The organism is Methylicorpusculum oleiharenae, from assembly GCF_009828925.2.
Taxonomy (GTDB): Bacteria; Pseudomonadota; Gammaproteobacteria; order Methylococcales; family Methylomonadaceae; genus Methylicorpusculum; species Methylicorpusculum oleiharenae.
This window is the reverse complement of record NZ_WUTY02000001.1, coordinates 4,842,920-4,900,590: the sequence shown is the minus strand read 5'-3', so window position 1 is coordinate 4,900,590 and position 57,671 is coordinate 4,842,920. Positions and strand designations below refer to the sequence as shown.

The following is a 57,671-nucleotide window of genomic DNA, read 5'->3' as shown; positions in this document are numbered from 1 at the left end:
AGGCGAAAGCGCGAGCGGCCGGAGAAGATATTATCGATTTCGGCATGGGTAACCCGGATCAACCCACGCCGGATCATATCGTCAACAAAATGGTGGAAGCGACGAAACGACCCGATACCCACCGCTATTCGGTTTCTAAAGGCATACCTCGCTTACGCAAAGCGATATGTCATTGGTATAAAACCCGGTTCGACGTTGATTTGGATCCCGATACCGAAGCAATTGTGACCATAGGTTCCAAAGAAGGTCTGGCGCATTTAGCTTTGGCCACGCTGGGCCCTGGCGATGTGGTTCTGGTGCCCAATCCGGCTTATCCGATACATCCTTATGGCGTTGTCATTGCCGGTGCCGATGTGCGCCATGTGCCTCTGGTGCCGGGGGTTGATTTTTTCGACGAGCTGCATAAAGCCATTATTGATTCGTGGCCCAAGCCTAAAATGTTAATCCTTAATTTTCCGGGCAACCCAACCACGCAATGTGTGGAACTGGATTTCTTTGAAAAAATTATTGCCGTTGCCAGAGAGCACAAGATCTGGGTGGTTCAGGATATTGCTTATGCCGATATCGTGTTTGATGGTTATAAAGCGCCTTCAATTCTTCAGGTGAAAGGCGCGACCGATGTGGCCGTAGAGTTTTTCTCATTATCGAAAAGTTATAATATGCCCGGCTGGCGTGTCGGTTTTATGTGCGGCAACAAGGAACTGGTCGGCGCATTGGCCAGGATCAAATCGTATCTGGATTACGGTACCTTCACGCCGATTCAGATTGCTGCGATCACCGCGTTGGAAGGCCCACAGGATTGCCTGGTTGAAATTGCCGAGATGTACAGAAAACGCCGTGATGTCCTGTGTGAAGGTTTGACATCGGCAGGATGGCCGGTTCCGAAACCGAAAGCCACCATGTTTGTCTGGGCGCCCATTCCTGAACCTTATAAGGCAATGGGATCGTTGGAATTTTCAAAAAAATTACTGGTGGATGCCAAAGTGGCCGTCTCACCGGGTATCGGATTTGGTCAATACGGTGACGACCATGTCCGTTTTGGTTTGATTGAAAATGAGCACAGAACGCGCCAAGCCATTCGAGGGATCAGAAATATGTTCAAAAAGGACAACCTCATCTAATTTCATAATTAGTGAGCGTAGGTTGCGGTTGGCGATAGCCAACCCAACCTACGCGGTTCAGCACCTTAGTTTTGTTTCTCCGCTGAACAGTTACATCATTTTTTCGTTTAACAGGAACGGCTCTCATCATTCAGGAGTACACATTGAAACCGGTTAAAGTAGGTGTTTTGGGATTGGGTACCGTCGGCGGCGGCACGGTCAATGTATTGAAACGAAACGCAGCGGAGATTGCCCGCAGAGCAGGGCGTGAGATTATCATCACCCGGGCATCTGCGCGTGATCTGAACCGGGATCGCATCTGCGATACGCAAGGCATTAGCCTGACGACAGATCCATTTGAAATCATCAATGACCCTGAGATTGATATTGTCCTGGAATTGATCGGCGGCACTACCTTAGCCAAAACGCTGGTTTTAAAAGCCATAGCGCAGGGCAAGCATGTCGTTACGGCCAATAAAGCCCTGATTGCGTTGCACGGTAATGAAGTTTTTGCTCAGGCCAGTGCCAAAGGTGTAATGATTGCGTTTGAAGCGGCGGTAGCGGGCGGTATTCCGATAATAAAAGCGATTCGAGAGGGTTTGAGCGGTAACCAAATTCAATGGCTGGCCGGTATTATCAACGGCACCGGCAATTTTATTCTGACCGAGATGCGGGATAAAGGCCGTGATTTTGCCGATGTGCTGGCTGAAGCGCAGGCGTTGGGTTATGCCGAAGCAGATCCCACTTTTGATGTGGAAGGCATAGACGCGGGGCATAAGCTGACCATTCTGGCTTCCATTGCTTTCGGTATTCCCTTGCAATTTGACAAAGTCTATACCGAAGGTATTACCCAAATTACCCGCGCCGATGTCGAATACGCCGAAGCATTAGGTTATCGCATCAAGCATTTAGGCATTGCCAGAAAAACAGCCGAAGGTATCGAATTGCGCGTACACCCTACGCTGATTCCGCATCGCAGGCTTATCGCCAATGTGGATGGTGTCATGAACGCCGTTTTAGTCAAAGGCGATGCGGTAGGACCTACGCTTTATTATGGCGCCGGAGCCGGGGCTGAACCGACGGCTTCTTCGGTTGTGGCCGATGTGATCGATGTGGTCAGAGCGATGACCGGCGATCCTGAAAACCGTGTGCCGCATTTGGCCTTTCAGGCTGATTCTCTGGCCGATATCCCCATTCTTGCGCCTGAGCAGTTCCGTACGGCTTATTATTTACGTCTGCATGCGGAAGACAAGCCCGGTGTATTGGCCGATGTCACGCGGATTCTGGCTTCGCATCAAATCAGCATTGAAGCGATTATTCAAAAAGAGCCGCCTGCCGGGAAAAGTTCCGTGCCGATTATCATGCTGACTCAAAACACGCTAGAGCATGAGCTGAATGCGGCTATCACTGAAATCGAAAAATTAGTCACGGTAACCGGAAAAGTCAACCGCATCCGTTTAGAAACTTTGGGATAACAAAACAATGTCACAACATAAACGCTATACCGGTTTAATTGAACATTACAGAGAAAGGTTGCCCGTCGCCCGGGATACGCGCGTGATCAGTTTGTGCGAAGGCCGGACGCCATTGATTCGCCTGGAAAATATTCCCCGATTGATCGGGAAAGACGTCACGATTTATGTCAAGTTTGAAGGGCTTAATCCTACCGGTTCTTTTAAAGACCGCGGTATGACAATGGCGGTTACCAAGGCGGTAGATCAGGGCAGTCAGGCTATCATTTGCGCTTCTACCGGAAATACCTCCGCTTCCGCTGCCGCTTATGCGGTGCGTGCCGGAATCAAAGCCTTCGTATTGATTCCCGATGGCAAGATTGCGTTGGGCAAACTGGCTCAAACTTTGATGTATGGCGCCCAGATTATTCAAATCAACGGTAATTTTGACAAAGGCATGCAACTGGTCAAAGATGTGGCGGAGCATGCGCCTGTGGCCATTGTGAATTCGATCAATCCTTTCAGAATCGAAGGACAAAAAACTGCGGCTTTCGAGATTATTGATGAGTTGGGCGATGCCCCGGATTATCACTGTTTGCCGGTGGGTAATGCCGGAAATATCACGGCGTATTGGAAAGGTTATAAGGAATATTCATCCGATATCGGCGGGCTGAAAGCAGTCACTAAAAAAAGACCGGTGATGTGCGGCTATCAGGCGGCCGGTGCTGCGCCTTTTGTGGCGCGTGAAATGGTCGACAATCCCGAAACAATTGCTACGGCTATCCGCATTGGGCGCCCGCAATCCTGGGATATGGCCTGGGCGGCGCAAAGAGAATCCGAAGGCTGGTTTGAGTCTTTTACCGACGAACAGATTCTGGTTGCTCAAAAACTGCTCAGTCAGAATGAAGGTATATTTTGTGAACCGGCTTCTGCTGCTTCAATCGCGGGGGCTTTGCACGATATCAGTACCGGTGCAATTCCGGAAGGCAGTACGATTGTCTGTACCTTGACGGGTAACGGCATCAAGGATCCGGATGTGGCTATCAATCAATGTAAGGATGCCCATCCGGTCACGATAGACGCTGATTTGTATTCCGTTAAAAAAGCCATTCTGGATAATCTTTGAGTCGCTTTCAACCTATGATAAAAGCCGGCTTTTGCCGGCTTTTTTATTGAGCAGCATGTATTATCAAGGCGTAAAAAAGAACATATTACCCAGGCCTATCCTCAACAAACGCCTCCAATTGGACGATTTGCATCCTGTATTGCAGCGCATTTTCAAAAGTCGCGGTGTTAAATCGGTTGAAGAACTGGAGCGCACTTTAGCGCATCTGCCTTCCCCCTCAGCATTAAGCGGCATGACCCAAATGGTTGATCATTTGGTGATGGCTCTGACACAGCAGCAAAAAATAACGATAGTAGGTGATTTTGACGCCGACGGCGCCACCAGTTGCGCGGTTGCAATCAAAGGTCTTCACTTGCTGGGTGCCGGTTCTGTGTCTTTCGTTGTTCCCAACCGATTTGAATACGGCTACGGCTTAACCCCTGAAATCGTCGCATTGGTTAATCAGCAATCACCGGATGTGATCATCACCGTTGATAACGGCATATCCAGTATTGACGGGGTTGAGGCCGCTAAAGCGCTGGGTATAAAAGTGTTGGTCACGGATCATCATTTACCCGGCGATCAGTTGCCCGCAGCCGATGCGATAGTCAATCCCAATTTACCCGGCCAGCTTTTTCCAAGCAAGGCGCTGGCGGGTGTCGGGGTCATGTTTTATGTGTTAATGGCACTAAGGAGCCGTCTGCGCACGCTTAACTGGTTTGAAAAGAAAAGCATCAAAGAGCCTAATCTGGCGCAGTTACTGGATTATGTCGCTTTAGGAACCATTGCTGATGTGGTGCCGCTGGATCAGGTCAATCGTATTCTGGTGCATCAGGGCTTGCTGAGAATTCGCTCCGGCCAATGCAGCCCGGGAATTAAAGCGTTAATTGAAGTATCCGGACGTAATTTAGGCACACTGTCTGCGTCGGATTTGGGCTTTGCATTGGGTCCCCGGCTTAACGCGGCAGGCCGTATGGACGATATGTCGCTGGGCATTCAATGCTTGCTGACTGACGATGAAGCGCTGGCTAAAGATATTGCGCTGCAGCTCGATGATCTGAACAGCGACAGACGCGAAATTGAAGGCCAGATGAAAGTTGAGGCGATGGCACTGTTAAGCGAGATGAAAGCGCTGGACGAGCGGCATCTGCCTTCCGGGGTTTGTTTATACGATGGCAACTGGCATCAGGGCGTTATAGGAATTTTAGCGTCCAGGATTAAGGACAAGCTGCACCGGCCTGTGGTTGCTTTTGCGCCATCAGGGCAGGGTGAAATCAAAGGTTCGGCGCGTTCGATCCCCGGCGTGCATATTCGGGATGTGTTGAGTGATGTTGCGGCCGCTCATCCAAACTTGCTGAGCAAATTTGGCGGGCATGCCATGGCGGCAGGATTGACGCTTAAAATGCATGATTTTCCTCCGTTTTCACTGGCCTTTGACGAAATGGTGGCCAGGCGTTTATCGTCCATGGATCTCGAGCAAAAAATCTACTCGGATGGAGAGCTGACCGATACCGAGTTGACACTTGAATTCGCTGAGCTGCTGCTGAATGCGTCAACCTGGGGACAGGAGTTTCCCGAGCCGGTTTTTCATGGTTTATTTGATGTGATTCAAGCCCGTATTGTCGGTCAGCATCACTTGAAACTCGTTCTGCGGCAAAATGCAGGTCAACAGTTGATTGATGCGATTGTCTTTTTTATAGAGCAGCCTGAACAGTGGCTGGGTGTAAGGAAAATCAATGCCGCTTACCGGCTTGATATCAATGAATACCGGGGTAACCGGACGGTGCAGATGATCATTCAATATGTGGAAAAAATGCTTTGAGGCTGTCCCCTCAAAAGCGCACCTGATTACCAAGCTATTTCAGCTAAATCAATAAGCGACCGTCATGCCCGTCGGGAAACGGGCATCCAGTGCCATGGATGGTAAGCTTCGAGCTATCCATGTGACCTGGATTCGCTAACGCGGTCTGACGGCTCCGGCAATCCCTGCCGGAATGACTCGCTCGAATACAGATAAAGAGTTAGAGCTGGATCATCTTTATAATCAGGTCTTCCCTTGAGATATATTTAAAGCAAGGAGCGCAGATGATTCTGCGCCCCTTTAAGAAATTCAGCTGAATTTCTTTTCCGCTTTGGATCTTGAACCTATTACTGTTTTGCTTCGCCAGCATCAGCAGGTTGGGGTGCTGCAGTAGCATCCGGTTCGGCTGGTTTTGGGGCCTCTGTTTCAGCCGGTTTTGCAGCATCGGCAGGGGCCGGTTCTGCGGGTTTTGCTGCTTCAGGAGCGGTTGTATCGACTGGAGGCGCGGCTTGTTCAGGGCTCGCACTCTCTGCAGGTGGCGCTAATGAAGGAGCAGGTTCAGCTTTTGGCGCTTCTTTTGGAAGTAAAATTTCCACTTTGGCTTGGCTGCGCAATGTTTCCAGCATGGTTTGAATGCGTTGACGTTGTAAGAACGGTACCAATTGTTCTTTGACGGCTTCTAAAGGTGGAACAGCTTGAGCACGCGAGTCTTCACGCAAAATCACATGCCAGCCAAACTGTGTTTCTATAGGTGTTTTGGTATATTTTCCATTTTCCAATGCAACTACGGCCTCAGAAAAAGGTGGAACCATTTGTGTTGGTACGAACCAGCCTAGATCTCCGCCTTCGGCGCCAGCCGGGTCAGTGGAGTTCTTTTTAGCCAATTCTTTAAAATTGGCGCCTTTATCCAACTGTTGAATCAGTTTTTCAGCTTCATCTTTGGTTTTAACCAGAATATGGCTGGCTTTATATTCCATACTGTTGGCACCGCCGACATTCTTGTCGTATTCGGCCTTCATTTCTTCGTCAGTAATAGGCTTGGTTTTTAAGTAGTCTTGCAATGCCGCTTGAGCCAGTAACGATCTTTTAGCCTGTTCCAGTTTTTCGACTATTTCAGGGGATTTATCCAATTGTTTTTTCAGGGCTTCCTGCACCAATAATTCGCGCTGTACAAGTTCCTCTACTAGTTTGTCCTTAGGGAAAGTTTGCCCCTGGCTTCGTTCCGCAATTTCACTTTCCAGATTTGCCAGTGCTGATTTGCTGATGTATTGACCGTTAACTTCAGCGACAGCATCAGCCTTGTTGACTGCAGGAACAGATGCTTTTTGCTGAGCATCACATGCAGCTAACAGGCCTGAACCAGCGAGCAGTAATGGAATGATTTTTTTATTCATTTATAGCTTCCTTTGTATATTCAGTTGGGGAAATTGCGTTAATACCCAAGGCATGAATCTGTTGTTTCATCATGTCGCCCAGGGCCTTATAAATCAATTGATGGCGTTGAACCATCGATTTGCCTTCAAAAGCTTCCGCAACAATAGTGACATGATAATGTCCGCCACCGGATGCCGCACCGGCATGGCCGGCGTGGGCAGCGCTGTTATCGATAATCTCTAATTGCTGGGGTTGGAGTTCGGCCGTTAATGCTTTTTTAATCAGCTCGGTGATCATTGGGGAAATACCTTTTTAAATGGTTTGATTGAAACGGTGGCATAGACGCCGGCATAAACATAGGGGTCTTCAGCAGCCCAGTCTTCGGCTTCGGATTGGCTGTCGAATTCGGCGACAATCAGGCTTCCTGTAAATCCTGCTTCTCCGGGATTTTCAGCATCAATGGCAGGGTGCGGGCCGGCCAGGATGAGTCTGCCTTCATTTTGTAGCGCTTCCAGTCGTTGTAAATGATGGGGTCTCACACTTAATCGTTTGTCCAGACTGTTTTGGACATCGACGCAGATAATGCTATATAACACAAATTACTCCTTGTTATCAGGGACATAGCGGTAAAGATAAATCATTTGCAGGCCTATAAATAAAACCATCAGAGCAGGAACACCGAAAGTTTTGAAATTAACCCAGTCATCCGTATTAAATCGGAACATGACATAGAGATTGATAAAACCCACGCTGATAAAAAACAGCGCCCACATCAGGTTCAGCCGTTTCCAGATAACTTTGGGCAAGTCAAGGTTGGCTGACATAATGCGTTCTATAAAAGTTTTTTCACCGAAGAATTGACTGCCTAAAAAGGCCAGGCCAAATAACCATTCAATGATGGATAATTTCCATTTGATAAACTGTTCATTCTGCAAGTAGATGGTTGCTCCGCCCATGACCACGAGCAGGATTAATGTAATCCACTGCATTTTTTCAACTTTACGGTATTTGAGCCAGGTAATGACAACCTGAATGATTGTGGCGACGATGACCGTTGCCGTCGCGACATAAATGTCATAAAGCTTGTAAGCAATAAAAAACAGGATGATGGGGAAAAATTCTAAAAGCTGTTTCATGCAGTCAATGATTCGAGGTTAGGCATAAAGATCAATACCTGACACTAACTTGGCTCTTTGCTCTATTAACGGCGCAGTCGCTTGTTGGTGGTAGGCTTTGATGGCGTTCAACGTTCTGTTATGTGTCGGTGTATTGAATAAGTCGGGATTCGGATTGGCTAACGAGCTAAGTCCGGAATTTTCCAGTAATGTTTCAACTTGTTCCGGTGTTTGAGATTGGTCGGGCGCCAAATTCTCTCGCGCAGCCGTATGTGTCTGTTTTTCTTTTTTGGGTTGATTTTGAACGGCATCAGTCTGCTTGACAGTCCGGTCAGATGACCGAATTGCAGCATAATTGACGGATGAGCCGTGTATTTCCATTTTGGATGACGTTTTACCAGAAAATCAAGGCACATTGTAAAATCTTTAAGGCATATTGTACATGTCTGAAAAGGTGTTCTGATAGAATCATCATTTTTTGGAGTCAACCGTGGACAAACAGATAGAAACCGAGTTGGAAGCCGCTGCTTTTAGGGGCTTGCTGACCCATCTTCAGAATCATCCTGAAGTTCAGAATATCGAATTGATGATTCTTGCCGATTTTTGCCGTAACTGTCTTGCCAAATGGTATGCTGAAGCCGCCAAGGAAAGGGGTATAGACATTGATTACGAGCAAGCCAGAGACAAGGTTTACGGCATGCCTTATGCCGAATGGAAAGACAAGTATCAGCTGACAGCGACTCCGGAGCAGATGGCCGCCTATGAAAAAAGACAAAAGGAAAAACAGTGATGAACGAGAAACTGCCTTATGATGCCCTGTTTTCCGGTGCCATCGGCAAAGACTATGAAACATTAAAACTTATTTGTCCGTTAGCGACTGAAATGAGTCGATGGGTGGGTCACTATGTGGGTCAGTATGCTTCGGCAATGAAAGGTGAAAAGCTCAAAGTTGTCGAATTGGGCGGTGGCACAGGTATCACCACATTGTCAATTCTGACATCCAGAGAGGATTTGGAAATCATCAGTGTTGATAACGAACCCATCATGCAAAATCAAGCCAAAGAAAACTTGAAAGAATGGGTGGCTGCCCGGAAACTTGACTTTTGCGGAAATGATGCGTTGTCGGCACTGCGCGGTATCGAGGAAAACAGTATTGATATTGTCGCCTCGGTTTATACGATTCATAATTTTGATCAAGCTTACAGGAATGCGGTGATCAAGGAAATTTACCGCGTTTTGAAGCCTGCCGGCCAGTTTATCAATGGCGACAGATACGCTCTGGATGACATCAAAGCGCATACGCGCACGGTTCAGGAAGAAATCGGCGGTTATTTTAAAGTTTTAATTGGCGAGAACAAATTGGATGTGCTGGAGCAATGGATAGTCCATCTGTTTAATGATGAATCACAAAACCATGTCATGCGCGAAACGGAGGCTTTGGAGCAATTAGCCGTAGCCGGTTTTATCTCGATTGAGCTTAAGCATCGTATGGCGGTCAACGCTGTGGTAACGGCTTGTAAGCCAGACTAAATTCAAAAATCAAATCTGATTAGCAAGATGTTTCAGCTAAAATCCATAAGTTCGTCATGCCCGTCCGGAAACGGACATCCACTGCCATGGAGGGTAAGCTTCGAGATGAAACACCTTTGTAATCAATAAATCAAAAGGCCGGATGCCGAATTATTAGAAAAATCCGGCCTGTCTTTACGTTTTTGCAATAAGGATTAATTTGAAGGTTTGACTAGAACCGTGTCTATCGCTTCTAAATCGGCTTGTGTCAGATTGCTTGAAGCACTCTTCAACTTGATTGAGTTTATAAAATAATCATATCGGCTTCGGGCATAATCGCGTTTGGCTCTGTAAAGTGATCTTTGTTCAGCAAGTACATCGACCATGGTCCGGGTGCCAACTTCGAATCCGGCCTCGGTCGCTTCCAGAGCACTTTCTGCTGATATGACCGACGCTTTCAGGGCGGCAACTCTGCTGATGTTGCTAACCACGCCCCGGTAGGCATCTTTTACCTCACGTGTCACAGCGCGCTGAGCTTCAATCAGTTTCTCTTTGGCTTCTTCATATTCTTGTCTGGCTTGTCGCGCACGAGACATCACCATACCGCCTTCAAACAATGGAACATTAATCTGCAGTCCAATACTTTGAGTATCACCGCGCAAGCCGAAGGTTGCGGTATTATCTGAAACACCATACGAGCCGATAATATCGACTTGTGGCATATGACCACTGTTTTGGACGTCAATGGTTTTTCTGGCATATTCCGCTTGATTGAGCGCTGCAATGATTCGCAGATTATTTTCTCTGGCAGTCTCGTTCCAGGTCCCGATATCTTTGGGTTCCGGACTGGTTAAATTCAGTTCTTCGCGCAGGCGGTCAAGTTGAGGCTCGTACTCACCGATGATTTCTTTTAAGGCCTCTTTTTTATTGTCCAGATTGTTTTCTGCTTCAATTTCGTTAGCGAGAGCCAGATCATGAGCTGCTTGTGCCTCATGCACGTCTGTGATGGCAATGATGCCTACTTCAAAACGTTGATTGGCCTGATCAAGCTGCCGGGCAATTGCATTTTTTTCGGAGGTGGTAAATTCAAGATTATCCTGGGCACCCAGAACATTAAAATAAGCCTCGCTGATTTTAACAATCAGGTTCTGTTCTTCAGCCTTGAAATTAGCTTCCGCCTGAGCGATTTGATTATCCGATTGGCTGAGTTGAATCCAGTGTTCCCAATGAAAAACCGGTTGCTTTAAATTGGCGCTAACGGTGTTATTCCAATAGTTTTGTACTCCGGCGCCCTGAAATGTGTTTTTTTTACTGTTTAACCTGTCCCTGCTGCTGCTGCCTGTTACTGAAATCGTTGGGAAAAACCGGGCAAAACCTTGTGAGCGCGATTCCAAACTGGCGGCTTGCTGAGCTGCGCTTTGTTTTAGAACAGGGTCGTGTTCAAGGGCTAATGCGTATATGTCGGATAAGTTTTCTGCAAAAGCAGTCTGAGTCGTTATGAGCAGCATGAGAACTGCACATAATTTATTAAAATTGGCGTGTTTTGTCATAAACCTTAGGCTGGATGAAATAACATTCAAGATAATAACCTTTTTACAAAGCTGTATGGATCTTTTTAGAAGATTTTAGCGCTTTTTGTTAAATTGTCAGTCCGGTCGTCCAGTATGACCTGAACATTTACTTGGCCTGTGTTAAGCCTATTTTCAACATTGTAGATCGAGTACATTTTGAGTATTCTAACTCACGTAAGTGCAACCCCTTATAGCAATTTATGCTATTTTAGTCGCTTGGAATTAGGTAGGGTAAAATACAAATGCATAAAAAAGAGTACAGTTTAAATCCTGGAAACCCCTATCCACTAGGAGCCAAGCCGAACAGCGGTGGTGTGAACTTCTCAATATTCAGCCGGTATGCCACGTCAATAGAATTGTTATTGTTCGAAAGCTCTGAAAGTGAGTACCCATATCAAGTTATTACCTTGAAACAAGAAAACCGGACATTTTTTTCCTGGCATGTCTTTGTCAAGGAATTGCCCGTAGGCACTTGGTATACCTGGCGAATTGATGGTCCTCATGATCCTGTCGGGCGTGGACTTCGTTTTGATAAGCAAAAGCAGATTCTGGATCCGTGGGCGAGAGCGATCAGTCAAAAAAATTGGGACCGGGGTGCTGCGTGTCAACCGGGTGACAACCTAAACAGATCAATGCGCTGTGTCGTCGTTGATGACGAATACGACTGGGAAGGTGACAAGCCCTATAACATCAGAAGCCAGAAAGCGATCGTATATGAACTGCATGTCGGCGGATTTACCCGTCATCCTTCGGCCCAGGTTGATAAACCGGGCACATTTGCCGGATTGATAGAAAAGATACCTTATCTTAAAGAACTCGGCATTACTCACGTAGAGTTGTTGCCGGTGATGGCTTTCGATGAGCAAGATGTCCCTCCCGGTACTGCGGCATTGGGTCTGAGAAATTATTGGGGCTACAGTACGCACAGTTTTTTCAGTCCGCATCCGGGCTTTTGTGTGACGCCGGAGCAGGGTACTCATTTGGTTGAGTTTAAAGATCTGGTTAAGGCCCTGCATGAAGCCGGTATCGGAATTATTCTGGATGTGGTGTTTAACCATACATCCGAGGCCGGAACTAACGGGCCAGTGATTAACTTCAAAGGCATAGCCGGTGATGTTTACTATCACTTGGATTCTTATGACAAAAGCATCTTTCTTGACTATACCGGTTGCGGCAACACGCTTAATGCAAACCATCCCTTTGTTTCCCGGTTCATTATCAGTTGTCTTGAATACTGGGTGAGAGAAATGCATGTCGACGGATTTCGTTTCGATTTGGCCAGTGCACTGGCGCGAGGTGAGTCCGGAGCTGTTTTGCATGATCCGCCGGTACTCTGGGGTATTGAGCTTTCTGAACAGCTTGCCAGAACCAAACTTATCGCAGAAGCATGGGATGCAGCCGGGCTTTATCAGGTTGGCAGTTTTCCGGGTTATCGATGGGCTGAATGGAACGGTCGTTACCGCGATGTCGTGCGTCGTTTTATCCGCGGTGATTTAGGTCAGATAAAGGAATTGGCCACACGTATCTGCGGCAGCGGAGATCTGTATGAGTCTCAGGGCCGATTACCCATCAGCGGTATTAATTTTGTCACCTGTCATGATGGCTTTACGTTAAACGATCTGGTCAGTTATAACGAAAAACACAATGAAGCCAACGGTGAAAGCAACCGTGACGGTTGTAACAACAGTTTGAGTTATAACTACGGGTGTGAGGGTGGAACCGGTGATCCTGCCATAGTGGCAATAAGAAGGCGGCAGGTTAAAAACGTTTTTACCATCTTGTTATTAAGTCAGGGTGTTCCGATGTTATTGGCCGGGGATGAGTTTTTAAATTCCCAGCGCGGCAACAACAACGGCTATTGTCAAGATAATGCAATAACCTGGCTGGATTGGACAATGGCGGAAGAAAATGCCGATATTTTACGTTTTGTCAAAATGATGATTGCATTACGCAAAAGACATTCATCGTTGATGCGCCGGAACTTTTTGACAGGCCATGTCTTGCCGACACGGAATATACCGGATATTGCATGGCACGGGGATTCACTTTGGACGGCACCTGAATGGGAAAACCAAGAGGCCAGACACCTGATTTTTACTTTGGCGGGGATGGAAGCAGATGAAACTGATCTTCATGTCGCGTTTAATATGGCCGATACCGATCTGAGAATCGAATTGCCGGTTATTGAAGCTAGAGGCTGGTGTTTGTCTGTTGATACGTCATTAGCTTCCCCTGAAGACATTGTTGCATCGGATCAGCAGCACGTTTTGCCGGGCTCTCATTATGTGGTTTCACCGAAAACAGTGGTAGTTTTCGAGAATAAGTTACTTTGATGCAGCTACAGCGATGGTTTTACTTGTTCTTAGAAAATCAATCGCTTGCACTATCAATTCAAAGCGGGGGAGTAGTGACGATGCAGGGCAAGATCGCCTGAATCTTGATGGATATTAAACGGCTGAATAAATATTGGGTGATAATTGTCAGTTTGAACTTTTAATGTGGGCTTTGATGTTTGGCGTAAGCCTTGCGAGGAACGCCGTAGACCCATCCCATCCACGGGGCTTGCCGGCAGCATCCCTGCTGCCTCCCCGCTAAGCTTACGCCTCTCCCGCTTAATCTTCAAAGTGGGAATAGCTGGATTTATTCAGCTCGCTTTACCTAGGCATCAGGCTCGATCTTTTTGGCAATTACTTGTTGGCTCTATGATCGATGATCTCGTCCACGACAGACGGGTCGGCCAATGTTGACGTGTCGCCCAGGCTGTCCAGTTCGTTGGATGCGACTTTTCTCAGGATTCTGCGCATGATTTTGCCTGAACGAGTTTTTGGCAAGCCCGGTGCCCATTGAATAATATCGGGATGAGCGATAGGGCCGATTTCCTTCCTGACCAGTTGAATCAATTCCTGTCTTAATTCCTCGCTAGGCTCAATACCCACATTTAGGGTCACGTAAGCATAAATGCCTTGTCCTTTGATGGGGTGCGGATAGCCGACAACGGCTGCTTCCGCAACATCTTCATGCAATACCAAAGCGCTCTCTACCTCTGCAGTACCCATGCGATGCCCGGAAACATTAATCACATCATCGACCCGGCCAGTGATCCAGTAATAGCCGTCTTTGTCACGCTTGGCGCCATCGCCAGTGAAATAATAGCCGGGAAAGTTTTTGAAATAAGTGTCAATAAAACGCGCGTGATCGCCGTATACGGTTCTGGCTTGGCCTGGCCAGGGTTTGGTGATGACTAAAATGCCCTCGGCTTCCCCTTCAAGTATATTGCCCGCATTGTCGACTATTGCCGGTATCACGCCAAAAAATGGCAATGTGGCTGAGCCGGGTTTCAGTGCTATAGCGCCGGGCAGGGGGGTTATCAGAATGCCGCCGGTTTCGGTTTGCCACCAGGTGTCGACAATAGGGCAACGGTTGTTGCCCACTACATGGTAGTACCATTCCCAGGCTTCCGGATTAATCGGTTCGCCAACCGTGCCGAGAATACGCAGGCTGGAGCGTTGAGTCCGGGTGACAAATTCGTCCCCCTGAGCCATAAGAGCCCGTATCGCAGTGGGTGCGGTATAAAAAATGTTAACCTGATGTTTGTCAACGACCTGCCAGAACCGGTCTGCTTCAGGGTAAGTCGGCACGCCTTCAAACATCAGTGTTGTGGCGCCGTTGCACAAGGGGCCGTAGATCACATAGGAGTGACCTGTCACCCAGCCTATGTCGGCGGTACACCAGTAGATGTCGCCATCATGGTAATCAAACACATATTTATGCGTCATGGCCGCATAAAGCAGATAGCCGCCGGTGGTGTGCAGCAAGCCCTTTGGTTTGCCGGTCGAGCCGGACGTGTAGAGGATGAATAACGGATCTTCCGCATCCATAGGTTCTGCCGGACAGTCTGTTGACGCGTCCGCCATGGCTTCGTGGTACCAGATGTCCCGTTCGGCGTGCCATGTCACCGGGTTGCCTGAGTTTTTGATGACGATCACTTGTTTGACGCAAGGGCAATGGTCAACTGCCTGGTCAACACCTGCTTTAAGAGGCATGGATTTGCCGCCGCGAATACTCTCGTCCGCACAAATGACATAACCGCAATCAGCATCGAGGATGCGTTCTCTCAGAGATTCCGATGAAAATCCGCCAAATACGATTGAATGGACGGCGCCAATGCGCGTGCAGGCCAAAATTGCCACGGCTGATTCCAGAATCATCGGCAGATAAATACAAATGCGGTCGCCTTTTTTGACGCCTTGAGCTTTTAACACATTGGCGAATTTACAAACCTGCTCATGAAGCTGACGATAAGTCAGAGTTTTATGATTGGCCGGATTGTCACTTTCCCAAATAATGGCGACCTGATCGGCGCGCGTTTCAAGATGACGGTCCAGGCAATTGAAACTGACGTTGAGATGGCCTCCTTCAAACCAGTGTGTGTAGCCTTTTGTGTAGTCATAATCCAGCACCTTTTCAAAAGGCTTGTCCCAGGTTAGAAATTGCTGCGCCTGTTCGGCCCAGAATGCCTCGGTGTCATTGATGGACTGTTGGTGATAGGTCTCCTCTGTGATATGCGCATGAGCGGCTATTTCAGGACGAATTGGATAGGTTTTAGCATCGGACATGAGTGATCCTTGATTCGACAATTAGTTGAGCCCGGCAAAACCATTGGATGGGCATAGTTGAGTCCATGATTGTAATGGAGCAGGATGCCAATGAGAAATACCCCATTGCAGAATTTCCTGAGGCAATGAATTGATAAGCTCTTCGGGTGGCGCTTGTTTTAACAATTGGAGCAAATGAAATAATACGGCGCTTGGGTTGCGTTGATCAACTGCTTGAGCATAGGTTTGTTTGCTCAGTTTTTGACCCTTTTCATCAACTAATATGGGTAGATGCATATAAGATGGGGGCCTATAGCCCAGAAGCGTCTGCAAAAAAATCTGTTTGCTGGTGGAGTCCAGTAAATCAATACCTCTTACGACATGCGTAACGCCTTGAGCCTGATCATCGACGACAACGGCTAGCTGGTAAGCAAACAACTGGTCTTTCCTTTTAATGATAAAGTCCCCGTGCACTGCATTCAAATGCTCGGAGAACTCCCCTTGTAATCTGTCAAAGAATTCAATAACCCCGTTATCGGTTTTAATGCGAACGGCATAATCGTTTTGTTCATGGAAGTTTTTATCTCGGCAAATTCCCGGATACCGGTCTCCACCGCCATGATGGTGGGCATAGTCTGTCAGATGCTTCCTGCTGCAGGTGCACGGGTACAGCAGATTCAAAGCCTTGAGTCGTGCGAGTGCTGATTCATAGCGGTTGATATGCTGACTTTCGTAATAAATGGTTTCGTCCCAGTGTAATCCGAATGCTTCCAGAGTTTTTAGAATAAGGCTGGCAGCGCCGGGGGTGTTTCTGGGGGTATCGACGTCATCGATTCTGACTAACCATTTACCCTGATGATGACGCGCATCAAGGAAACTGGCCAAAGCGGTATAAAGGGAACCTAAGTGGAGAGGGCCGGTAGGCGATGGCGCGAACCGGCCAATATAAACGGGAGTTGTCTTACTTGAGGGATTTATCCCATTTGTTTCTCTCGAATTTCATCCAGGGTTTTACAGTCGATACATAGCGTGGCTGTAGGTCTTGCCTCCAGGCGGCGAATGCCGATTTCAATGCCGCAGGATTCGCAGTATCCGTAGTCGCCTCTTTCGATATCTTTTAATGCCTGTTCGATTTTTCTAATGAGTTTACGTTCGCGGTCACGCGTTCTAAGTTCTAAACTGAATTCAGATTCCTGAGTCGCTCTGTCATTGGGGTCGGGGAAGTTTGCAGCATCATCCTGCATATGATGAACAGTTCGATCAACCTCCTTCATCAGATCTGATTTCCAGTTCTTCAGTATGGTTTCGAAATGACGAGCCTGTGCTTCGCACATGTATTCTTCGCCTTCAACCTCTTCATACGGTTTAAAACTGAACGGTGATGTATCAGTTTTATTGCTATCGCTCATCCATTGACTCCTAAAAGCATGAAATAAAAAACTGCGCATTTTTATCAGAATAGCGGGCGCTTAGCAAGGATTATTGCTATTATTTCCGCCCGGTGAATAATAGATACAAAACAATGATAAATCAATGCGCTAAAAGAATGGATGATATTTCGCCTTTTTACGTAATGGCGATTCTTGAGCGGGCTAAACAACTAGAAGAGTTAGGGCGCGATGTCATTCATATGGAGATTGGCGAACCTGACTTTCCAACACCGGGCACTGTCTCAAATTCCATTTTGGCAATTATTGCCTCAGGACAGATAAAATATACACCGGCCGCAGGACTGACCGAATTAAGAAAAAAAATTGCCGGTTTCTATAGCCAACATTACGGTGTCACGGTAAAAAAGGAACAGTTATTTGTCACGCCGGGTGCCTCGGGTGCTTTTTTGCTGGCTTTAGGCTCCAGCTTGAATCCGGATCAAAAAATTCTGATGGCCGATCCTTGTTACCCTTGTAACAGTAATTTTGTAAAGCTTTTTGGCGGTCAGGCTTTAACTATTCCGGTTGATGCGGCAACCGGCTTTCAGTTAAGTGCAGAGCTGGTTAAAAAAAACTGGACTTCGACCTGTGCCGGTGTTTTGGTTGCATCGCCATCCAATCCAACCGGAACGCTGATCCCGGAAGACGAGCTGGCAAAAATGATTCTGGCTGTCGGGCAGTTAAAGGGGACTTTTTTCTCTGATGAAATTTATCACGGTCTCGTGTACGGAAAGAATGCGAATACAGCGCTGCAATTTAGCCAAGATGTGTTTGTAATCAACAGTTTTTCCAAGTATTTTGGTATGACCGGTTGGCGAATAGGCTGGCTGGTTGTTCCTGAAGCCTATATAGAAGCTACTGAGCGTTTGGCGCAAAATATTTTTATTGCCACCGGAACGCTGTCTCAGATAGCCGCCCTGGCGGCTTTTGATCCGTCTACGTTGGATGAGCTGGAGTCAAGACGCAGGGAGTTTGAACGGAGGCGTGACTTTTTGTATGAGAATTTACTGCGGCTGGGCTTTATCATTACAGCAAAGCCTGAAGGCGCGTTTTATATTTATGCCGACTGTTCACGATTTACCCGGGACAGTTATCAGTTTGCGCAGGATTTATTGGAAGAAGAATACGTGGCTGTTACGCCTGGCAAGGATTTTGGCAAGCATAATGCGCACAAATACATACGTCTGGCTTATACGACATCAATTGAAAGAATGGCTGAGGCCATTGCCCGAATTGAACGATTTATTAACAGGTATCCCTCATGGCAGTCATACAAATAGAAGCGACCGATTTACTGGTTCGTTTAAGCGAAAAAGACTCACCTATTTTACTGGATGTGAGAGAGCCGCATGAATTTGAGTATGCCCGGATTGAGGGCAGTGAGCTTATTCCTCTGAATCAAATTCCATTACGTTTTAATGAATTGGATCCTCTGAAAGAAGTGGTCGTCATTTGTCATCACGGCATTCGAAGTCAGCAGGCGGCCTTTTTTCTTGATCATCAGGGGTTTAAGCATGTGTTGAATCTTGCGGGTGGCATTGATGCCTGGTCAAGAGAATGTGATCCGAATATCAAGCGATATTGATACCTGGGCTTAGCGTTCAATTTGGGTGGAAAACGGCTCAACCCACACCGTTTCTCCGGCCGTAACACCCCGGTTTGTTGCCGGTAAGTCTATATAACAGTTGGCCCGACTCAAAACGCTGAGTATATGAGAGCCTTGGTTGCCTGCCGATTTAACTTCATAGCCATTATCTTCGCTTAATGACAAAATGCCGCGCATGAACTCCTGCCTCCCTGGTGCTTTTTTGATGTTTTCTGTGCTTACAGCCTGAATTCTGAGTGCTCTGGCCGGCTGGGCTCCAGTCATCTGCCGTAAAGCGGGCATGACAATTTTATCGAACGCGACCATGACGGAAACGGGATTTCCAGGAAGTCCAAAAAAGACACAATCTTCAAGCCAGCCAAAGGCAAAGGGTTTTCCCGGTTTTACTGCAATTTTCCAGAACCCGACGCGGCCGCATTCATCCAGTATTTCTTTTATAAAGTCGGCATCGCCCACCGAAGCGCCACCGGTGGTGACTATCACATCATGATTGTTTGCAGCATTGAGTAGTATCTCTTTCAGTTCGGTTTTGTCATCTTTGATTATGCCCAGATCAGTTATTGTAAAAGCGGTGTCGTTTAGCAGCGAACGCAAAAGGCTGCGATTGCTTTCAAAGATTTTTCCTGAAGAAAGTGGCCGGCCTGGAGAGATCAGCTCATCACCTGTCGCAAGATAAGCGATTCTGAGCGGACGAAATACTTCAAGGTGATGAATGCCGGCGGCTGCCAAATAACCGATATCAGCCGCGCATAATCGTTTGGAGGCTTTTATCAGTGGTTCACCCGCTTCGACATCTTCTCCTGCCGGGCGGATAAATTGACCAGTCTTGATTGAGGAGGGAAATTGCACCCTATTATCGATAACCTTGACTTGTTCCTGCATAACAACAGTGTCCAGTTCTCCGTTTACCACGGCTCCGGTAAAAACCCGTAAGCATTCTCCTCTGTTGATCGCGCCGTCGAATGGTTTTCCTGCCCAGGAAGTACCGGCAAGTTGGAGTTCAAATGTGGATTCAAGATTGACTTCAGTGCTGTTAAAAGCATAACCGTCCATGGCCGAATTTCGTTCGTAAGGAAGATCGATTGGCGACTTAACCGTTCGGGCAAGTATTCTTCCTAAGGCATGAGCCAATGGAATAATCTCTGTGCCGGAAACGGCTGTTACGCTTGTGATGATGCTCTCTAGCGCATTGTCAAGACTCAAAAGCTTTGCAGAATCGAGGCTACATAAGTCAATCATGTGATGTCTCCTTGTGCCAGTTCAAGATGAAATCAGCAATTTCAGCCGGTTGATTGAGATCAAGTCCGGTCATGTGGTCAGGCAATGTCAAAGGGGCGTCCGATGCGACAGCGATAACGTTGGGATCGTTAGGGTAAAGCAGAGGTTTATTGAGTGCGGGTCTGTGCAGCTCTATTTTTGGAAAGTGCTCTGCTTTGAAGCCTTCCACCAAAATCAAATCAAGGTTAGATTGATCGAGAACTTTTAATTGATCGTCCAGTCGGGGTTCAAGTTCGGAATCGATTTCAGTAATGATTGCACGCCTGTTGCGAGACGCAAGGAGAACTGAAACAGCACCTGCTTGTCTTAATCGAAAGCTGTCTTTTCCGGGTTGATCGATTTCGAAACTATGATGACTGTGTTTTATCAAACCGATTTTTAAACCTTCTTGGCTTAATAGTGGTATCAGTTGGGTAAGGAGCGTGGTTTTTCCGGTTCCGCTGAAAGCGGCGAATCCGATTATAGGTATGGCTGCATGCTGCATGTTGAGTAAATGGATTAAGAGTCGAAAAAAAGATCGGGCTAAGATAGTATTAATATAATGCTTAAACACTATCAGGCATACACTTGATATGGTGTAACTATTCAGTATTTTTTTGTCTCTGTTCACCCCTCCCATGTTATTGGGTGTAGGTGCTTAATTTCAAAGGACGCATGAATACATCCCTGTTGCAGATAGCCCGATAAAACAATTGCCTGCGCTGTTTAAGAGACTCGCGAAATAGTTACAAAATCATTTAGATTGTTGGAGAATTTTTTGATTCGGTTGTACTTGGTTCTGGTTCTGGTGTTGATGGTATTTTTTGGCCTGCGTTCAGTGTTCAAGATGCCAAAAGAGACGCTCAATAAACATATCAAAACCGGAGGTCTTGGTTTAATTGTAGTTATTATGCTTTATTTGGCGGTCACAGGGCGGCTTAGTTGGTTGTTGGCGGCATTGGGTGTTCTTGTTTCAGGTTTAATGCGGGCCGCACCCTTGCTTGCCAGATATGCGCCGGTCATTCAGCGGTTATGGTTTCAATATCGCGGCGGCAAGCAAGAGCATTACCAGAAACACAAAACCTATTCCCATTTTAAAGGCGCAGTGACTAAAGAAGAAGCTTACCAAATCTTGGGCTTGCAGGTTGGAGCTTCCAGAGAGGACATCATCAGTGCTCATAAAAAACTCATGCAAAAGTTACACCCCGATCGTGGCGGCAGCGATTATTTGGCTGCAAAAATAAATCAGGCAAAAGAAGTATTGTTGAAATCATGATCAGTCATTTTCTCTCAATTAAAGCTCGGCCTTCTGTTAACGGGTAACAACGAGATTTTGTGGAGTCGCTACTTTTTAGCAGATTAAAGCAGCTCTTCAGTAGAAGCTTCATACTGTTGATTGTTTTTTGCAGCGCTTGCGCAAAAAATATTTTTTATGAGGACACAATCAGTGTGACGCCTCAAGAGCCATCAGAAACTAAAGAACAATCCGGAACGGATGTCGACGAGGAAGGCCCTACCGAAACAGGCACTTTTTATACGGTCCGGTCCGGCGATAATCTTTATCGGATAGGTCTTCGTTTTGGTGTCAGTTATTTCCAGCTTGCCGAATGGAATCAGATTCAGCCGCCTTATCTTTTGCACGAGGGACAACGATTAAAAGTCTTTGAGGTTCAAAGGGATCCATTCGAAAATCCTGATGAGGAGAAGCAGAGTTTTGAAAACAAAAGGAGAAATGCGTCACAAAAAAAGCCTACATTTTCAACAGATAACAAAAAACTGTTAAAGTTGCACTGGCACTGGCCGATTACCGGAATGGTTGTAAAAGATTTTCAACAGTCCAATAAAAAAGGGATTGATATTAGCGGTTATATCGATCAACCCGTCCAAGCGGCAGAGAGCGGTAAAGTCGTTTACAGCGGTAAAGGTCCTAAAGGAGTAGGAAATTTATTGATCATAAGACACGATGAAATCTATATGAGTGCTTATGCAAACAACAAGGAATTACTGGTTAGAGAAGGCCAGGAAGTTGAGAAAGCTCAGTTTATTGCAAAAGTTGGTATGTCCAGGTCTGGCAAGCCATCGCTTCATTTTGAAATTAGACAATACGGAAATCCGGTCGATCCGCTTTATTATCTACCGGTAAATTGAAAGATTCTATACGGCAAGAACCGATAACCTGGAGGTTAAAAATGAAAGAAGAACTAATTGAAATCATTCCTCTTAATGCTCAAGCTTCAATAGGCGACATTCTGCCCTACGACGAAGACAGCGAAGAGGAACTGGATTTACTGGAGGAGCCCGTTATTGATGAGGTTTTGAGTGATGAATCCCAAAATGATCAAAATTTCGATGCTACCCGGTTTTATCTGAATGAGTTAGGGCGATCTCAACTGCTTACTGCTGATCAAGAAAAGATGTACGGCAGAAGAGTTTTAAGAGGTGATGAAAATGCCCGAAGGATAATGATAGAAAGCAACTTAAGACTGGTTGTCAAAATATCGCGCCGTTATTTGAACAGGGGTTTACCTCTGCTCGATTTGATAGAAGAAGGTAATCTTGGCTTGATTAGAGCCGTCGAAAAATTCGATCCCGATCGTGGCTTCAGGTTTTCCACTTACGCGACCTGGTGGATCAGACAAACAATTGAACGCGCTATTATGAATCAGACTCGCACGATTCGATTACCGATTCATATCGTTAAAGAAATGAATACCTATCTCAAAGCGCAAAGACAACTCGCGCAAACGCTCGATCACGAACCTAAAGCCGAAGATATTGCCGAACATCTCAACAAACCGGTTAAAACGGTTGAAAAAATGTTGAAACTTAATGAGCGAGTCAGTTCTGTTGATGTGCCGGCCGGTAAAGATTTCGATAAACCTTTGTTGGATTCGCTGACTGATGAGTGGAGCATGTCTCCTTCTGATACACTCCAGGAAGAAGGCATTAAAGATAATGTGACAAGCTGGGTTTATCAGCTTTCAGAAAAGCAGCGTGAAGTGATTTGCCGTCGTTACGGACTTTGCGGTTACGAATATGCCACACTTGAGCAAGTAGCTCAGGAAATGGGTGTAACCCGCGAAAGAGTAAGACAAATTCAAATGGATGCACTAAAAAGACTCAAAGAAATATTAGAGTTTGGCGGTTATTCCTTTGAGTCTATTTTTCATTAATTGAGAGGATTTACAGCGGATTACATAAACCGGGACTGTAAAGGCCAATCTCTGTAGTTAAAGACTTGGCCCTCCTCTCTTACCTTAGCGATGTTTTCCAGATATAAATCAGCAAAAACCCACTGGGTTTTATTCAACTCGCCCATGGCAGCAATCCCATTATCCGGGAATCCTCTGTCGACAGGGGTGTAAACAGCAGCAGCACCGATATTGATGTCTACAGCTTCAGACCAGGCAGCGGATCCGACTGTTGGAGATTGCACAACATAACACTGATTTTCCAGGGCCCTGGCCTGACAGCCAATTTTTACCCGATGGTAACCTGCCAGAGTATCAGTGCAGCTGGGCACAAGTATCAGATTGGCTCCTGCTTCAACCTGTTTTCTGGCAAGCAAAGGAAACTCGCTGTCATAGCAGACATTTATTGCTATTTTTCCGAAGTCGGTATCAAAGCATTTCAATTCCGTCCCGCTTTTAATCAGCCATTGTTCATTCTCAAAACGGGTCATCTGTAGCTTGTCCTGATAATCACAGGTTCCATTCGGCATGAACAAATAAGCGCGATTACGGTATTCCCCGGACTCAAGTTTGACCGGAAATGTCCCTGCTTGAATATAACAGTTATGCTGTTTAGCCAGCAGTTGGTAGAAATTGACGAATCTTTCATGCAGCGTTTGTAATTCAGACAGCTGTTTTTCTAGCGAGCTGTATATTTCTTTCGGAAACAGCGAGGCTAATTCCAGGCTCCCATATTCCGGAAATAAAAGGATACGCGCATTTTCTTCTACTGCCTGCTGCACCCACTGGTTGATTTTTTGTTCATAATCGGACCAGCTTTCTAAAAAACTGATGTCATATTGAGCGGTTGCAATTTTAACGGTCATGTTTTAACCAGAATGTCATAAGTTTGGGGGTTTCGGCTTCATCATCCAGATCCTTCCAGGAATAGGTTGTCTGTAATTCAGGATGCTTGACATAGCCGCGTTTATTCCAGAACTTATCCAGCGGCACATAGTCGGTCGGTCGCCTGGGGTGTTCAGCGGATCTTTCTACACAGCAGAAACAAACATGTTTAAAGCCACCCAGATCAGCTGCGTGAGCTTCCCGTTGCTCAAAAAACTTTACGCCTATCCCTAAGCCGCGATAATTTTTGTTCAATACCGATTCGCCACAATAAAAGACTTCATCGACGTTATAGCCTTTTTCAACAAAAGGCTTTTTGACTTCATCGGTTTCATACTTTAAAGGGATGGCTGTGGAAGCGCCGATGATTTTATCGCCATCAAAAGCCAGAACAATAACGCTGTCCGGGCAATTAATATAAGTTTGAAGATATCGTTTCTCATATTCGAAATCACCGTCATACAAATAGGGGAAGTCATGAAAGACTTCAATTCTTAGACGTGCGAGATCCGGGATGTATTTTTCCAGAGCTTTCCCGCTCCAGCGTTCGATGCTTATATTTTGTGACATAGAATGTAAGATATTAAATGGCTATAACGACTCAGGCTTTAAAACTTTTGATAACCAACAGGGTGTTTCTCTGCAAATAGGCTATTTTAGCGGATTCAGGCGCGGGATGTTAATCGATAGATGACCAATATTCCTATCATTGCACCCACACTGTCAGCCAGCCAGTCTGCAAAATCAGCATATCGGCCGGCAACAAACGATTGATGCCATTCATCGGATAAGCCAAAAAGGGAGCAAAAAATAAAGGCTAAAACGCCAATAAGCCAGGGCTTTGCGGTAAAGTGCCTAAATAATCGCCATGTGAGTATAGCCATTATAAAATAAGCGCCACCGTGATACAGCTTGTCCTGGTGGTCAAACCACATGGGCACAGGCACTGATGGCTGATCTGAAAGCCAGTATATGAAAGAACAGTAAATAATCAGTGCGAAGGTATCCAGTAATTGTGTCATTTTTAATCGGTTTAAAATGAAAAATATATTTGATTTAGCCAGGCTGTGCTTGAGTGATGACTCCATTGAGGGCAAGTTAAAGTGGACGCATTTGGCCTGGCAGCAATTTGAAAGCGGGGAATTATGCTTAAAATCTTCTGATTCGCCAATGGCTATCGATAAGATTCGATTTCCGCAACGGCCCATATTAATGTCTCCGCGGCATATGCCCAAGCGATCGTTTAATACTTCAGAAGGCAAAACGGCCTTTTTTCATGCTATCGCACATATCGAATTTATCGCGATATCATTGGCTTGGGACATGCTATACCGGTTTCGCGATATGCCCGAATCTTTTTATAAAGACTGGCTGATGGTTGCCGAAGAAGAGGCTCAGCATTTTTCCATGATTCGTGAGCATCTTATCAGCAGGGGAATTGATTACGGTGATCTGCCTGCGCACGGCGGCTTATGGGAGCATGCCCAGCAAACTGCGGATGATCTTTTGGCTAGATTGGCAGTTGTGCCGCGTTGTATGGAGGCGAGAGGGCTTGATGCGACACCGGTTATGATCAACAAATTTAAAGGCATCGGCGATACAAAGAGTGCTGCTATTCTTGAAAAAATTTTAAACGATGAAATCGGTCATGTTGAGCTGGGTTCAAAATGGTTTAGGTTTGAATGCGAACGGCAAACGCTGGTACCCGATAAAAAATATATTGATCTGATTAAACATTACGACATGGGGAAACCCAAAGGTCCATTTAATAGAGAAATGCGTATAATGGCAGGCTTCTCAGAGGCGGAACTTGACTGGCTGGAAAAATGAATAACACCAATGAAAAAATATTTGACTATCCACTGTTTAGTCTTGGGTTCAGAGCTTTTTTCGCTTTAGCTGTTTTATCGGCTTTAGTTTTAATCACGTTATGGAACGGCATATTCAAGGGAGAGATAGAACTCAAGAATTATTTTCAATTAACCGGTTGGCATGCTCACGAGATGTTGATGGGTTACACATCGGCTGTAATCGCCGGTTTTTTATTGACTGCGATAAGAAACTGGACAAGTCAGGCCACTTTAAGCGGCGATCAATTGGCAGGGTTATGTTTGCTATGGCTGTACGGGCGAATTGTGCCTTTTTATTCTGGATTACTGCCGGACTTGATGATCGCGATAATCGATTGGGCCTTTTTGCCGGTGTTGATAGTATCTCTGGTTAAGCCTGTTTTAGCGGCGCGAGACAGGCGAAGTACCCTGTTTTTGGGTTTGCTGCTGGTAATGGCAATAGCCAATACCTTAATTCATGTTGAACAATTGGGTCTGGCAGACAACGTCGGTCATTTGGGTATACAGCTTCTGGTTTATACCATTATTACGATGATTCTTGTCATCGCAGGCATTGTATTTCCTTTTTTTACAGAGAAAGGATTGTCGGGCACCATGGCCATTAGAAGTCCCGTGCTGGATGTGTTGTCTGTAGTCAGCGGTGTAAGCATTTTTGTTCTGCAAATGCTTGATATTGGTGGTGCGGTTTTAATCATCGCCGTCGTTGCCGCGGTTATAGCTAACATGTTGAGAATTGCCGGCTGGTACATCCATCGTATCTGGTATGTTCCACTGTTGTGGATTTTATATATAGGCTACGGATGGATTATTTTGGGCTTTGTGATGGTGGGTCTTTCCGCCTATGGTTTGATACCGGCTTATTTATCGATGCATGCATTTGCGGTCGGTGGAATAGGGGTGTTGACAATGGGGATGATGGCCAGGGTTGCCCTGGGTCATACCGGCAGAATACTTAAAACTTCCAATGTCATTGCCCTCGCTTTTGTATTGATCAATCTGTCAGCTTTTGCCCGAGTAATCATGCCCGCTATGCTGCCTGATTGGTATGGGCAGATGCTTTATCTGTCAACCTTATGCTGGCTGGCAGCCTTTTCTCTGTTTTTGTATTACTACGGCCCCATTCTCGCTGCACCCAGAGAAGACGGAAAACCCGGTTAGGTTTAGGCGGAATATCTTTCGGTTTTAACTTTTTCATACAAAAAAATCGTTCGACTTGGTTATCGGTGAGGGATATGCCGCGGGATCATTCCGGTTGCTTCAAAGGTGTAACGAAATCCGGTTTTCCCTGAAGATAAGACTTTTGCGGATCAACTACATAGTGACCCCGCATTGCGGTTCGTCCCAATAACATTCTGAATTTCATGGTGTCCCGATTGGTTAAAGTCAGTTCGGCCACCATAATTTTTTGACCGACAACCAGCTGGGTCTTTATGACATAGCGGCGGTTACGATGACCTCCCGAGTCCGATACAACCCGCCTGTCATGGACTGGAGAGTGACATTCCACAATGATATCGGTTCTGTTTTGATACGGATGGATGGCGAACATAATCCAGTGACTCCCTCCGCGTTTATAGGGATCAACCATAAAAGCATGAAGTGCTGAAGAACGAGCACCGGTATCTATTTTGGCTTTGATCAGGGGGATATTCAGGTCGGGCAGGGCGATCCATTCTCGCCAGCCCAGTCGTGACAGTTCTGTTTCCGGTGAGCTCATCGTATTAAGCGGTATATCCTTTGGTCTAAGAGACCAAAGGATAAGAGGTTGATTTTAGTTGGAAGTGCCGTAGTGGCTTTCTATATAACGTTCAACGATTGCCTGGAATTCCTCGGCTATGTGATCACCTTTTAGAGTGACCGTTTTTTCTCCGTCCTCGTAGACCGGGGCAACCGGCGTTTCACCGGTACCGGGTAAACTGATGCCAATATTGGCGCTTTTACTTTCGCCCGGGCCGTTAACTACACAACCCATTACGGCGACTTCCATTTCTTCTACGCCGGGATATTTCTTCTTCCATGTCGGCATACTGATGCGTAAGTAAGATTGGATGTCCATTGCTAATCTTTGGAAATAATCGCTGGTAGTCCGTCCGCATCCCGGGCAGGAAATGACCATGGGGGTAAACGATCTGAATCCCATGGTTTGGAGAATCTCTTGAGCGACGACGACTTCTTGAGTTCTTGCTGTGCCGGGTTCAGGTGTCAGGGATATTCGAATGGTATCGCCTATCCCTTGTTGCATCAGCACAGACAAGGCTGCTGCTGAAGAAACTATGCCTTTTGAGCCCATGCCGGCTTCGGTCAGGCCAAGGTGCAGCGAATAATCGCAACGGTCTGACAAATCCTGATAGATGTTGATCAGTTCCTGGACGTTGCTGATTTTGCAAGACAGTATGATTTTATCTCTACCCAAGCCAATTTCCTCAGCTTTTGCTGCGCTTTCCAGGGCAGAGAGGATAATCGCTTCCCGTGTGATGGCTGACAAAGGTAACGGTTCCGGCTTTTCCCGGTTTTCATCCAGCAAGCGGGTAAGAACGGCTTGATCCAGACTGCCGCCATTGACGCCAATGCGCACCGGTTTGTTATATTGACACGCAAATTCAATCATTTGCTGAAACTGTGGATCCCGGCTTTTACCGCGCCCGACGTTTCCGGGATTTATACGGTATTTATCCAGTGCCTGAGCGCAATCGGGATATTTTTCCAGCAGCTTGTGGCCATTGAAATGGAAGTCTCCGACCAGCGGCACAGTAAAACCTTTTTGATCCAGCTGATTGCGAATCTCGGCAACTGCTTTTGCCGCTTCTTCAGTATTGACAGTAATCCGGACAATCTCGGAGCCGGCTCTTGACAACTCCATTACCTGATTGACCGTTGAACTGACATCCGCTGTGTCGGTGTTAGTCATAGATTGAACAACAATCGGAGCACCGCCTCCGACTTTAATATCACCGATGAGAACTTGTTGTGTGATTTTTCTGGGTCTGCTTGACATAGCCAAATATCTTTATGGAAAAGGTTGTTGTTATCTGAAAAAATAAGCCCCAGTATACCTTATACCCGGCTTTCAACAGAGTAAATTAGTGAAAATCAACTATTTTTCAGACCTTCATCTTGAATTCGGCCCACTGGATCTACCGGGTAATGATGCCGATGTCATTATAGCGGCGGGCGATATCGGGATCTATAAACAAGGTGTTGAATGGCTCAAAACAATAAACAAACCGGTTATCTATGTTGCCGGAAATCATGAATTTTATACCCAGGAGTACCATGACACACTAAAAACCCTCAGAGAGCAGTGCGCAGGCAGCCGGGTTCATTTTTTGGAAAATAATCAGTTTGTTTTTCAGGATGTCAGATTTCTAGGCTGTACCTTGTGGACTGATTTGTTTCAGGAAGGTGAGGAAAAAGTGGTTGTTCTGAGCAATTCGCTCAATGATTTTAGAAAAATAAAATATTCTGAAAAAGCGTTTGATCCGCTTGCTTTTTTCAAGTTACATGAACGATCAAAAAAATGGTTAATAGCCGAACTGGAACGTCCTTTTTCAGGAAAAACAATCATTGTTACCCACCATGCCCCTTCCGAATGGAGCTGGAATGGATCGCCTCATACCCTGAAAAAATTAGCCTATTGCAATGATTTAAAGTGGTTGTTACATGAGTACGAGATTGCTGCATGGTTTCATGGACATATTCACAGTCCGGGCGATTACCGAATTGCCGGAGCCAGGGTGTTATGCAATCCAAGGGGTTATGTGGGGAGAAAGATGGTGGAAGGTTTTGATGTCAATCGGGTCGTCGATATCTAGATTTTAACGGGCCGCTCAGGCCGACAGGTCAATCTTCAGGCTTGGTTTTTCTTCAGATACGCTCTCTGATTGAGTTTCCTGTTGCAGTTTTATCATATCCATTTGCGCTTTCGTTGCCATCTGGGCGGCTTTTGATGCAACTTTGTAATCCTGTCCGGATGGATTTGCCGGCGCAAGTGCCGCTCGTCTTATCGTTTCTGCTTTTCTTAATGTTGCGCTGGGGTCGCCGGGTACTGAAGAAGTGTCAATGTTAACTTCTCCTCCGATAGCATAGCGCTTGCCGTCCGGGCCTTGCTGATAAGTGAAGCTGGCTCCGCCGGTTGCCAATCCTGCTGATGCCGAAATATGCGCTTGTTCGTGAGCTCTGACTTCGAGGTCTCTGGCTTTAAGTGATTCTATTACTTTAATTTTTTCGAGATCTTGCGCTTCAGGTGAGGGTGAAGTGCCGGTTTGCGGCAGTTTTTCTTGCGTTGTTGCTGTTGAGGAGTCGGTATTTTTTTCATGCGTATGTGCCTTTTCAGAACTTACAACCGGCCAATTCGTGATTTGATGCATTGATACGGACGTAATCACAACGACACCTATGAATTTAATCGTGCGGAATCTTATTAAATCAGGTCGGCTTAACTTGACCCTGCGTCAAGTGTAGTCGGCACAGGAATAGTTGTCCATACTGACAAAAAAGGTGTGCGTAACCGCTATAATACCCGCCAATTGTCATTGGAAAAGAAAAAATGTCTTCGCACGAACTTATCAAGCAATTGAGTAAAAAGCTGTCCGACTGTCTCAATCAAGACCGACACAGCTTAAAGCGCGAGTTGGATCGGCTGCGTAGCGATTATCAGAAAGGTAAAGCTCAAGAGTCAAAGCTGGCCGTTTTGGCAGGACGCATTGAGCAGTCAGTTGGTAAAAAGCTAAAAAGACAGGCCGGCATTCCGGCGATTAACTTTCCCGATTTACCGGTCAGCGGCAAAAAAGATGAAATTGCCCAGCTGATTCAGCAGCACCAGGTCGTTATCGTTTGCGGCGAGACCGGTTCAGGTAAGACAACTCAGCTACCGAAAATTTGTTTAGCACTCGGCCGGGGCGTTTCGGGTTTCATTGGGCATACCCAGCCGCGCCGGATTGCTGCTCGTACCGTGGCAGACAGAATTGCCGAAGAACTGGGCGAGCCTCTTGGTAAATCGGTCGGTTATAAAGTCCGCTTTTACGACAAAACGCATTCCGAATCATTGGTGAAATTGATGACCGACGGCATTTTGCTGGCCGAGACTCAAAATGATCCTTACCTCAATCAATATGACACGATCATCATTGACGAGGCTCACGAGCGCAGTTTGAATATCGATTTTTTGCTGGGTTATATGCGCTGGCTCTTGCCCAAGAGGCCGGATCTGAAGCTGATCATAACTTCTGCCACGATTGATCCGGAGCGCTTTGCCAAACATTACAGCGGTGCGCCGATTGTTGAAGTTTCCGGTCGGACCTATCCTGTCGACATTCGCTACCGGCCCATAGAGCAAAGTGAAGAAAACGATGAAACCACGGCCGACTTGCAGCAGGCGATTCTGGATGCGGTTGACGAATTAGCAAGGGACATGCGCGGCGATATTCTGATTTTTTTAAGCGGCGAGCGGGAAATCAGGGAAACGACCGAATCGTTAAGAAAACACCATCCTACCGGTTACGAAATTCTGCCGTTATATTCAAAACTCAGTGTCAGTGAGCAGGAACAGGTGTTCAAGCCCAAAGGCGGACTAAGGATCGTATTAGCGACCAATGTCGCTGAGACATCGTTGACCGTACCCGGCATTCGCTGCGTGATTGATACCGGTCATGCCCGCATCAGCCGATACAGTCATCGCAGTAAAATTCAGCGCTTACCCATAGAAAAAATTTCCCAGGCCAGTGCCAATCAGCGAGCCGGGCGATGTGGGCGGGTTGCCGAGGGTATTTGCATTCGTTTGTATTCTAAGGATGATTTTAGTGCCCGTCCGGAATTTACGGAACCGGAAATTCTGAGGACCAATCTATCTTCGGTCATTTTGCAAATGATTTCGTTGAATCTGGGCGATATCGAAGACTTTCCGTTTGTCGAGCCGCCTGAAGACAAGATGATTCGCGACGGCAAAACCATGCTGCATGAGGTCAACGCCCTGGATAAGCAAGGCCGGTTGACCGAGATGGGCAAACAGATCGCCAAACTGCCCACTGATCCCAAGCTTGCCCGGATGTTGCTGGCTGCCGCTGAACTGAATTGTTTAACCGAAGTGTCAATCATCGTTTCAGCGCTCAGTGTTCAGGATCCAAGGGATAAACCCGCCGACAAACTTCCGCAAGCCGAAGCCAAGCATGCGATTTACAAGCACCCGGAATCGGATTTTCTGACGTTGCTCAACCTTTGGAATGCGTTCGAAGAACAGAAAAAACACCTGTCGAACAACAAGCTGCGTAAGTACTGCAAGGATCAGTTTTTGTCATATATCCGCATGAAGGAGTGGTTTGATATTCATGCCCAAATCATGCAGGTCATTAAAGGTGAGCTTAAACTCAAGCCCAATATGCTGGAAGCGGGATATTCCGAAATTCATCGCGCACTATTGCCAGGATTGTTATCCAACATAGGTTTTAAGCATGAGCAATACGAATACCTGGGCGCGCGTGGACTGAAATTCTTTATTTTTCCGGGATCCGGCTTACATAAGCTGAGGCCAAAATGGATTATGGCGGCCGAACATGTAGAAACCAGTAAAGTGTATGCTCGCACAGTTGCCCAAATTGAACCGGAATGGATAGAGGCGTGTTCAGGTCATCTGATCAAGCGCAACTACTACGATCCGCACTGGGAGAAAAAAGCCGGACGCAGCGGCATATACGAGCGCACCTTGCTGTATGGACTGACACTTCAGGCCAAGCGCAAGATTCCTTACGAACATGTTGATCCAAAAGCGGCGCGCGATTTCTTCATACGTTTCGGTCTGGTCAATCATGAATATCAAACCAATGCGCCCTTTTTTAAGGCCAACCAGCAATTGCTGGAAGAAGTCGGCTATATCCAGCATAAAGGACGCCGGGTTGACTTGATTGAAGATGAAGAATGGCTGTTTCAGTTTTATGACAAAAAAATTCCCGAATCGGTAGTCAACGGCGTTACCTTTGAGCAATGGCGCAAAACGGTTGAACGTGAGAATTCCAGGTTCCTGTTTTTAACCAAAGTGGATCTTACGCGCGAACAAGACCATTTGGTCAATGAATGGGATTTTCCTGACAGCAAATCGGTAGGGCGCTTGACGTTTAATTTGCAATATCGCTTCGAACCCGGCCATGACGAGGACGGCGTAACAGCGATCATCCCGGTACATCAGCTCAATCAGGTCAGCGAACAGCCTTTCGAATGGCTGGTGCCCGGAATGCTCGAGGAAAAAGTGATTGGCTTGATCAAATCGCTGCCCAAACAGCTGCGAAAACATTTTGTCCCGGTACCGCAAACGGCAAAGCAGTGTCTTGAAATCGAACCGGATTTTAAAGGCTCTTTGTATGAATGGTTGGGGACACGCTTGAGAAAACTGACCGGCGAGGCGATACCATTAAATGAATGGCATCCCGACGTGCTCAGCGATCATTTAAAAATGAACTATCGCATCGTCGATGAGCAAGGCACGTTACTTGATTACGGTCGCGATCTTAAAAAATTACAGAGCCGCTTTAGCCAAAAAGCAGGACAAACTTTTGACCAAATTGCGGCCGATGAGCTCAATTACACCGGTTGTGTGCAATGGGCTTTCGATGATTTACCGGAAACCTACCAATTTATTCAGCAAGGCCAGGCGTTTATAGGTTATCCGGCTATTGTTGATGAAGGTGACTCGGTGGGCGTCAAGATTTTTGATACCCGACAAAAAGCCGATGACACGCATCACGACGGATTGGTCAAACTATTTCAGTTGTATTTAGCCAAAGAGTGTAAATATTTACTCAAAAATATGCCGCATTCACCGGCTTTGGAGTTGATTTATCAAAAACTTTCGCCACATCCGCTGCTAAACAATTATGCTGGGCGATCATTTAAAGAGGATATTTTATATTGCGTATTCTCATCGGTATTCCTGGATGAGGGCTTGATAAGAAGCCAGCCGATTTTCGAGCAGCGTCTTGACGCGCATAAATCAAAATTGATCCAGGTGACAAATGAGGCAAGCCTTCTAGCGAAGGAAGTCATGGAGCGCGTCGGGGCAATCAACAGGCAATTGCAGCGGCTGAACGCTTCTGATCCGCTGGGTAAGGATATTAACGAGCAACTCAGTTTACTGGTCTATGCGGGTTTTATCAGAAGAACGCCATACCAGCAGCTAAAGCAGTTTCCCCGCTACTTGAAGGCGGTTGAATACCGTCTGGAAAAAATGAATAACGACGTGCAGAAGCAGCAGGAAATCAACCGCTTTTGTCAGCGTTTTTGGAAGGAAGTGGCCGAACGAGCCAAGAAAAAAAGCGTAATTCCCGAATCCGATCCGTTTCGCTGGTTACTGGAAGAGTTCAGAGTCTCTTTGTATGCCCAGCAGTTAAAAACGCCTTTTCCTGTCTCAGCCAAGCGTCTTGAAAAAGTATGGGATGAACGGTTTTAGCGGTAAATTGGTTTAGACTCGATACGAGTTATGCACAGTTGATCTCGACGGGTTTTATTGGCTGGAATATGGGATAAACGATCCGGTGATATTATCTATCTTTCTGAAATAATTGATATTTAAATTTTTTCTAGGAGCGTACAGTTTGCCGCAGAGGCTGACTATGCACTTCGAAAAAACAAGCTGCGCACAGACTTATCCACAGGGTGTACATTATTTGGATGGCTCTGAAAATAGATTGGCGTAGGGGGCGCCGGATTATTTGAAAGTACGGTATTGGCGCTATAAGCGCATGACAGGGGTGATGAATTACCGGATAATGATTAGCCAAATTAAACTACGGATTGGGTGTAGTCAGTGCTTCACCTGATTAGTCAAATCATTCAGCCAATCCATAGAGCACCTTTGAAATGGCTATGTTCGCGTTACCGTGAAAGTCAGGGTGGCAGATGGGTAGGGTGGATAAGCGACAGCGCATCCACCTTTAAAAGCTTGGCGGATGCGGCTGTCGCCTTATCCATCCTACATCGCTCTTTCTTTTGCTGCGGGCGACATCCACTATTAACACGAACATAGTCTATGAAATGGTCGTATAACGTTTAAAATGTCTGGGTACTTGTAAATTGCCCGCCTGGTAAAGCTTGATTGGTTAAGTATAGGAATTTCATGAATAAAATTAAGTGCGCAGTAGTCGGAACAGGTTATCTGGGTAAATTTCATGCTGAGAAATACGCTTCATTGCCCGATTGTGAATTGGTTGCCGTTGTCGATATCAATGAGGCGGCAGCAACAGCCGTTGCCGAAAAACACGGTGCTCAGGCATTGACCGATTACCAGTCATTATTGGGCCAGGTGGATGCCGTCAGTATCGTGGTGCCCACGACTTTACATCATGCCGTCAGCAAGGATTTTCTCATACACGGCGCCCATGTTCTGGTTGAAAAGCCGATTACGGTTACCGTTGAAGAAGCGGACGAGTTGATTGCTCTTGCCAAACAAAATAACAAGATTCTTCAAATCGGGCATTTAGAACGTTTTAACCCGGCCGTATTGGGGCTGGATAAAGATGAAAAGCCGCTGTTTATAGAATCGCACCGGCTTTCGCCTTTCAATCCCAGAGCCAATGATGTCAGCGTGGTGTTGGATCTGATGATCCACGATATCGATATTATTCTGGCCCTGGTTGACTCGGATCTGGAACGCATTGATGCCAGCGGAACGGCTGTTTTAACCAAAGATATCGATATTGCTAATGCGCGGCTGGTGTTTAAAAGCGGCTGCGTTGCGAACGTCACCGCCAGCCGCATCAGCATGAAAATGGAGCGCAAAATGCGCTTGTTCCGGCCCAGTTCTTATATTTCAGTTGATTTTCAAAACCGGGTATTGACCAAATACAAAACCGGCGACAAAGAAATGTTTCCCGGCATACCGGAAATCGTCAACGAGGAGTCGGTGTTTGAAAATGGCGATGCGTTGATGGAAGAGATCAAACATTTTGTTCATTGTATTCAAACCGGTGACAATCCGATTGTATCGGGAGAAGCCGGCAGACGGGCGCTTGCCACTGCACTGGAAATTTCCAAATTGCTGACCCAGGCAGGCACCGATCGCCGCCTGTAATTGGCGATCTCGATCGTTAAGATCACTCAATCAATCCAGCGTTTCCATAAAAACGAAAATAGAGGCATGAGATAACTATGATACCGATGGTCAACCTAAAAGCTCAATACGAAGAAATCCGGGATGAGATTGAGCAAGGCATTGCCGAGACAATTGCCAATTGCTCATTTATTTTAGGTCCCAATGTTCAGAATTTTGAAAAAGAAGCGGCTGAATATTTGGGTGTCAAACATGCTGTAGGTGTCGCTTCCGGAACGGACGCTCTGCATCTGGCTTTATTGGCGGAAGGCATTGGCGTCGGTGATGAAGTTATTACCACCCCCTTCACGTTTATCGCGACAGCCGAAGCCATTTGTTATGTGGGCGCTACACCGGTTTTTATTGATATTGATCCTAAAACATTCAATATCGACCCGGATGCAATCGAGCAGGCTATTACCCCAAAAACCAAGGCGATCATGCCGGTGCATTTGTTCGGACAGCCTGCTGATTTGACACGTATCCAGCAACTTTGCGAAAAACACGGATTGAAACTGATTGAGGATTGTGCCCAATCTTTCGGTGCCAGAGTGAATGGCCGTCAGACCGGCAGTTTTGGTTCTTCAGCCGGCTTCAGTTTTTTTCCCAGCAAAAATTTAGGCGCATTCGGCGATGGCGGACTTGTGGTCACGCAATCCGACGAGATAGCCGAAAAACTCAAGATGTACCACAATCACGGCTCTAAAGTCCGTTACTATCACGATGTCATTGGATACAACAGCCGGCTGGATGATATGCAGGCAGTGATCCTGCGGGTTAAATTAAAACGTATCGAACAATACAATGCCGGAAGACGCCGGGCGGCGCATCTGTATTCTAAGCTGATGGCTGATTTGCCTTTGACTACGCCATTTGAAGATGGCCTGGGTGAGCATGTTTATCATCAATATACCTTGTTATGCGATAGACGCGATGACGTGCTGAAGGCCCTGCAAGACCAGCAAATTGGGTGTGCCGTTTATTATCCGGTTCCCTTGCATAAGCAAAATGTTTTTAAAGACGCTTATGCCCATGTAAAACTGCCGGTAACAGAGCAGGTGGCGGCAACCTGTCTGTCTTTACCCATTTGTCCCTCATTGGAAGATAAAACGATTGAGCAAATCGTGGGTGTGATCAGGAGGACTCTGGTTGGCTAACAGGTATTTGAACTATACCCATCGTAGATCGAAATTCGGCACCGGGGTGCCCGTCAAAGAACGCCGTATATACATCCATGTAGGCAAAGCCTTTGGCGAACAACCCGTTGCCTCCTTAGGCACTGCCGAAATTTGAAGTGCGAAAGGTATAACATGACATCATTGACTCAAGGCGATGCGGCAGAATCAGACAGACCGCTAACTCTGCTGTTCAGTGCCGGAGAAACCTCGGGTGAACAGCATGCCGCTCATATGTTTCTGGAATTGAAAAAACAACTGCCTAACCTAAAAGGGCTAGGCATGGGCGGCAGTCAGATGCAAAAAGCCGGTATTGATGTCCGTTTTGATTCAACCGGCATTGCCGTGATCGGTTTATTTGAGGTGATCAAACACTATTCGGAAATCAACAGAGCGCTGACCTGCATGAAGCAATTGCTGGTTAGCGAAAAGCCCGATTTGCTGGTTTGTGTAGACTACAAAGAATTTAATTTTAAATTGGCCAAATTTGCCAAGCAATTAGGCATCAAAGTTTTGTTTTATGTCAGTCCCCAGGTTTGGGCCTGGCGGCCCGGACGCGTCAAAAAATATGGCCGAGTAATCGATATGATGGCAGTCATTTTTCCTTTTGAAACCGCTTATTACGAGGCAGAGCATGTTCCGGTCCGCTACGTGGGTCATCCTTCTGTGGATAAAGTTCATCCGCAATGGTCTCGCGAAGAATCGCTGACACGGTTTGAATTGAACCCTGAACACCCCATAATCGGTTTATTGCCAGGCAGTCGTGCACATGAGATAGAGCGGATGTTGCCGGTTATGCTGGCCGCTGCTGAAATCATTCGTTCCCGCTTACCAACTGTACAATTTGTCTTGCCGCAAGCGGTCGGCATCAGTGATGATTTGTTACAGCGTTTTCTGAGTCAAAGTGATTCAAAGATCCAGGTTGTCAAGCAGCAAACCTATGAATTAATTCAATGCTGCGATACCGTGATGACCACATCGGGTACCGCCACGCTGGAGGTTGCGTTGCTGCAAATTCCGATGGTGATTGTTTACAAGTTGTTTTGGATGACATTCTGGCTGGCTAAATACCTGGTAAAAACGCCTTTTATCGGCTTGCCCAATATCGTTGCCGGAAAAGGTATTGTTAAAGAATTGATACAACAGGATGCAACAGCGGAAAATATTGCCGGCGAGGTGTTGGCTATCGTCCAGAACAGCCAGTATTCAGAAGCGATAAAAGCGGATTTGCAGCGAGTGAAAACAATCTTGGGCAAAGGCGGGGGCTCAAAAAACATGGCCGATTTAGCGCTGGAAATGCTGAAAAATCCTGACACGCGCTCGCGATAATTAGTCGGTATTAATAAATCATTAAGCACACAATGCTTAACTCTCAATAAGCCCTTAAGGGTAACTACTCGCACGCTTTGAATTGAGGGTGTAGGTGCTTGATTCAAAGGACGCGTGAAAACGCCCCTGTTGAAGATGCCTTTTCAATCAAGCACCTACACCCAATAAAATTGGAAGATGGAGAAGATCCCTTCATGGCATATTTCTATAAAGTGGATAGCATGAAATTAATTAATTTATTGATCATCGTCAGTTTTGTTCTGACTGGTTGGGGCTGTGCCCAAGTTGAGACCCGAGATCCAGTGGTCACTTCACCTAAAACCTATCCGAAACCGCCTCCACCCGTTACCGTAAAACCGCCCGTCAAGCCGGTTCTGCCAAAAGTTCCGGGTGGCGCAGATAATGCCCCGCCTCCGTCATGGGCTACCAGTTCGGCCCGCGCTGCGCCGGCACCCTTGAGCCCGGTAGTTGTGGCGTTAATGTCTGACGCCGAGCGCAGTTCAGGCTCAGGCAATCTGGATGCCGCTGTTGCAACCCTGGAAAGAGGCTTGAGAATAGAGCCACGCAATCCGTCCCTGATCTATAAACTTGCCGAAGTAAGACTAAAACAGTCGCAGCCAAAATTGGCAGAGGAATTAGCCAGAAAAGCCGATTTATTGGCGGGTTCTGATCGGGCGTTAAAACGAAAATGCTGGTTGTTAATTGCCGAAGCACGGAATGCCCAAGGCAATGTTGCAGGGGCGAAAGACGCCATGCTGAAAGCCAATAGTCTTTAAATAAGCACTGTTCGCTTTATGAGTTGAAAGGACATCAACTATTAATGCAAACACAGCGGCCTAACAAGCCCGGACATCCCCATAAAAGCTGGGAAACTTCAGCTTGAAATAACTTCCCTCAGTCAAAACAAAGACGCCTGTATTTTGCTAATATTGCTTTAAGGTTTTTCTGTATCTGAAGCCATAAGCGGGTGACGATAGCGTCCTGTCAATCTGCCCGCATAGCCGTTTTAAAAGGAATGCTCATGTTTCATCTGGTTTATGTCAGTTCTGCTATCAAACCCTTTAGCAAAAGCGACTTGTTGGCGCTATTGGTTAAGTCCCGTGAAAATAATGCCAAGCAGGGTATTTCAGGCATGCTGTTGTATAAAGACGGTAATTTTATGCAAGTTCTTGAGGGTGAAGAAACGGTTGTCCGGAATTTATTTGAAGTGATCACCCAAGACTCCTGTCATCGGGGTGTGATTGTCCTTCTTGAGGAACAGATTAGTGTGCCTGTATTTAGAGACTGGTCCATGGGCTTTCGCGACCTTGCCGACGAAAATTTAAACGCTGTAGCGGGCTATACCCGGTTCATGAATTCCCCACTGGATGTCAGTAATTTCAAGAGTAACCCGCACGCCTGCCTGGATTTGCTCTATTTTTTCAGCAAGAGCCGTTGAATCTCGTTGCAGATGAAGATTAATTCCAAACATCTCCCGGAATAGGCTTTGTCAATGAAGGTTCGATACTGAATGTGCGTTTTGAAACACGTAATCTTCATCATCGGCACTGTTCATTTCAAATCACCCAATGTCTTCAGTATGCATCAGACAAATGATTTTCAGTAAATCCTCTTCAAGAGTTTCCCAACAAGTTGCTCTGGCCGTTGGTATTTTCTTTGTGCTTGCTACTGTATTTGTTGTTTATGTTTATGCGGAAAAAAGGCTGGATCGGGCGAATGAATTACGGCAAATCTCTTACGACCTCGCTCAACAGTTGCATCAAAGCTCTGATGACCTGACCCGGATGGTGAGAGCCTACACTGTCTCTGGGGACATCCGATACAAGCAATACTTTCAAAACATACTGGATATTCGTAACGGCAAGATTCCCCGGCCTGAAAACTATCAAAATTTTTATTGGGATATGGTCCTGGGAAACCTATCGCCTCCGCCTGTTGAAAGCGGGACGGGTGTTGCTTTACTGGACCTGATGCGGCAGGCAGGATTTACGCAAGAGGAATTTGCCAAACTGGATCTAGCCAAAAAGAATTCTGACGATTTGACTGCCCTGGAATACAGGGCCATGCAACTGGTAGAGGTCGTTGGTCCGGAGGCCGAGGTCAGTCGTGAACAGGCAAGGCAGCTGATCAATGATGAAAATTATTATCAGGCCAAGTTGAAAATCATCCAGCCTATTAACGAATTTTTTCAAATGATGGACCAGCGCACACTCGCGGCAATCAAATCAGCTTGGCGAAATGCCTTACTATTTCGCCTGATCTTCATATATTTCTCAATAGCGGCAATTTTTATGCTTTTTCGGGCCTATGGGGCTTTGCGAAAAGCGCTGGGAAGTTCTCTTGAGGACGTTCAGGTCAATTTACTCAGAATCGGTCAAGGTGATTTATCCGCACTGATCACAATTAAACCCGGAAATGAGCATAGTGTGCTCGGTTGCGTATCCGACATGCAGAAAAAACTGCAGGCCTATGAACTCGCTCGCACACAAGCCGAACAATCGTTAAAAAAGAGTGAGCGACTTCTGCGTGAATCGCAAAAGGCGGCCAATATCGGTTGCTACATTACGAGTCTTAAAACAGGCGCGTGGGAATGCACCTCTGTTATGAACCATATTTTCGGCATTACCGAGGACTATCCTCACACGATTGAAGGCTGGGTTGACTTGATGCACCCGGATTTCAATAAGCCTATGAACGACTATCTTCGGGAAGTCATCAGAGAACGCAAGCCATTTGATGCAGAATACAAGATAATTCGGCCCTGCGACGGTGTCGAGCGCTGGATGCATGGCTTGGGGCAAATTGTCTATGACGACAATGGACAGGCTGAGAATTTACTCGGCACTGTTCAGGATATTACCACGCGCAAAACTGTGGAGCAGGCAATTTCTCGTGATCGCCAGCGTCTTGATGCCATTTTGAGAATGGCCAGTGACGGCATCCATATATTGGACAGTCAAGGGACATTGATTGACGCCAACGATGTTTTCCTTCAAATGCTGGGTTATGACAGGACCTTGATTGGCCTGCTTCATGTGAGCGACTGGGAAGTCCAGTTTGACAGAGAGACACTAAAGGCGCGTATCGATAAACTCCTGACAAAGAGTGAGGCTCTCATATTTGAAACTGTGTATAGAAAACGTGACGGCAGTCTGCTGGAAGTGGAGATCAGTGCCTGCAACATCGACAATGACGGCGTCCATTATGTTTATGCTGCCTCGCGAGATATTACCGAGCGCAATCAGCAAAGACGGCAGCTTCAAGCCTTGAATCAGAATCTGGAACAACGCGTTGCAGTACGTACCCGGGAACTCGGGCAGGCGATGGAGCAGATCAGGATCAACGAAGAGCGCTTTAACTATGCGCTGGAAGCCACAAATGATGGAGTCTGGGATTGGGATTTTAAAACCGGTCAGGTTTATATCAATGCGGCCTACAGCAAGATGTTGGGCTACGCACCCGATGAACTGGCGCATTATCAAGACAGTGACTGGGTGAAACTTCTGCATCCGGATGAGAGAGATAGCGTTGTCGCTCAGGCACATCAAAGGCTTAAAGATTACGGTCATTATGAGATTGAATTTCGCATGCGCTGCAAAGACGGTGATTATAAGTGGATACTCAGTCGCGGCAAGTCAGTCGAGAATGATAGCGATGGTCATCCGTTGCGGGCGGTCGGTACACACATTGATCTAACCAATCGTAAACAGATAGAAACTCAGCTGCGTGAAGCCAAGTTGCAGGCCGATGATGCTAATTTGGCTAAAAGTAACTTTCTTGCCAATATGTCGCATGAAATAAGAACCCCGATGAACGCTATTATCGGAATGACCTATCTGCTGTTACGGAAAGGCGGTTTGAGCGCAGAACATCTGGACAAGTTGAGCAAAATATCGTCTTCGGCCGATCATTTGCTTGCGATCATCAACGATATTCTCGACATTTCCAAGATCGAGGCCGGAAAGTTTACTTTATCGCAAGCCGAATTCACCCTCTCTGAGCTGATCGAAAAAGTGAACGGACTGATGGAACAGCGGATATCTGATAAAGGGTTGCTTTTCAAAGTCGAAACCGGGCAATTGCCTTTCGTCCTCAAAGGCGATGAAACTCGGCTTGTCCAGATGCTGATCCATCATCAGCTACTCGATACGGGGCTAATTCTGGAGTTTGCCGAGAATGGAAAGGTCGCGGTTGAGAAGGCCCGTTCGAGCTGTTACCTACTGATACTGATGGATATGCAGATGCCGGAAGTGGATGGTATTGAAGCGGCTAAAGCGATCAGGTTATTGCCGGGCTATGCTGAAACACCCATCATCGCGATGACGGCAAATGTATTCAGTGAAGACCGGGACGTTTGTCTTAATGCCGGTATAAACGACCATTTACCGAAGCCGGTTAACACCGAATTTTTATACGAAACCTTGCTGAAGTGGCTGGAAAAATAAGGTTCCCGGGTGTATTTCAGGAACCTTAGTTAGCCGACTATGAAACAAGCTGCTAAATCAGCTTTTGACTTTACCAATCGCCTGTCCCAGCTTTACTGTCTGACCGGACCTTAAATCCTCGTTCCAGGTCATTTGGTTTTCGCCGAATAGCACAATAATTGTTGAACCCATATTGAATCGTCCCATTTCCTCGCCTTTAGCCAATTGGGGCGGATCATCCCGGTATTGCCAGGCGCGAACTGACTCAACGGTGGGCGGTGAAACGACGCCGTGCCAGACAGTTTCTATGCTGGATACAAAAATAGCACCGACCAGGACCAGTGCCATTGGACCGACTTCGGTGTCAAAAATTGCGGCAACGCGTTCATTTCTGGCGAACAAGCCAGGCACGCTGTTGGTGGTCGCGGTATTTACACTAAAAAGACGGCCCGGGATATGCACCATTTCACGCAGAGTCCCGGCCAACGGCATATGCAGGCGGTGATAATCTTTTGGCGACAGATAGATCGTTGTAAAGTGGCCGTTATTAAACGGCTCAGCGCGCGCGTTGTCTCCGCCCAGTAATTCCGTGGCAGTAAACTCTTTGCCTTTGGCTTGAAAAATCCGGCCTGCCGTAATAGTGCCTGCTTGACTGACCTGACCATCGGCAGGACAGGCAATGGCCCCGTTTTCCCAAGTCTGCTGACGGACACCCGGTTTCAGTTCGCGGGTAAAAAAGTGGTTAAAGCTTTTAAAGGCCTCGATATCCTGTATCAATGCTTCATCCATATTGACGCCGTAGTGTTTGATAATCTGCCTGATCATCAGGTTTTTCCAGGCCTTGTTTTCGCAATGAGTCAGGCGGCTCATCATGTGCGACAGGGCGTGATGCGGCAGGATATATTGGGGGAGCGTGGTCAGGGTTTCTTTAATCGTCATCGGTTTTATTGGTAGTGGGGACTTTGCCGCTGAGAAAATAAGCAAACGCAATCACCTCGGCAACCGCCAGATAAAGTTCGTTCGGTATTTCTTCACCTAACGGGATCTGGGCCAGAATGCGTGTCAGTTCCGGTTCGGTTTGCAGGGGAATGCCGTGTTGCTCAGCGATTTGAATGATTTGTTCGGCGGTAAGACCTTCACCTTTGGCCGTCACCTTGGGGGCATTCTTGCCGTCGTATTTTAATGCGACAGCCAAATCGGCGGTGTAATAGGTCTTGGCCATCGTTGTTTAAGGCAGTTGGACCAAGGCAGGCGCTTGCCAGTTGCTGTTTTTATGTTCGGCGATTACTGTTGTATAAATACCGCCGCGCACGTTGAAGTTGGCTTTAAGACGCATGAAGTTGGGCGATATGGAGGCAACAATATGGTCGAGAATTTCGTTGGTGACAGCCTCATGAAAAGCGCCTCGATCACGAAACATCCACATGTACAGTTTCAGCGATTTTAATTCGACACACAGTTGATCGGGTACATATTCCAGCGTCAATGTGGCAAAGTCGGGCTGACCTGTTTTGGGGCATAAACAGGTAAATTCGGGGATGTCGATCCGGATTGTAAAATCACGGCCAGGGCGTGGGTTAGGAAATGTTTCCAATACATCAGTGGGCTGTGTTGTCATGATTCGTTGAAAAAGTTAAATAAAAAGTCGAAGTCCGCGCTGATATCGTGAATAATACGCGGTCTTTCACAATCAGCTAAAGGGCTATTCTACCAGTAATGAAGCTGGAAAAAATCAAACTTTCAGGGTTTAAGTCTTTTGTCGATTCAACCGTGATCCCCATCAGCGGTAACTTGACCGCTATTGTGGGGCCTAACGGTTGCGGAAAATCCAATATCATCGATGCTGTCCGTTGGGTGATGGGTGAGAGTTCGGCCAAACATTTACGCGGCGGCAGTATGGCTGATGTAATTTTTAATGGTTCTGCATCGCGTAAACCGGTCGGAACGGCTTCGGTCGAGTTGATTTTTGATAACGGCGAAGGCAAGGCCGGCGGAGAATATGCTCAATATAACTCGATTTCGATAAAACGCCAGGTCAGCCGTGATGGTCAGTCGGCTTTTTTACTCAATAATGTACGCTGCCGGCGTAAGGACATTACCGATCTGTTTTTAGGCACCGGTTTGGGGTCCCGCAGTTACGCCATTATTGAACAAGGCACGATTTCCAGAATGGTGGAAGCCAAGCCCGAAGATTTGCGGGTTCATATAGAAGAAGCGGCCGGCATTTCCAAATATAAGGAACGCCGTCAGGAAACTGAAACCCGGATGCGGCACACGCATGAAAACCTGGAACGTTTGAATGATGTGCGCGATGAAGTTGAAAAGCAGTTAAAACACCTGCAAAAACAAGCTGAAAAAGCTAAAAAATACACTGAACTGAAACAGCAGGAGCGTCAGTTCAAACTGGAATTACTGGCGATGCGCTGGCAGACGCACCACCGGGCTTTTGAACAACTGGATAGCCAGATGCAGGCGGTAGCTAATGAGCACAACCGTCTGTTTGTCGCTTCACGCGAACTCGATGCCGAAATCGAATCAAAGCGGTCAGAGCACAAACAAAAACAGGCGGCATTGAACTCGACACAAGGTGATTTCTACCATGTGGTTTCTGAAGTCGGTCGTCTTGAGCAAACCATTAAACTGAATCAAAAAAGTCATGAAGAGACGGTGGTTGAAATTGACCGTTTAAAACAGCAGATCGATCATGCCAAAACGGAGCTGGATAACGATCAAATGCAGTTGGAAGATATCACTTCTGATTTGATGCAGGCCGAAGAAACTCTGGAAGTCATGCAAGCCCGAGTCAATGAGGCGGTCAGTGTTCAACAGGATGGCCTTCAGGAACGCGCCGATTGGCAACGGCAATGGGAAGCCTATTTAAAAGAGAGCGCGTCCGCCAAGGAAAACATCGAAATCCAGCGCATCAAAATCAGTCAGGCAGAAAACCAGAACCGGCAGCTGCAAATCAGGCTGGATAAATTAAACGGTGAGCGCGACGATTTAAAAGCCAATCCATTCGACGGTAAAATTGACGAATTAAACGATTTGATAATGGAGCTGGAAGAGGAACGCAGCGAGGTTCATGATCATCTGGATAAAATCATGGCGGTCATTACCGAACACCGGCTCTTATTAAAGGAAATTAACCAGCAAGTCCATGCTCATCGCTCAGAGATGCACAGTGTCAAAGGCAAGATTACTTCCCTGGAAATGCTGCAGCAACACGCCATGGGTAAAGACAACAAGCATCTGAACAGCTGGCTTGAACAGATGGATTTGGCCAAACAAACCCGGCTTGCCGAAATGCTGGAGGTAGAGGCCGGTTGGGAAACAGCGGCTGAAACCGTTTTGGGGCATTATCTCGAAGCCATTTGTATAGAGAATGCCGATAGCCTTATTCCGGCGCTAGAGCATTTAACCAATGAATCGTTGGCGTTGTTTGAAAACCGGCAGTTTGATTCGATCGAACAGACGAACGCAGGGGTGCCCTTACTGGATAAAGTGAAAGCCTCCTGGAACTTGTCCGGCTTATTGACCGGGATTTATTGTGCCGAATCATTGGTTTCGGCCAAAGCGCAAACGGATCAGCTCAAACCTTACGAATCGCTGATTTTACCTGACGGCACCTGGCTTGGGCCGGGTTGGCTGCGCTTGATAAGAGTCAAAGATAACAAGTACGGTGTTTTGCAACGTGAAAAGGAATTAAGACTTTTAAAGCAGCGCCAGGACAGTTTGTCTACCGATATTGCTGAACTCGAAGCGCGTTTGGAGACGTCTGAGCAGGTGTTGAAAGAGGCCGAGGCCAATCGGGAAATTCTGCAACAGAATGACAAAACCTTGAGCAATGACCTGTCAAAGAAAAACGCCGAGCTGAGCGCTTTTGCTGCAAGGCATGAACAGCAACAGCAGCGGTTGAGACAGATTGATGGAGATTTGACGGATATTCAGTCAGAATCGGAAGAAAATGCCGAGCTGATTGCCGAAGCCAAATTCAAGCTGCAAGAAGCTGAACAGCGGATGTCCGGTCTGGATGAAAGCAAACAGCATCTTGAGAAAATCAATCAGCAGCTGATGGCGCAGCAGCACAGTCGGGAGTTATCTGTATCGGAGGCGAAGCAGCAGGTATTTACTTATCAGGCGCAAATTGAATCGTTGCGTTCTTCAAAGATTCATATCACCCGGCAGGTCGAACGTTTACAGGTTCAGATGCAAACGTCATCTGAGCGAATGGCCGAACTGGAACACAAGCTTGAAGCGACTTTGACGCCGCTGGATGATGAAAAGCTGACACTTGAACAGCTGTATTTAGAAAAAGAAGAATTAGAGCTCGCATTAAAGCAGGCCAGAAAACACGTTGAAGAGACGGAGCAGATCATCAATCGCCTGTCCCAAGAGCATATTCAGCATCAGCGCGGCCTGGAGAAACAAAAAGAGCAGTTGGACAAACTGCGCTACGAACAGCAGGAAAGTAGAGTTCGCCAGCAAACCGTTACGGAGCAATTGGATGAGCTGGCTATGGCGCCGGAAGTGGTGTTGCAGCAAATGCCTCCAGATGCTGACGAGACGGTATGGAAGAATAAAGTGGATGATTTGGCCGGTCAGATAGAGCGACTGGGGACGATCAATCTGAGCGCCATTGAAGAATTTCAGCTGCAATCTGAGCGTATGAAATTTTTAAATGATCAGCATGCGGATTTATCGGAAGCATTGGATACTTTGACGCAAGCCATCAATAAAATTGATAAAGAAAGCCGGCAGCGTTTTAAAGAAACATTCGATAAAATAAATACCGGATTACAACAGAAATTTCCCAAATTGTTTGGGGGCGGTCAGGCCTATCTGGAGCTGACTGAGCAGGATGTATTGGATGCCGGTGTCAATATCATCGCCAGACCCCCCGGTAAACGTAACAGTTCCATTCATTTGTTGTCGGGTGGCGAGAAGGCATTAACAGCGGTTGCTCTGGTGTTTTCGATTTTTGAATTGAATCCGGCGCCTTTTTGTCTGCTGGATGAAGTCGATGCGCCGCTTGACGATGCAAACGTGGGGCGTTTTTCGAAAATGGTTGAGGAAATGTCCGAAACGGTGCAGTTTCTATTTATATCGCATAACAAAGCGACGATGGAAATTGCCAAACAGCTGGCAGGTGTTACCATGCGCGAACCCGGTGTATCGCGGATGGTGGCGGTTGATATTGAAGAGGCAGTGAGTCTGGCGGAAAGCTGATGGATAAAGAAATTTTAAGAATAGTTATTATTGCAGCAGGCCTGGGTGTGATGTTGTGCCTGGTTTTGTGGTCTTACTGGAAAAAAGGTTCGCTTCCCGGCCGATCAAGCCTGTCCGGGCGATTTAAAAATCCGATTGGAAGAATTGACGAATCTTTAGTGCTGCATCCGGAAAATGATGAGTTCGATGTGGTTCCTTTAGGCGGCGCATTGGATGAGGATAATGATTACGAATATGCTCAATCGTTGTACGGTCAGGAAGAGCATGAGGCTTTCGGCAGTTCGACACAGCAGCGTCATCACGACGAGCGGCCATCCAGCCATGATGAGCAGTCCCGGGAGTTACCCAAACTGATTCAATACAGTCTGGTGGCTGTCGCCGACGAAGGTTTTAACGGCGAGGACATAGACCGCGCTTTTAACATCGCCGGATTGAAATACGGCAGTTTAAAAATATACGAGCGTATCGACGGTAATGGCCTGGTCGATTTTGGCGTTGCCAGTATGGTTGAGCCCGGCACATTCCCTGACAAAAACATAAGAGAGTTTAATTGTCCCGGTCTGGTATTTTTTATGCAGCCTCGCGAAGTAGATGACCCTGTCTCGGTCTATGATGACTTTGTAGAAACAATCGATATTCTGGCGGCGGAACTGGACGGTGTTAAGTGGGATAACCAGAGACAACCGTTAACCGGTAGTGCCATACACGAAATGCGTAATCGGCTGGCGAGCGGTTATCAATAATTTTTTTATGCCTAACCGTTCATGAAAGTCCTGCATTCGCCCCGTCAAATTAAAGTACTAGGTGTTAAGGAGAGAGCGGTCACTCGCCCGACAGGACGCCGTGAATACGTCCATGTAGGCTTGACGTCGGGACACCTGTCGATCGAGCAACCGCCCCCTCTTCGGTTCTGTACTTTCACGGTAACGAATCGGCCAATCCTTCAACCTTTTCCTGATGTTGAATAACGAACAACGAGATCTTATCAACCAGCACTGTCAACTCGTTGAAGGATTGACCCTGGCGCAGATTGAACAAATAGCCGAAAGCCGCTCGGCCGACTCACTCAGCGACGAGGTGCTGGTCCACTTTCTGGAAACCGCTAATCTGCTTTACAGAAGCGGTTGTCCGTTCATTTCCGATGCTGATTACGATGCCGTCTTTTTGGCTGAACTGGCACGCAGGCATCCTGATCATCCATATCTTCTTGCGGTTGAACCGGAACCGGCATTTGCAGAAAAAACCATAGACCTGCCGGTAAGAATGTTGTCTACCGAAAAAGCCTATAGTCAGGATGCTATTGAAAAATGGCTGCTTCGTATTGAAAAATCAGCACAAGAACTTGATATCGATAGCGATAGATTGTTGTTTCGGGCGACGCCCAAACTGGATGGCTATGCCGCATACGATGACGGACAAACGTTATATACGCGCGGCGATGGCCGAAAAGGCACCGATATTACCCGGGTTTTTGATCGCGGTTTGATGGTGGCCGGAAATGGTCAGCGAGGTCAGGGAGCCGGAGAAATCGTGGTCAGCCGCCAATATTTTCAGAATTATCTGGCGGAACAATTTGAAAATGCCCGAAATTTTCAAGCGAGCATCATCAAGGAAAAAGATCTGGAAGTGCCTGCTTTGGAAGCGATAGAACGAAAAGCCGCGATGTTCTTTCCGTTTGCCCAGTTACCCGATTGGCAAGGTTCGGCCAATGACATCCGCCTCCACTTTGCCGATATTGTCAGGCAGATTCCCGAAAAGGTGGATTTTGATGTCGATGGGGTGGTTTTTGAAGTCACCGATGAATCGGTCAAGCAGCGCATGGGTTCAACCCGGCATCACCATCGATGGCAGATCGCTTACAAGCATAATGTTGAATCGGCGTTGGTCAACGTGCTGAGTGTAACGCCGCAAACCTCTCGTTCCGGACGCGTCAACCCGGTTGCCGAACTGGAGCCGACCAAACTGAGCGGTGCGGTCATTTCACGCGCAACAGCCCATCATTACGGTATGGTCAAGTCGCTGGGAATAGGGCCGGGTACGCTCATTGAATTGACCCGCTCGGGCTTGGTGATTCCCAAAATCGAGCGTGTCGTCACGCCAATGCCGCCGCAAATTCCGGATAACTGCCCCAGTTGTGGCAGTCATCTGGTGTGGGACAGTGACTATTTATATTGCCTTAATAAAACCCATTGCCCGGCACAAATCGAAAACACCCTCGAGCATTTTTTTAGAACTTTGGGCAATGTCGATGGCTTTGGCGCCAAGACTATAGAAAAACTGCATGCGCACGGCGTCAACTCGATTTACCGTATCTATCAATTAGCGTTGAACGAGCTGATGGAGATGGGTTTTGGCGAAAAAACCTCACAGAATCTTCTGGATCAATTACAGCGCAGCCGCCTGCAAAGTATTGAAGATTGGCGGTTTCTGGGTGCATTCGGTATTTACAGAATGGGACTGGGTAACTGTGAACGGTTATTGCAGCATTATCCGTTGAACCGGCTCTTTGATCTCAGCATTGAAGATATCGTCACAATAGAAGGATTTGCAGAGAAAACTGCCGAGGCGGTGGTCGAGTCATTAAAATTGATCAAACAGGATTTTGAGCAAATATTGAGTTTGGGTTTTAATCTGATTGAAACAGCAGCCAGCCAGGCACAGGCTCAAATAGAAAGCCCCGTGTCAGGAAAACTGATCGTGTTCACAGGAACTATGGTGCAGGGTTCACGCGAAGACATGCAGAAAGAAGCCAAACGTTTGGGTGCAAAAGTCGCCAATTCCGTCACCGGCAAGACCGATATTCTGGTGGCCGGGGAAAAAGTGGGTGCCACCAAACTGAGCGCAGCCCAGGAAAAAGGCGTGCAAATCCTCAGCGAGCAGGAATACCTCACACTTATAAACGGATAAATTCACTGAAGCCGCCGAAGCTTGTTTTGCATCAACGCGATAAGGTGCGCCAGATAGGATGTGCCGACGATAGGAGGCGCATCGTTCGTATTTCAAACAAACCATGACCGAATACCGACGATTTTACCTACCGAATGCCCTATGGTTTTTCACCGTCAATCTTGCCGACCGGAAAAACAATCATTTGTTGATCGACAAGATTGATGTATTGCGTGAGGCCTTTCTATATGTAAAACAACGAAAACCTTTTCATATTGATGCCATCGTCATCATGCCGGATCATTTGCATGCTATTTGGACATTACCGCCCGACGACGGTAATTATTCTGTTCGCTGGAATATGTTGAAAGGAAGATTTTCCAGGGCAATCAACCCGGGTGAAAGAATTTCAAAAAGTCGTCAGAAACGCCGCGAAAGAGGAATCTGGCAACGTCGATTATGGGCGCATTTAATCGAAAACCAAGACGATTACAACCGTCATGTTGATTATATTCATTGGAACCCGGTAAAACACGGCCATGTTAAAAACGTAATCGATTGGCCGTATTCAAGCTTTCATCGATATGTGAGGCAGGGTATTTATGAAAAGAACTGGGGAAATAATGAAAGGCCAGAGATTAAAATCAGTGAGTAACTCGACAGCCAAATAGGATGCGCCTCCTTGCGTCGGCACATCCTATTAGGTGTGCCTTATCGAGTTGAGATTGAAAAAAGTATAAGATAACCAAAAATAGATAATAACTTGATGGCTCCGATTCGCCGAGACATCTGGCCGCGTAAAAAAGATATGAAGAATCCGTACGAAGAAATCATACAGAAGGAAATTGATGGTTGTAGACTCTTGGCTCAAGGGCAGACCCGTGAAGATTGCTGCCGAGAGAGGGGAGTGAAGCACTGCGCAGAAAATGACTTTAGTTCGACAATAAGCAGTGACACATACTCGTCTTATTTTGTGGCAATTGTTTTGATTATTCTTCTCTTGTTTACCAGTATTCTCGCCTGGAAAAAAAGACTAAAGATAAAGGACTTCTATTTCTCTATTTCAGAATTTAAGAATGCTGTGGCTTCAGCATGGTTAATATGGATATTTACCTTTATCTCAGTAATTCTTTTGTTTGAGCCATACGGAAGCTCTGTTCAAGAAGATGAAATTTTAAATGCTTTTATGTGGTTTGTTTTACCTCCAATAGCAGTAATTGCAGTATTTCTATGGTATAGAAGGTTTATTCAATGAAAGAGGTGAGATCCGTAGTGTGGTGCGAGGTAACGAACCCCAATATTTCTCGAGTTAACTATTATTAACGCGATATGGCACACAATTTAGGATGTGCCGACGATAGGAGGCGCATCGTTCGCGATTCAAATAAACCCTAACCGAATACCGACGCTTTTACCTACCGAAAGCCATGCGGTTTTTCACCGTCAATCTTGCCGATCGGAAATACAAGCATTGGTTGATCAACAAGATTGAGGTGTTGCGTGATGCCTTTTGATAGGTAAAACAACGAAAACCTTTATGTGAAGCAAGGCTTTTATGAAAAAAATTGGGAAAATGAAATGCCTGAGTTTAAAAGTATTGGGTAACCCGACAGATGCGCCTCCTGGCGTCGGCACATCCTATTTGGCGTATCTGACGAGTTTTCGCTCCACAATAGTGCAATACCTCTTCTTTCTCCCCGAATCAGTGCGCTCCTGACGGGTTGCTGTGCGTTGCCGACGCTGTGTTGTTGGGCTCAGGGCCGGATGGTTCGCTTTTGATTCTTTACCAAACAAGCACTTACACTTCTTTGTCGGCCTTACCGGTCTTTCTGGCATTACCTTTGCTTTAGTTGAGACAAAGCTCCTCGTCGGAGCGGTTATGATTTTGGGGCAATGGCGTCCGGGTTCAGTGATTTTTTCACGTGGGCCGGACGCCTTTTTTTTTGCCCGAAATTTAGGTTTTTACGTTTTCTTTGCAGCAGATCCGGGGTTACCGATGAGTCACACACAGACACTGGTCGTTATTGGCAATGGCATGGTCGGTCAACATTTTTTGGCCGCTCTGGTCAACAGCGCCGCGAAGGCGCGCTATCACCTTGTGGTGTTTTGCGAAGAGCCCCGGCCGGCCTATGACCGGGTGCATTTATCGGAGTATTTTGCCGGTAAAACGGCGCAGGATCTGTCGCTGGTACCGGACGGCTTTTTTGCCGAACACGGCATCACCGTGCATGTGGGGGATAAGGCTAAAACCATTGACCGCGCCGCCAAGACGGTGATTTCCGAACGCGGCGTGGTGATCGCGTATGACACCCTCGTTCTGGCTACCGGTTCTTACCCCTTTGTCCCTCCGGTGCCCGGTCATGACCGTCCGCACTGTCTGGTGTACCGCACCATCGAAGATCTGGAGGCGATGAAAAGCGCCGCGGCCTGCTCAAAAGTCGGCGTGGTGGTCGGCGGCGGCTTGCTCGGGCTGGAAGCGGCCAAAGCCTTGACCGATCTGGGACTGATTACCCATGTCGTGGAATTTGCCCCGCGCCTGATGGCGGTGCAATTGGACGAAGGCGGCGGCGCCTTGTTGAAACGCAAAATTGAAGCGCTGGGCGTCAGCGTCCATCTCAATAAAAACACCACCTTGATCGACGACGGCAGCACCTGTTTGCATAAAATGAATTTTGCCGGGGGCGATGTGCTGGAAACCGATTTGATTCTGTTTTCCGCCGGCATCCGCCCGCGCGACGACCTGGCCGCCGCCTGCGGTCTGGACATCGGTCCGCGCGGCGGCATCGTCATCGACAACCAGTGCCGCACCTCCGATCCGGCCATTTTTGCCATCGGTGAATGCGCGCTGTGGAATAACCGGATTTTCGGTCTGGTGGCACCGGGTTATGCGATGGCCCGTGCCGTCGTCTCGGTACTGGAAGGCGCCGGCAGCGCCTTTACCGGTGCCGACATGAGCACCAAACTGAAACTGATGGGTGTCGATGTCGCCAGCATCGGCGATGCCCATGCGGCCACCCCGGGCGCCCTGGTGTACACCTATCAAGACGGCGACAGCGACATCTACAAACGCCTGGTGGTCAGTGCCGATAAAAAGACCCTGCTGGGTGCGGTGCTGGTCGGCGAAGCCGCCGATTACGGCACCTTGCTGCAATACTGCCTGAACGGCATCGCCCTGCCGGAACACCCTGAAGCCTTGATCCTGCCGCGGCTGTCCGGCGAGCCGGTCGGCTTGGGCGCCGATGCGCTACCGGCCTCGGCCCAGATTTGCTCCTGCCACAACGTCAGCAAAGGCGACATCTGTGCGGCCATCGACACCGGCTGCACCTCGCTGGGCGCGCTCAAACAAGCCACCCAAGCGGCGACCGGCTGCGGCGGCTGCAGCGCCTTACTCAAATCGGTGTTGGATGCCGAATTGAAAAAACAGGGCGTGGCCGTCAATACCGACCTCTGTGAGCATTTTCCGCACACCCGGCAAGGCCTGTACCATTTGGTTATGGTCGGCGAGATCAAGACTTTCGCTGAATTGCTGGACAAGCACGGCCGCGGGCGCGGCTGTGAAATTTGCAAACAGGCGGTCGGCTCGATCCTGGCGTCTTACTGGAATGACTACATCCTGAAAAACGAGCACCTGGGCTTACAAGACACCAATGACAATTATCTGGCCAATATTCAAAAAGACGGCACCTATTCGGTGGTACCGCGCGTCGCCGGAGGTGAAATCGAACCGGAGAAATTGATCGTCCTGGGCCAGGTTGCCAAAAAATACGGACTGTATACCAAAATCACCGGCGCTCAACGGGTCGATTTGTTCGGCGCCCGCGTCGACCAGCTGCCGCTGATCTGGCGGGAGCTGGTCGATGCCGGTTTTGAAAGCGGCCATGCCTACGGCAAATCGCTGCGCACCGTCAAATCCTGTGTCGGCAGCACCTGGTGCCGGTACGGCGTCGATGACAGCGTCAGTCTGGCACTGACCCTGGAAAACCGCTACAAGGGCCTGCGCTCGCCGCACAAGCTCAAATTCGCCGTGTCCGGCTGCACCCGCGAATGCGCCGAAGCGCAAAGCAAGGATATCGGCGTGATTGCCACCGAACACGGCTGGAATCTCTATGTCTGCGGCAACGGTGGCATGAAGCCGCGCCATGCCGACCTGTTCGCCACCCAGCTGGATCAAGCCACGCTGATCAAGTACATCGACCGCCTCCTGATCTTTTACGTGCGCACCGCCGACCGCCTGCAACGCACCTCGGTGTGGATGAACAACCTGGAAGGCGGCCTGGCGTATTTGCAGTCCGTGGTCATTGACGACAGCCTGGGCTTGGGCGATGAACTCGAAGCGCAGATGCAGCGCGTCATCGACACCTATCAATGCGAATGGAAAACCACGCTCGCCGATCCCGGCAAACTGAAACGGTTCCGGCATTTCGTCAACAGCGACCAACCCGATGAGCGCATCCTGTTCGTTCAGGAACGCGGCCAGATCCGCCCGGCCAAAGACGAGGAACGCGCCGCCTTGACCCCGCACAAGCACTTCACCCTGTTAGAGGAAGCCTGACCATGAGCGAATGGCAAGATGTCTGCAGTGTCGATGATCTGCAACCGGATTCCGGCATCTGCGTAAAAGTCAACGCGCATCAGATTGCCTTGTTCTATATGCCCAAAGAACAGGCCCTGTACGCGCTCGATAATTTCGACCCCTTTGGCCAGGCCAATGTCTTGTCCCGCGGCATGATCGGCGATATCGGCGGCCAGCCGATGGTCGCCTCGCCGCTGTACAAGCAGCATTTCAATTTGGTCACCGGGGTGTGCTTTGAAGATGAGACCGTCAAAGTCGCCACCTACCCCATCCGGATCGTCAACCACCGGGTCGCAGTCTGCGTTCAGGAGGCGCGATGAAATACCATTACTACATTGCCGACGTGTTTACCCGGCGCCTGTTCAATGGCGCACAGATCGCCGTGTTTCCCAATGCGGACGGCCTGAATGCCGACACCATGGCCCTGATTGCCAAAGAACTGAACCTGTCCGAAACCGTCTTCATTTTTCATCAACTGAAGTCTGCCCAGACCCGGCGCATGCGGATTTTTTCCCCGTTAGCCGAAGTCAATTTCGGCGGCCATCCGATCATAGCCGCCGCCTATGTGCTGGCCTGCTGCGGCGACATTGACGTCTCGGCCCCGGTCACCTCGCTGAGCTTCGAACAAAATGCCGGCAACGTGGAAGCCAACATCTCCAGCCGGGACGGCATCCCCTATTTTGTGCAATTTACCCGCAAAGTCAGCGCGATCGTCGACCGCTTTGCGCCCAGCGACGAAGAACTGGCCGGCTTTTTAGGCCTGGACCAAGCCGAACTTGACCACAAGAAATATTCGCCCCGGCTGGTCTCCTGCGGCTATCCCTACCTGATCGTGCCGGTCTGGCAGTATGAAACGGTGCGCAAAGCCCGCTTCGATTACAGCGCCTGGAGCCAATCCACCGCGCCGCAGACCGCCGCCCAGGAGATCTTAGTGTTTGCGCCGAAATCACCTTATGCCGACGCCGACTTCAACCTGCGCTTAGTCGGCCCACGCATCGGCCTGACCGAAGACCCACCGGTGGGCAGCGCCTTACCGGCGTTCTGCGCCTACCTGTGTTCGTTCGAGCACACCCGCAAAGGCACCCAGACCTTCGCAGTGGACCGCGGTGATGCCGGCTCCCGGCGCAGCGTCATCAATCTGGAAATGGATCATAAAGGCGCCGAGTTCCTGACCGTCCGGGTCGGCGGCGAAGCCGTGCTGTTTGCCGAGGGGACGATTGATCTGGGCGCCATGAATACCCGGGGATGAAGACAGGGTGGGGCGTAAATTCCGGGAGAGACGCAAAATCTTGCGTCTCTGGGGGTAGGGCAGAAGCCTGCCCGAATAGTAGTTGAGTCAATCAAAAAGGAGGGAAATAGCGTCCTGTGTAAGCTAAGTGGGACATGAAATGCGGTATGAGGCAAGAGGAACACGAACGGCTGCGTGAGAACGTGACGGTCGAGTTCCAGTGGAAGTTTCCAAAAATGCTTGCCTTCGTTGACGCTTCGATTTCAGAAGTTTCAGCGATAGCAGGATTGGAATAGAAATTATTTTGGTTCATTTACCAATATTCATAGATATGTTCTTAATTGAACGATACATATTATTTTAGATTTGGAGAAAAAATTATGTCCTATTTAGTTCCTTCAGAATTTGTGACCAAGATGGTGGATGCAGGGGAATCAAAAGTATTCATGTCTACCCGAGATACGTTGATCAGGGCTTATATGGCCGGGGCGATTCTGGCGCTGGCTGCAGTTTTTGCGGTCAGCATTACTGTCCAGACCGGATCGCCGATCTTTGGCGCAATATTGTTTCCCGTCGGTTTTTGTATGCTGTATTTATTAGGCTTCGATCTTTTGACCGGTGTTTTTGTTTTAACACCGCTTGCATGGCTTGATAAACGTCCAGGCGTAACACTGGGGGGTATTTTAAGGAACTGGGGACTGGTTTTTACCGGCAATTTTTTAGGCGCATTAACCGTCGCGGTCATGATGGGAATTGTGTTTACTTATGGCTTCTCCGTCGAGCCCGATGCTGTAGGCAAAAAGCTTGCCGGTATCGGCGAAGCGCGTACGCTGGGCTATGCAAAATATGGCGTGGCCGGCTGGTGTACCATCTTTATCAGAGGCATGCTGTGTAACTGGATGGTGTCTACGGGTGTGG

At 47.5% G+C, this 57,671-nt stretch carries 52 protein-coding genes (2 of these 52 running past the window's edge); 32 read left to right on the top strand and 20 right to left on the bottom strand.

The genetic code is table 11. The features are described 5' to 3' along the window. The 4 genes from alaC to recJ all read left to right on the top strand — a co-directional run. Positions 1-1,121, top strand: the 3' portion of a protein-coding gene (gene alaC / locus GO003_RS21840) for an alanine transaminase (protein ID WP_159655878.1). 64 nt of this gene lie to the left of the window's left edge; the window shows 1,121 of its 1,185 coding nt (coding positions 65-1,185); its start codon lies off the left edge, out of view; it ends in the stop codon at positions 1,119-1,121. A 143-nt stretch (positions 1,122-1,264) separates the two neighbouring features. After that, positions 1,265-2,575 (top strand): homoserine dehydrogenase, encoded by a 1,311-nt coding sequence (locus GO003_RS21835; protein ID WP_159655790.1) that lies wholly within the window; start codon positions 1,265-1,267, stop codon positions 2,573-2,575. Between the two features lie 7 nt (positions 2,576-2,582). Next, entirely contained in the window at positions 2,583-3,677 is a 1,095-nt protein-coding gene (gene thrC / locus GO003_RS21830) for a threonine synthase (RefSeq protein ID WP_159655792.1), read from the top strand. Between the two features lie 55 nt (positions 3,678-3,732). Further along, positions 3,733-5,478, top strand: a complete 1,746-nt coding sequence (recJ, locus tag GO003_RS21825; RefSeq protein WP_159655880.1) for a single-stranded-DNA-specific exonuclease RecJ — start codon at positions 3,733-3,735, stop codon at positions 5,476-5,478. A gap of 326 nt (positions 5,479-5,804) precedes the next feature. Here recJ and GO003_RS21820 read toward each other — a convergent pair whose 3' ends face one another. From GO003_RS21820 to GO003_RS21800, 5 genes are read right to left on the bottom strand one after another with little or no spacing between them, the layout of a single operon-like run. After that, complete coding sequence (locus GO003_RS21820) at positions 5,805-6,851, bottom strand: peptidylprolyl isomerase (RefSeq protein WP_159655794.1); 1,047 nt, start codon at positions 6,849-6,851, stop codon at positions 5,805-5,807. Continuing rightward, on the bottom strand, positions 6,844-7,128 hold the full coding sequence (locus GO003_RS21815) for a BolA family protein (RefSeq protein WP_159655796.1): 285 nt from the start codon (positions 7,126-7,128) through the stop codon (positions 6,844-6,846). The genes GO003_RS21820 and GO003_RS21815 overlap by 8 nt, the downstream gene beginning before the upstream one ends. Then, positions 7,125-7,427: a YciI family protein gene (locus GO003_RS21810; protein WP_159655798.1), complete on the bottom strand. Its 303-nt coding sequence runs from the start codon at positions 7,425-7,427 to the stop codon at positions 7,125-7,127. The genes GO003_RS21815 and GO003_RS21810 overlap by 4 nt, the downstream gene beginning before the upstream one ends. A 3-nt stretch (positions 7,428-7,430) precedes the next feature. Continuing rightward, positions 7,431-7,967, bottom strand: a complete 537-nt coding sequence (locus tag GO003_RS21805; protein ID WP_159655800.1) for a septation protein A — start codon at positions 7,965-7,967, stop codon at positions 7,431-7,433. 18 nt (positions 7,968-7,985) lie between these two features. Further along, positions 7,986-8,327 carry a hypothetical protein gene (locus tag GO003_RS21800; RefSeq protein ID WP_159655802.1) on the bottom strand — a complete coding sequence of 114 codons (342 nt, stop codon included), beginning with the start codon at positions 8,325-8,327 and terminating at the stop codon, positions 7,986-7,988. Positions 8,328-8,436: 109 nt separating this feature from the next. On the opposite strand from GO003_RS21800, the gene GO003_RS21795 reads away from it, so the two are divergent. Both GO003_RS21795 and GO003_RS21790 read left to right on the top strand, forming a co-directional pair. After that, entirely contained in the window at positions 8,437-8,736 is a 300-nt protein-coding gene (locus GO003_RS21795; protein WP_159655804.1) for a DUF1244 domain-containing protein, read from the top strand. After that, positions 8,736-9,476, top strand: coding sequence for a class I SAM-dependent methyltransferase (locus GO003_RS21790; RefSeq protein WP_159655806.1), 741 nt, complete (start codon positions 8,736-8,738; stop codon positions 9,474-9,476). Before GO003_RS21795 ends, GO003_RS21790 begins: the two co-directional genes overlap by 1 nt. Before the next feature lie 194 nt (positions 9,477-9,670). Here the strand turns inward: GO003_RS21790 and GO003_RS21785 are convergent, their stop codons facing one another. Continuing rightward, positions 9,671-10,963, bottom strand: a complete 1,293-nt coding sequence (locus tag GO003_RS21785) for a TolC family outer membrane protein (protein WP_231089141.1) — start codon at positions 10,961-10,963, stop codon at positions 9,671-9,673. Positions 10,964-11,268: 305 nt separating this feature from the next. Between GO003_RS21785 and glgX the strand changes: the two genes are divergently transcribed. Further along, on the top strand, positions 11,269-13,359 hold the full coding sequence (gene glgX, locus GO003_RS21780) for a glycogen debranching protein GlgX (protein ID WP_159655810.1): 2,091 nt from the start codon (positions 11,269-11,271) through the stop codon (positions 13,357-13,359). A gap of 354 nt (positions 13,360-13,713) precedes the next feature. On the opposite strand, the gene acs is transcribed toward glgX, so the two are convergent. The 3 genes from acs to dksA are packed head-to-tail and all read right to left on the bottom strand — an operon-like array spanning position 13,714 to position 17,030. Next, positions 13,714-15,642 (bottom strand): acetate--CoA ligase, encoded by a 1,929-nt coding sequence (gene acs / locus GO003_RS21775; RefSeq protein ID WP_231089140.1) that lies wholly within the window; start codon positions 15,640-15,642, stop codon positions 13,714-13,716. Positions 15,643-15,663: 21 nt separating this feature from the next. Further along, positions 15,664-16,599, bottom strand: coding sequence for a tRNA glutamyl-Q(34) synthetase GluQRS (gene gluQRS / locus GO003_RS21770; protein ID WP_159655882.1), 936 nt, complete (start codon positions 16,597-16,599; stop codon positions 15,664-15,666). Continuing rightward, complete coding sequence (gene dksA / locus GO003_RS21765) at positions 16,596-17,030, bottom strand: RNA polymerase-binding protein DksA (RefSeq protein WP_159655814.1); 435 nt, start codon at positions 17,028-17,030, stop codon at positions 16,596-16,598. Before dksA ends, gluQRS begins: the two co-directional genes overlap by 4 nt. A 137-nt stretch (positions 17,031-17,167) precedes the next feature. On the opposite strand from dksA, the gene GO003_RS21760 reads away from it, so the two are divergent. Both GO003_RS21760 and GO003_RS21755 read left to right on the top strand, forming a co-directional pair. Further along, entirely contained in the window at positions 17,168-18,331 is a 1,164-nt protein-coding gene (locus GO003_RS21760) for an aminotransferase class I/II-fold pyridoxal phosphate-dependent enzyme (protein ID WP_331001650.1), read from the top strand. Then, positions 18,313-18,636 (top strand): rhodanese-like domain-containing protein, encoded by a 324-nt coding sequence (locus GO003_RS21755; protein ID WP_159655818.1) that lies wholly within the window; start codon positions 18,313-18,315, stop codon positions 18,634-18,636. The genes GO003_RS21760 and GO003_RS21755 overlap by 19 nt, the downstream gene beginning before the upstream one ends. A gap of 9 nt (positions 18,637-18,645) precedes the next feature. On the opposite strand, the gene moeA is transcribed toward GO003_RS21755, so the two are convergent. Further along, entirely contained in the window at positions 18,646-19,896 is a 1,251-nt protein-coding gene (moeA, locus tag GO003_RS21750; protein WP_159655820.1) for a molybdopterin molybdotransferase MoeA, read from the bottom strand. Further along, a complete protein-coding gene (gene mobB, locus GO003_RS21745; protein ID WP_159655822.1) occupies positions 19,889-20,419 on the bottom strand; it encodes a molybdopterin-guanine dinucleotide biosynthesis protein B in 531 nt (176 codons plus the stop codon). Before mobB ends, moeA begins: the two co-directional genes overlap by 8 nt. 273 nt (positions 20,420-20,692) lie before the next feature. Between mobB and GO003_RS21740 the strand changes: the two genes are divergently transcribed. The 3 genes from GO003_RS21740 (at position 20,693) to rpoS (ending at position 23,087) form a co-directional block, all read left to right on the top strand. Further along, positions 20,693-21,190 (top strand): DnaJ domain-containing protein, encoded by a 498-nt coding sequence (locus tag GO003_RS21740; protein ID WP_159655824.1) that lies wholly within the window; start codon positions 20,693-20,695, stop codon positions 21,188-21,190. 173 nt (positions 21,191-21,363) lie between these two features. Beyond that, positions 21,364-22,062, top strand: coding sequence for a peptidoglycan DD-metalloendopeptidase family protein (locus GO003_RS21735; protein WP_231089139.1), 699 nt, complete (start codon positions 21,364-21,366; stop codon positions 22,060-22,062). Positions 22,063-22,103: 41 nt separating this feature from the next. Then, positions 22,104-23,087 (top strand): RNA polymerase sigma factor RpoS, encoded by a 984-nt coding sequence (rpoS, locus tag GO003_RS21730; protein ID WP_159655826.1) that lies wholly within the window; start codon positions 22,104-22,106, stop codon positions 23,085-23,087. Between the two features lie 20 nt (positions 23,088-23,107). On the opposite strand, the gene GO003_RS21725 is transcribed toward rpoS, so the two are convergent. The 3 genes from GO003_RS21725 to GO003_RS21715 form a co-directional block, all read right to left on the bottom strand. After that, complete coding sequence (locus GO003_RS21725; RefSeq protein ID WP_159655828.1) at positions 23,108-23,971, bottom strand: carbon-nitrogen hydrolase family protein; 864 nt, start codon at positions 23,969-23,971, stop codon at positions 23,108-23,110. Beyond that, positions 23,961-24,560 carry a GNAT family N-acetyltransferase gene (locus GO003_RS21720; protein WP_159655830.1) on the bottom strand — a complete coding sequence of 200 codons (600 nt, stop codon included), beginning with the start codon at positions 24,558-24,560 and terminating at the stop codon, positions 23,961-23,963. Before GO003_RS21720 ends, GO003_RS21725 begins: the two co-directional genes overlap by 11 nt. Positions 24,561-24,655: 95 nt before the next feature. Beyond that, complete coding sequence (locus GO003_RS21715; RefSeq protein ID WP_159655832.1) at positions 24,656-25,012, bottom strand: VanZ family protein; 357 nt, start codon at positions 25,010-25,012, stop codon at positions 24,656-24,658. Between the two features lie 16 nt (positions 25,013-25,028). On the opposite strand from GO003_RS21715, the gene GO003_RS21710 reads away from it, so the two are divergent. After that, positions 25,029-25,820, top strand: a complete 792-nt coding sequence (locus tag GO003_RS21710) for a ferritin-like domain-containing protein (RefSeq protein ID WP_159655834.1) — start codon at positions 25,029-25,031, stop codon at positions 25,818-25,820. After that, positions 25,817-26,998, top strand: a complete 1,182-nt coding sequence (locus GO003_RS21705; RefSeq protein WP_159655836.1) for an NnrS family protein — start codon at positions 25,817-25,819, stop codon at positions 26,996-26,998. Before GO003_RS21710 ends, GO003_RS21705 begins: the two co-directional genes overlap by 4 nt. Before the next feature lie 85 nt (positions 26,999-27,083). Here GO003_RS21705 and GO003_RS21700 read toward each other — a convergent pair whose 3' ends face one another. Then, positions 27,084-27,557 (bottom strand): ATP-dependent zinc protease family protein, encoded by a 474-nt coding sequence (locus GO003_RS21700; RefSeq protein ID WP_159655838.1) that lies wholly within the window; start codon positions 27,555-27,557, stop codon positions 27,084-27,086. Positions 27,558-27,611: 54 nt separating this feature from the next. Then, positions 27,612-28,835: a flavodoxin-dependent (E)-4-hydroxy-3-methylbut-2-enyl-diphosphate synthase gene (ispG, locus tag GO003_RS21695; RefSeq protein WP_159655840.1), complete on the bottom strand. Its 1,224-nt coding sequence runs from the start codon at positions 28,833-28,835 to the stop codon at positions 27,612-27,614. 88 nt (positions 28,836-28,923) lie between these two features. Here ispG and GO003_RS21690 point away from each other — a divergent pair, with 88 nt between their 5' ends. Next, entirely contained in the window at positions 28,924-29,652 is a 729-nt protein-coding gene (locus GO003_RS21690; RefSeq protein WP_159655842.1) for a metallophosphoesterase, read from the top strand. A 15-nt stretch (positions 29,653-29,667) separates the two neighbouring features. Here GO003_RS21690 and GO003_RS21685 read toward each other — a convergent pair whose 3' ends face one another. Next, positions 29,668-30,225, bottom strand: coding sequence for a putative metalloprotease CJM1_0395 family protein (locus GO003_RS21685; RefSeq protein ID WP_231089138.1), 558 nt, complete (start codon positions 30,223-30,225; stop codon positions 29,668-29,670). 161 nt (positions 30,226-30,386) lie between these two features. Between GO003_RS21685 and hrpA the strand changes: the two genes are divergently transcribed. The 8 genes from hrpA (at position 30,387) to GO003_RS21645 (ending at position 42,861) form a co-directional block, all read left to right on the top strand. Further along, complete coding sequence (gene hrpA / locus GO003_RS21680; RefSeq protein WP_159655844.1) at positions 30,387-34,274, top strand: ATP-dependent RNA helicase HrpA; 3,888 nt, start codon at positions 30,387-30,389, stop codon at positions 34,272-34,274. A 666-nt stretch (positions 34,275-34,940) separates the two neighbouring features. Next, positions 34,941-35,894 (top strand): Gfo/Idh/MocA family protein, encoded by a 954-nt coding sequence (locus GO003_RS21675; RefSeq protein WP_159655846.1) that lies wholly within the window; start codon positions 34,941-34,943, stop codon positions 35,892-35,894. 77 nt (positions 35,895-35,971) lie between these two features. Next, a complete protein-coding gene (locus GO003_RS21670) occupies positions 35,972-37,069 on the top strand; it encodes a DegT/DnrJ/EryC1/StrS family aminotransferase (protein WP_159655848.1) in 1,098 nt (365 codons plus the stop codon). Then, the gene (locus GO003_RS21665) at positions 37,062-37,205 is read left to right on the top strand and encodes a hypothetical protein (protein ID WP_159655850.1); all 144 of its coding nucleotides are present in this window, start codon (positions 37,062-37,064) and stop codon (positions 37,203-37,205) included. The genes GO003_RS21670 and GO003_RS21665 overlap by 8 nt, the downstream gene beginning before the upstream one ends. A 17-nt stretch (positions 37,206-37,222) precedes the next feature. Then, positions 37,223-38,416 carry a lipid-A-disaccharide synthase gene (gene lpxB, locus GO003_RS21660; protein ID WP_159655852.1) on the top strand — a complete coding sequence of 398 codons (1,194 nt, stop codon included), beginning with the start codon at positions 37,223-37,225 and terminating at the stop codon, positions 38,414-38,416. A 221-nt stretch (positions 38,417-38,637) separates the two neighbouring features. Then, a complete protein-coding gene (locus GO003_RS21655; RefSeq protein ID WP_231089137.1) occupies positions 38,638-39,192 on the top strand; it encodes a tetratricopeptide repeat protein in 555 nt (184 codons plus the stop codon). A 245-nt stretch (positions 39,193-39,437) separates the two neighbouring features. Further along, a complete protein-coding gene (locus tag GO003_RS21650; protein ID WP_159655856.1) occupies positions 39,438-39,854 on the top strand; it encodes a BLUF domain-containing protein in 417 nt (138 codons plus the stop codon). A 154-nt stretch (positions 39,855-40,008) separates the two neighbouring features. Next, the gene (locus GO003_RS21645) at positions 40,009-42,861 is read left to right on the top strand and encodes a PAS domain S-box protein (RefSeq protein ID WP_159655858.1); all 2,853 of its coding nucleotides are present in this window, start codon (positions 40,009-40,011) and stop codon (positions 42,859-42,861) included. A 57-nt stretch (positions 42,862-42,918) separates the two neighbouring features. Here GO003_RS21645 and asd read toward each other — a convergent pair whose 3' ends face one another. From asd to queF, 3 genes are read right to left on the bottom strand one after another with little or no spacing between them, the layout of a single operon-like run. After that, complete coding sequence (gene asd, locus GO003_RS21640) at positions 42,919-43,779, bottom strand: archaetidylserine decarboxylase (RefSeq protein ID WP_159655860.1); 861 nt, start codon at positions 43,777-43,779, stop codon at positions 42,919-42,921. Beyond that, entirely contained in the window at positions 43,769-44,062 is a 294-nt protein-coding gene (locus GO003_RS21635) for an EscU/YscU/HrcU family type III secretion system export apparatus switch protein (RefSeq protein WP_159655862.1), read from the bottom strand. The genes asd and GO003_RS21635 overlap by 11 nt, the downstream gene beginning before the upstream one ends. Positions 44,063-44,068: 6 nt before the next feature. Beyond that, positions 44,069-44,458 (bottom strand): preQ(1) synthase, encoded by a 390-nt coding sequence (gene queF, locus GO003_RS21630; protein WP_159655864.1) that lies wholly within the window; start codon positions 44,456-44,458, stop codon positions 44,069-44,071. Positions 44,459-44,556: 98 nt separating this feature from the next. Here queF and smc point away from each other — a divergent pair, with 98 nt between their 5' ends. From smc to GO003_RS21585, 9 genes are all read left to right on the top strand, one after another. Further along, positions 44,557-48,066: a chromosome segregation protein SMC gene (gene smc / locus GO003_RS21625; protein ID WP_159655866.1), complete on the top strand. Its 3,510-nt coding sequence runs from the start codon at positions 44,557-44,559 to the stop codon at positions 48,064-48,066. Next, positions 48,066-48,809 (top strand): cell division protein ZipA C-terminal FtsZ-binding domain-containing protein, encoded by a 744-nt coding sequence (locus GO003_RS21620; RefSeq protein WP_159655868.1) that lies wholly within the window; start codon positions 48,066-48,068, stop codon positions 48,807-48,809. Before smc ends, GO003_RS21620 begins: the two co-directional genes overlap by 1 nt. A 214-nt stretch (positions 48,810-49,023) precedes the next feature. Next, complete coding sequence (locus GO003_RS21615) at positions 49,024-50,973, top strand: helix-hairpin-helix domain-containing protein (RefSeq protein WP_159655870.1); 1,950 nt, start codon at positions 49,024-49,026, stop codon at positions 50,971-50,973. 103 nt (positions 50,974-51,076) lie between these two features. Then, entirely contained in the window at positions 51,077-51,607 is a 531-nt protein-coding gene (locus tag GO003_RS21610; RefSeq protein ID WP_159655872.1) for an REP-associated tyrosine transposase, read from the top strand. Between the two features lie 111 nt (positions 51,608-51,718). Further along, complete coding sequence (locus GO003_RS21605) at positions 51,719-52,207, top strand: hypothetical protein (protein WP_159655874.1); 489 nt, start codon at positions 51,719-51,721, stop codon at positions 52,205-52,207. A 741-nt stretch (positions 52,208-52,948) separates the two neighbouring features. Further along, on the top strand, positions 52,949-55,504 hold the full coding sequence (nirB, locus tag GO003_RS21600) for a nitrite reductase large subunit NirB (protein WP_231089229.1): 2,556 nt from the start codon (positions 52,949-52,951) through the stop codon (positions 55,502-55,504). A 2-nt stretch (positions 55,505-55,506) separates the two neighbouring features. Beyond that, positions 55,507-55,845, top strand: coding sequence for a nitrite reductase small subunit NirD (gene nirD, locus GO003_RS21595; protein WP_231089136.1), 339 nt, complete (start codon positions 55,507-55,509; stop codon positions 55,843-55,845). Continuing rightward, the gene (locus tag GO003_RS21590) at positions 55,842-56,774 is read left to right on the top strand and encodes a PhzF family phenazine biosynthesis protein (protein ID WP_231088944.1); all 933 of its coding nucleotides are present in this window, start codon (positions 55,842-55,844) and stop codon (positions 56,772-56,774) included. Before nirD ends, GO003_RS21590 begins: the two co-directional genes overlap by 4 nt. A gap of 359 nt (positions 56,775-57,133) precedes the next feature. Further along, positions 57,134-57,671: the 5' portion of a formate/nitrite transporter family protein gene (locus GO003_RS21585; RefSeq protein WP_159658394.1), read on the top strand. The gene runs 275 nt beyond the window's last position; 538 of the gene's 813 nt are visible here — the first part of the coding sequence; its start codon is at positions 57,134-57,136; the stop codon falls past the right edge of the window.

Excerpts from the sequence above, each read along its gene's own strand:
- thrC (WP_159655792.1), top strand. The coding sequence starts at position 2,583 with ATGTCACAACATAAACGCTATACCGGTTTAATTGAACATTACAGAGAA.
- recJ (WP_159655880.1), top strand. The coding sequence starts at position 3,733 with ATGTATTATCAAGGCGTAAAAAAGAACATATTACCCAGGCCTATCCTC.
- GO003_RS21820 (WP_159655794.1), bottom strand. The coding sequence starts at position 6,851 with ATGAATAAAAAAATCATTCCATTACTGCTCGCTGGTTCAGGCCTGTTA.
- GO003_RS21815 (WP_159655796.1), bottom strand. The coding sequence starts at position 7,128 with ATGATCACCGAGCTGATTAAAAAAGCATTAACGGCCGAACTCCAACCC.
- GO003_RS21805 (WP_159655800.1), bottom strand. The coding sequence starts at position 7,967 with ATGAAACAGCTTTTAGAATTTTTCCCCATCATCCTGTTTTTTATTGCT.
- GO003_RS21800 (WP_159655802.1), bottom strand. The coding sequence starts at position 8,327 with ATGGAAATACACGGCTCATCCGTCAATTATGCTGCAATTCGGTCATCT.
- GO003_RS21790 (WP_159655806.1), top strand. The coding sequence starts at position 8,736 with ATGAACGAGAAACTGCCTTATGATGCCCTGTTTTCCGGTGCCATCGGC.
- GO003_RS21785 (WP_231089141.1), bottom strand. The coding sequence starts at position 10,963 with ATGCTGCTCATAACGACTCAGACTGCTTTTGCAGAAAACTTATCCGAC.
- glgX (WP_159655810.1), top strand. The coding sequence starts at position 11,269 with ATGCATAAAAAAGAGTACAGTTTAAATCCTGGAAACCCCTATCCACTA.
- acs (WP_231089140.1), bottom strand. The coding sequence starts at position 15,642 with ATGTCCGATGCTAAAACCTATCCAATTCGTCCTGAAATAGCCGCTCAT.
- dksA (WP_159655814.1), bottom strand. The coding sequence starts at position 17,030 with ATGAGCGATAGCAATAAAACTGATACATCACCGTTCAGTTTTAAACCG.
- GO003_RS21760 (WP_331001650.1), top strand. The coding sequence starts at position 17,168 with ATGGATGATATTTCGCCTTTTTACGTAATGGCGATTCTTGAGCGGGCT.
- GO003_RS21755 (WP_159655818.1), top strand. The coding sequence starts at position 18,313 with ATGGCAGTCATACAAATAGAAGCGACCGATTTACTGGTTCGTTTAAGC.
- moeA (WP_159655820.1), bottom strand. The coding sequence starts at position 19,896 with ATGATTGACTTATGTAGCCTCGATTCTGCAAAGCTTTTGAGTCTTGAC.
- mobB (WP_159655822.1), bottom strand. The coding sequence starts at position 20,419 with ATGCAGCATGCAGCCATACCTATAATCGGATTCGCCGCTTTCAGCGGA.
- rpoS (WP_159655826.1), top strand. The coding sequence starts at position 22,104 with ATGAAAGAAGAACTAATTGAAATCATTCCTCTTAATGCTCAAGCTTCA.
- GO003_RS21725 (WP_159655828.1), bottom strand. The coding sequence starts at position 23,971 with ATGACCGTTAAAATTGCAACCGCTCAATATGACATCAGTTTTTTAGAA.
- GO003_RS21720 (WP_159655830.1), bottom strand. The coding sequence starts at position 24,560 with ATGTCACAAAATATAAGCATCGAACGCTGGAGCGGGAAAGCTCTGGAA.
- GO003_RS21715 (WP_159655832.1), bottom strand. The coding sequence starts at position 25,012 with ATGACACAATTACTGGATACCTTCGCACTGATTATTTACTGTTCTTTC.
- GO003_RS21710 (WP_159655834.1), top strand. The coding sequence starts at position 25,029 with ATGAAAAATATATTTGATTTAGCCAGGCTGTGCTTGAGTGATGACTCC.
- GO003_RS21705 (WP_159655836.1), top strand. The coding sequence starts at position 25,817 with ATGAATAACACCAATGAAAAAATATTTGACTATCCACTGTTTAGTCTT.
- GO003_RS21700 (WP_159655838.1), bottom strand. The coding sequence starts at position 27,557 with ATGAGCTCACCGGAAACAGAACTGTCACGACTGGGCTGGCGAGAATGG.
- ispG (WP_159655840.1), bottom strand. The coding sequence starts at position 28,835 with ATGTCAAGCAGACCCAGAAAAATCACACAACAAGTTCTCATCGGTGAT.
- hrpA (WP_159655844.1), top strand. The coding sequence starts at position 30,387 with ATGTCTTCGCACGAACTTATCAAGCAATTGAGTAAAAAGCTGTCCGAC.
- GO003_RS21675 (WP_159655846.1), top strand. The coding sequence starts at position 34,941 with ATGAATAAAATTAAGTGCGCAGTAGTCGGAACAGGTTATCTGGGTAAA.
- GO003_RS21670 (WP_159655848.1), top strand. The coding sequence starts at position 35,972 with ATGATACCGATGGTCAACCTAAAAGCTCAATACGAAGAAATCCGGGAT.
- lpxB (WP_159655852.1), top strand. The coding sequence starts at position 37,223 with ATGACATCATTGACTCAAGGCGATGCGGCAGAATCAGACAGACCGCTA.
- GO003_RS21655 (WP_231089137.1), top strand. The coding sequence starts at position 38,638 with ATGAAATTAATTAATTTATTGATCATCGTCAGTTTTGTTCTGACTGGT.
- GO003_RS21650 (WP_159655856.1), top strand. The coding sequence starts at position 39,438 with ATGTTTCATCTGGTTTATGTCAGTTCTGCTATCAAACCCTTTAGCAAA.
- GO003_RS21645 (WP_159655858.1), top strand. The coding sequence starts at position 40,009 with ATGATTTTCAGTAAATCCTCTTCAAGAGTTTCCCAACAAGTTGCTCTG.
- asd (WP_159655860.1), bottom strand. The coding sequence starts at position 43,779 with ATGACGATTAAAGAAACCCTGACCACGCTCCCCCAATATATCCTGCCG.
- GO003_RS21635 (WP_159655862.1), bottom strand. The coding sequence starts at position 44,062 with ATGGCCAAGACCTATTACACCGCCGATTTGGCTGTCGCATTAAAATAC.
- queF (WP_159655864.1), bottom strand. The coding sequence starts at position 44,458 with ATGACAACACAGCCCACTGATGTATTGGAAACATTTCCTAACCCACGC.
- smc (WP_159655866.1), top strand. The coding sequence starts at position 44,557 with ATGAAGCTGGAAAAAATCAAACTTTCAGGGTTTAAGTCTTTTGTCGAT.
- GO003_RS21620 (WP_159655868.1), top strand. The coding sequence starts at position 48,066 with ATGGATAAAGAAATTTTAAGAATAGTTATTATTGCAGCAGGCCTGGGT.
- GO003_RS21615 (WP_159655870.1), top strand. The coding sequence starts at position 49,024 with ATGTTGAATAACGAACAACGAGATCTTATCAACCAGCACTGTCAACTC.
- GO003_RS21610 (WP_159655872.1), top strand. The coding sequence starts at position 51,077 with ATGACCGAATACCGACGATTTTACCTACCGAATGCCCTATGGTTTTTC.
- GO003_RS21605 (WP_159655874.1), top strand. The coding sequence starts at position 51,719 with ATGGCTCCGATTCGCCGAGACATCTGGCCGCGTAAAAAAGATATGAAG.
- nirB (WP_231089229.1), top strand. The coding sequence starts at position 52,949 with ATGAGTCACACACAGACACTGGTCGTTATTGGCAATGGCATGGTCGGT.
- nirD (WP_231089136.1), top strand. The coding sequence starts at position 55,507 with ATGAGCGAATGGCAAGATGTCTGCAGTGTCGATGATCTGCAACCGGAT.
- GO003_RS21590 (WP_231088944.1), top strand. The coding sequence starts at position 55,842 with ATGAAATACCATTACTACATTGCCGACGTGTTTACCCGGCGCCTGTTC.